The sequence below is a fragment of the uncultured Clostridium sp. genome, assembly GCF_934754925.1.
Taxonomy (GTDB): domain Bacteria; phylum Bacillota; class Clostridia; order Clostridiales; family Clostridiaceae; genus Clostridium.
The window spans coordinates 1-57,671 of the sequence record NZ_CAKVJA010000001.1 but is presented as its reverse complement, the minus strand read 5'-3'; the positions used below and the strand labels follow the sequence as shown (position 1 = coordinate 57,671).

54 protein-coding genes and 1 pseudogene (1 of these 55 running past the window's edge) are annotated in these 57,671 nt (G+C 28.1%); 9 read left to right on the top strand and 46 right to left on the bottom strand.

Annotation, left to right across the window (positions count from 1 at the left end; translation table 11 throughout):
- Positions 1-101: the final stretch of a HAMP domain-containing sensor histidine kinase gene (locus tag Q0G30_RS00275; protein ID WP_294385039.1), read on the top strand. The gene continues 1,414 nt to the left of window position 1, outside the view; only the last 101 of its 1,515 coding nucleotides appear in the window; its start codon lies beyond the left edge, outside the window; its stop codon occupies positions 99-101.
- Between the two features lie 176 nt (positions 102-277).
- On the opposite strand, the gene Q0G30_RS00270 is transcribed toward Q0G30_RS00275, so the two are convergent.
- From Q0G30_RS00270 to Q0G30_RS00260, 3 genes are all read right to left on the bottom strand, one after another.
- Positions 278-685: a hypothetical protein gene (locus Q0G30_RS00270; protein WP_294385036.1), complete on the bottom strand. Its 408-nt coding sequence runs from the start codon at positions 683-685 to the stop codon at positions 278-280.
- A gap of 28 nt (positions 686-713) precedes the next feature.
- Positions 714-1,457 (bottom strand): SDR family oxidoreductase, encoded by a 744-nt coding sequence (locus Q0G30_RS00265; RefSeq protein ID WP_294385033.1) that lies wholly within the window; start codon positions 1,455-1,457, stop codon positions 714-716.
- A 65-nt stretch (positions 1,458-1,522) separates the two neighbouring features.
- The gene (locus Q0G30_RS00260) at positions 1,523-2,455 is read right to left on the bottom strand and encodes a metallophosphoesterase (protein WP_294385029.1); all 933 of its coding nucleotides are present in this window, start codon (positions 2,453-2,455) and stop codon (positions 1,523-1,525) included.
- Between the two features lie 164 nt (positions 2,456-2,619).
- Between Q0G30_RS00260 and Q0G30_RS00255 the strand changes: the two genes are divergently transcribed.
- Positions 2,620-3,792, top strand: coding sequence for an amidase domain-containing protein (locus tag Q0G30_RS00255; protein ID WP_294385026.1), 1,173 nt, complete (start codon positions 2,620-2,622; stop codon positions 3,790-3,792).
- 30 nt (positions 3,793-3,822) lie between these two features.
- On the opposite strand, the gene Q0G30_RS00250 is transcribed toward Q0G30_RS00255, so the two are convergent.
- From Q0G30_RS00250 to glyA, 18 genes are all read right to left on the bottom strand, one after another.
- The gene (locus Q0G30_RS00250; protein ID WP_294385023.1) at positions 3,823-5,922 is read right to left on the bottom strand and encodes a sodium-translocating pyrophosphatase; all 2,100 of its coding nucleotides are present in this window, start codon (positions 5,920-5,922) and stop codon (positions 3,823-3,825) included.
- A gap of 136 nt (positions 5,923-6,058) precedes the next feature.
- A complete protein-coding gene (locus tag Q0G30_RS00245) occupies positions 6,059-6,208 on the bottom strand; it encodes a hypothetical protein (RefSeq protein ID WP_294385021.1) in 150 nt (49 codons plus the stop codon).
- A 31-nt stretch (positions 6,209-6,239) separates the two neighbouring features.
- Positions 6,240-6,389 (bottom strand): hypothetical protein, encoded by a 150-nt coding sequence (locus Q0G30_RS00240; protein ID WP_294385019.1) that lies wholly within the window; start codon positions 6,387-6,389, stop codon positions 6,240-6,242.
- A 370-nt stretch (positions 6,390-6,759) separates the two neighbouring features.
- Positions 6,760-8,760 carry a YgiQ family radical SAM protein gene (locus Q0G30_RS00235; protein WP_294385016.1) on the bottom strand — a complete coding sequence of 667 codons (2,001 nt, stop codon included), beginning with the start codon at positions 8,758-8,760 and terminating at the stop codon, positions 6,760-6,762.
- A 275-nt stretch (positions 8,761-9,035) separates the two neighbouring features.
- A complete protein-coding gene (locus tag Q0G30_RS00230) occupies positions 9,036-9,674 on the bottom strand; it encodes a hypothetical protein (RefSeq protein WP_294385013.1) in 639 nt (212 codons plus the stop codon).
- A 173-nt stretch (positions 9,675-9,847) separates the two neighbouring features.
- Positions 9,848-10,591 (bottom strand): N-acetylmuramoyl-L-alanine amidase, encoded by a 744-nt coding sequence (locus Q0G30_RS00225; RefSeq protein ID WP_294385011.1) that lies wholly within the window; start codon positions 10,589-10,591, stop codon positions 9,848-9,850.
- A 67-nt stretch (positions 10,592-10,658) separates the two neighbouring features.
- Positions 10,659-11,171 (bottom strand): AmiS/UreI family transporter, encoded by a 513-nt coding sequence (locus Q0G30_RS00220; protein ID WP_294385008.1) that lies wholly within the window; start codon positions 11,169-11,171, stop codon positions 10,659-10,661.
- A 35-nt stretch (positions 11,172-11,206) separates the two neighbouring features.
- Positions 11,207-12,409, bottom strand: a complete 1,203-nt coding sequence (locus Q0G30_RS00215) for an ammonium transporter (RefSeq protein ID WP_294385006.1) — start codon at positions 12,407-12,409, stop codon at positions 11,207-11,209.
- Between the two features lie 47 nt (positions 12,410-12,456).
- Positions 12,457-13,305, bottom strand: a complete 849-nt coding sequence (locus tag Q0G30_RS00210) for an urease accessory protein UreD (RefSeq protein WP_294385004.1) — start codon at positions 13,303-13,305, stop codon at positions 12,457-12,459.
- Position 13,306: 1 nt separating this feature from the next.
- Positions 13,307-13,918: an urease accessory protein UreG gene (ureG, locus tag Q0G30_RS00205; RefSeq protein WP_294385000.1), complete on the bottom strand. Its 612-nt coding sequence runs from the start codon at positions 13,916-13,918 to the stop codon at positions 13,307-13,309.
- 117 nt (positions 13,919-14,035) lie between these two features.
- Positions 14,036-14,737: an urease accessory protein UreF gene (locus Q0G30_RS00200; RefSeq protein ID WP_294384997.1), complete on the bottom strand. Its 702-nt coding sequence runs from the start codon at positions 14,735-14,737 to the stop codon at positions 14,036-14,038.
- The gene (locus Q0G30_RS00195; protein ID WP_294130632.1) at positions 14,727-15,191 is read right to left on the bottom strand and encodes an urease accessory protein UreE; all 465 of its coding nucleotides are present in this window, start codon (positions 15,189-15,191) and stop codon (positions 14,727-14,729) included. Before Q0G30_RS00195 ends, Q0G30_RS00200 begins: the two co-directional genes overlap by 11 nt.
- An 18-nt stretch (positions 15,192-15,209) precedes the next feature.
- Positions 15,210-16,925, bottom strand: a complete 1,716-nt coding sequence (gene ureC / locus Q0G30_RS00190) for an urease subunit alpha (protein WP_294384994.1) — start codon at positions 16,923-16,925, stop codon at positions 15,210-15,212.
- Positions 16,925-17,260 carry an urease subunit beta gene (locus tag Q0G30_RS00185; protein ID WP_294130628.1) on the bottom strand — a complete coding sequence of 112 codons (336 nt, stop codon included), beginning with the start codon at positions 17,258-17,260 and terminating at the stop codon, positions 16,925-16,927. The genes ureC and Q0G30_RS00185 overlap by 1 nt, the downstream gene beginning before the upstream one ends.
- A 13-nt stretch (positions 17,261-17,273) precedes the next feature.
- Entirely contained in the window at positions 17,274-17,576 is a 303-nt protein-coding gene (locus tag Q0G30_RS00180) for an urease subunit gamma (protein ID WP_294384992.1), read from the bottom strand.
- A gap of 114 nt (positions 17,577-17,690) precedes the next feature.
- Entirely contained in the window at positions 17,691-18,314 is a 624-nt protein-coding gene (locus Q0G30_RS00175) for a carbonic anhydrase (RefSeq protein WP_294384989.1), read from the bottom strand.
- 243 nt (positions 18,315-18,557) lie between these two features.
- Positions 18,558-19,310 carry an exodeoxyribonuclease III gene (locus tag Q0G30_RS00170; protein WP_294384987.1) on the bottom strand — a complete coding sequence of 251 codons (753 nt, stop codon included), beginning with the start codon at positions 19,308-19,310 and terminating at the stop codon, positions 18,558-18,560.
- 99 nt (positions 19,311-19,409) lie between these two features.
- Complete coding sequence (glyA, locus tag Q0G30_RS00165; RefSeq protein ID WP_294384984.1) at positions 19,410-20,645, bottom strand: serine hydroxymethyltransferase; 1,236 nt, start codon at positions 20,643-20,645, stop codon at positions 19,410-19,412.
- Between the two features lie 142 nt (positions 20,646-20,787).
- On the opposite strand from glyA, the gene Q0G30_RS00160 reads away from it, so the two are divergent.
- Positions 20,788-21,546 (top strand): threonine/serine exporter family protein, encoded by a 759-nt coding sequence (locus tag Q0G30_RS00160; protein ID WP_294384982.1) that lies wholly within the window; start codon positions 20,788-20,790, stop codon positions 21,544-21,546.
- Between the two features lies 1 nt (position 21,547).
- Positions 21,548-22,006, top strand: coding sequence for a threonine/serine exporter family protein (locus Q0G30_RS00155; RefSeq protein ID WP_294384980.1), 459 nt, complete (start codon positions 21,548-21,550; stop codon positions 22,004-22,006).
- A gap of 51 nt (positions 22,007-22,057) precedes the next feature.
- Here the strand turns inward: Q0G30_RS00155 and Q0G30_RS00150 are convergent, their stop codons facing one another.
- From Q0G30_RS00150 to Q0G30_RS00095, 12 genes are all read right to left on the bottom strand, one after another.
- Entirely contained in the window at positions 22,058-22,201 is a 144-nt protein-coding gene (locus Q0G30_RS00150; RefSeq protein ID WP_294384978.1) for a hypothetical protein, read from the bottom strand.
- Positions 22,202-22,351: 150 nt separating this feature from the next.
- Entirely contained in the window at positions 22,352-24,139 is a 1,788-nt protein-coding gene (aspS, locus tag Q0G30_RS00145) for an aspartate--tRNA ligase (protein WP_294384975.1), read from the bottom strand.
- Positions 24,140-24,160: 21 nt separating this feature from the next.
- Positions 24,161-25,408, bottom strand: a complete 1,248-nt coding sequence (hisS, locus tag Q0G30_RS00140) for a histidine--tRNA ligase (RefSeq protein WP_294384972.1) — start codon at positions 25,406-25,408, stop codon at positions 24,161-24,163.
- A gap of 4 nt (positions 25,409-25,412) precedes the next feature.
- A complete protein-coding gene (locus Q0G30_RS00135; protein ID WP_294384969.1) occupies positions 25,413-26,846 on the bottom strand; it encodes a coproporphyrinogen III oxidase in 1,434 nt (477 codons plus the stop codon).
- Between the two features lie 14 nt (positions 26,847-26,860).
- On the bottom strand, positions 26,861-27,478 hold the full coding sequence (locus Q0G30_RS00130; protein WP_294384967.1) for an MBL fold metallo-hydrolase: 618 nt from the start codon (positions 27,476-27,478) through the stop codon (positions 26,861-26,863).
- 25 nt (positions 27,479-27,503) lie between these two features.
- Positions 27,504-27,953: a D-aminoacyl-tRNA deacylase gene (dtd, locus tag Q0G30_RS00125; protein WP_294384961.1), complete on the bottom strand. Its 450-nt coding sequence runs from the start codon at positions 27,951-27,953 to the stop codon at positions 27,504-27,506.
- A 79-nt stretch (positions 27,954-28,032) separates the two neighbouring features.
- Positions 28,033-30,216, bottom strand: coding sequence for a bifunctional (p)ppGpp synthetase/guanosine-3',5'-bis(diphosphate) 3'-pyrophosphohydrolase (locus tag Q0G30_RS00120; protein WP_294384957.1), 2,184 nt, complete (start codon positions 30,214-30,216; stop codon positions 28,033-28,035).
- 129 nt (positions 30,217-30,345) lie between these two features.
- Positions 30,346-30,864 (bottom strand): adenine phosphoribosyltransferase, encoded by a 519-nt coding sequence (locus tag Q0G30_RS00115; RefSeq protein ID WP_294384953.1) that lies wholly within the window; start codon positions 30,862-30,864, stop codon positions 30,346-30,348.
- 62 nt (positions 30,865-30,926) lie between these two features.
- A complete protein-coding gene (locus tag Q0G30_RS00110; RefSeq protein ID WP_294384951.1) occupies positions 30,927-31,781 on the bottom strand; it encodes a DHH family phosphoesterase in 855 nt (284 codons plus the stop codon).
- A gap of 202 nt (positions 31,782-31,983) precedes the next feature.
- Positions 31,984-32,856 (bottom strand): protein translocase subunit SecF, encoded by an 873-nt coding sequence (secF, locus tag Q0G30_RS00105; protein ID WP_294384948.1) that lies wholly within the window; start codon positions 32,854-32,856, stop codon positions 31,984-31,986.
- A gap of 4 nt (positions 32,857-32,860) precedes the next feature.
- Positions 32,861-34,114: a protein translocase subunit SecD gene (secD, locus tag Q0G30_RS00100; RefSeq protein ID WP_294384945.1), complete on the bottom strand. Its 1,254-nt coding sequence runs from the start codon at positions 34,112-34,114 to the stop codon at positions 32,861-32,863.
- Positions 34,115-34,345: 231 nt separating this feature from the next.
- Entirely contained in the window at positions 34,346-36,526 is a 2,181-nt protein-coding gene (locus tag Q0G30_RS00095) for a DNA topoisomerase III (protein ID WP_294384943.1), read from the bottom strand.
- Positions 36,527-36,682: 156 nt separating this feature from the next.
- On the opposite strand from Q0G30_RS00095, the gene Q0G30_RS00090 reads away from it, so the two are divergent.
- On the top strand, positions 36,683-38,695 hold the full coding sequence (locus tag Q0G30_RS00090; protein WP_294384940.1) for a penicillin-binding transpeptidase domain-containing protein: 2,013 nt from the start codon (positions 36,683-36,685) through the stop codon (positions 38,693-38,695).
- Between the two features lie 166 nt (positions 38,696-38,861).
- Here Q0G30_RS00090 and Q0G30_RS00085 read toward each other — a convergent pair whose 3' ends face one another.
- From Q0G30_RS00085 to Q0G30_RS00075, 3 genes and pseudogenes are all read right to left on the bottom strand, one after another.
- The gene (locus Q0G30_RS00085) at positions 38,862-39,164 is read right to left on the bottom strand and encodes a hypothetical protein (protein WP_294384937.1); all 303 of its coding nucleotides are present in this window, start codon (positions 39,162-39,164) and stop codon (positions 38,862-38,864) included.
- Positions 39,165-39,494: 330 nt separating this feature from the next.
- Positions 39,495-40,865 (bottom strand): MATE family efflux transporter, encoded by a 1,371-nt coding sequence (locus Q0G30_RS00080; protein WP_195467691.1) that lies wholly within the window; start codon positions 40,863-40,865, stop codon positions 39,495-39,497.
- Positions 40,866-40,950: 85 nt separating this feature from the next.
- Positions 40,951-41,940, bottom strand: a pseudogene (locus Q0G30_RS00075) (serine hydrolase).
- 149 nt (positions 41,941-42,089) lie between these two features.
- On the opposite strand from Q0G30_RS00075, the gene selD reads away from it, so the two are divergent.
- Complete coding sequence (selD, locus tag Q0G30_RS00070; RefSeq protein ID WP_195467692.1) at positions 42,090-43,127, top strand: selenide, water dikinase SelD; 1,038 nt, start codon at positions 42,090-42,092, stop codon at positions 43,125-43,127.
- Positions 43,128-43,236: 109 nt separating this feature from the next.
- Here selD and yedF read toward each other — a convergent pair whose 3' ends face one another.
- The 5 genes from yedF to Q0G30_RS00045 form a co-directional block, all read right to left on the bottom strand.
- The gene (gene yedF / locus Q0G30_RS00065; protein ID WP_195467693.1) at positions 43,237-43,833 is read right to left on the bottom strand and encodes a sulfurtransferase-like selenium metabolism protein YedF; all 597 of its coding nucleotides are present in this window, start codon (positions 43,831-43,833) and stop codon (positions 43,237-43,239) included.
- A 26-nt stretch (positions 43,834-43,859) separates the two neighbouring features.
- Positions 43,860-44,660, bottom strand: coding sequence for a selenium-dependent molybdenum cofactor biosynthesis protein YqeB (gene yqeB, locus Q0G30_RS00060; RefSeq protein ID WP_195467694.1), 801 nt, complete (start codon positions 44,658-44,660; stop codon positions 43,860-43,862).
- A 22-nt stretch (positions 44,661-44,682) separates the two neighbouring features.
- Positions 44,683-45,429 (bottom strand): selenium cofactor biosynthesis protein YqeC, encoded by a 747-nt coding sequence (gene yqeC, locus Q0G30_RS00055; RefSeq protein WP_294384930.1) that lies wholly within the window; start codon positions 45,427-45,429, stop codon positions 44,683-44,685.
- A gap of 792 nt (positions 45,430-46,221) precedes the next feature.
- Positions 46,222-46,419 carry a hypothetical protein gene (locus Q0G30_RS00050; protein ID WP_294384928.1) on the bottom strand — a complete coding sequence of 66 codons (198 nt, stop codon included), beginning with the start codon at positions 46,417-46,419 and terminating at the stop codon, positions 46,222-46,224.
- A 14-nt stretch (positions 46,420-46,433) separates the two neighbouring features.
- The gene (locus Q0G30_RS00045; RefSeq protein WP_294384925.1) at positions 46,434-47,060 is read right to left on the bottom strand and encodes an HAD family hydrolase; all 627 of its coding nucleotides are present in this window, start codon (positions 47,058-47,060) and stop codon (positions 46,434-46,436) included.
- 136 nt (positions 47,061-47,196) lie between these two features.
- Between Q0G30_RS00045 and Q0G30_RS00040 the strand changes: the two genes are divergently transcribed.
- The gene (locus tag Q0G30_RS00040) at positions 47,197-47,781 is read left to right on the top strand and encodes a hypothetical protein (RefSeq protein WP_294384922.1); all 585 of its coding nucleotides are present in this window, start codon (positions 47,197-47,199) and stop codon (positions 47,779-47,781) included.
- A 220-nt stretch (positions 47,782-48,001) separates the two neighbouring features.
- Here Q0G30_RS00040 and glgA read toward each other — a convergent pair whose 3' ends face one another.
- The gene (glgA, locus tag Q0G30_RS00035) at positions 48,002-49,453 is read right to left on the bottom strand and encodes a glycogen synthase GlgA (RefSeq protein ID WP_294384919.1); all 1,452 of its coding nucleotides are present in this window, start codon (positions 49,451-49,453) and stop codon (positions 48,002-48,004) included.
- 330 nt (positions 49,454-49,783) lie between these two features.
- Between glgA and Q0G30_RS00030 the strand changes: the two genes are divergently transcribed.
- Positions 49,784-49,978, top strand: a complete 195-nt coding sequence (locus Q0G30_RS00030) for a hypothetical protein (protein ID WP_294384916.1) — start codon at positions 49,784-49,786, stop codon at positions 49,976-49,978.
- Between the two features lie 55 nt (positions 49,979-50,033).
- Here the strand turns inward: Q0G30_RS00030 and yjeM are convergent, their stop codons facing one another.
- Positions 50,034-51,554 carry a glutamate/gamma-aminobutyrate family transporter YjeM gene (gene yjeM, locus Q0G30_RS00025; RefSeq protein WP_294384914.1) on the bottom strand — a complete coding sequence of 507 codons (1,521 nt, stop codon included), beginning with the start codon at positions 51,552-51,554 and terminating at the stop codon, positions 50,034-50,036.
- A 421-nt stretch (positions 51,555-51,975) separates the two neighbouring features.
- Here yjeM and Q0G30_RS00020 point away from each other — a divergent pair, with 421 nt between their 5' ends.
- A complete protein-coding gene (locus Q0G30_RS00020) occupies positions 51,976-52,704 on the top strand; it encodes a phosphatase (protein WP_294384912.1) in 729 nt (242 codons plus the stop codon).
- A gap of 284 nt (positions 52,705-52,988) precedes the next feature.
- On the opposite strand, the gene Q0G30_RS00015 is transcribed toward Q0G30_RS00020, so the two are convergent.
- The 3 genes from Q0G30_RS00015 to Q0G30_RS00005 all read right to left on the bottom strand — a co-directional run.
- Positions 52,989-53,903, bottom strand: coding sequence for a hypothetical protein (locus Q0G30_RS00015; protein WP_294384910.1), 915 nt, complete (start codon positions 53,901-53,903; stop codon positions 52,989-52,991).
- 79 nt (positions 53,904-53,982) lie between these two features.
- Positions 53,983-55,026: a M42 family metallopeptidase gene (locus Q0G30_RS00010; RefSeq protein ID WP_294384909.1), complete on the bottom strand. Its 1,044-nt coding sequence runs from the start codon at positions 55,024-55,026 to the stop codon at positions 53,983-53,985.
- A gap of 109 nt (positions 55,027-55,135) precedes the next feature.
- A partial coding sequence (locus Q0G30_RS00005; protein ID WP_294384907.1) for a DEAD/DEAH box helicase occupies positions 55,136-57,671 on the bottom strand: 2,536 nt, incomplete at its 5' end.

Here is a 57,671-nt window from a genome sequence, read left to right as displayed (position 1 = left end):
TTCACAATAGTGATTTTTCATTAAATAATGGTAAAAATAGTGTTATATTCAGCTTTACACTTAAAAAACAAGACCTAATAATATCCGATGACTTTGAATAAAATTATGCATTACATGGTTTGAAAAAATGAAACATTTACTTTTCGGGAACGGTTAAATTTTCCCTTCAAATTAATATTTCATTTTTTCTTTCTCCATGTATCTATTTATAACCTTCTCCCCTTATAGTTAATATTTTCTTCTATAAGTTGTTTTAATATGATAATTATCTTTTCATTTAAGCATAGATACGATCTATTTTTTTGAATATTATTTCTTTTTTTACATCTAATGTTTCTCTGTCTATCTCTACTTTAAATATATTAGGACAACCTTCTTCTCTCCACTTTCTCATAAACTTTGCATTTGCTTCTAAAATATAATAGTAATTTTCATCAAAATCATCTGAAAACTCTAAATATGCTAATTTACTATATCTATCTAACTTTATGTTATTCTTATTTAAATTTTTAATAATAGGTAGAAGATATTTTAATGGAATTTCATATTTATACATGCCTTTTATTTCTTTTCCATCCATTAAAGCTCTTTTTAGAAATCTATTTTCCTTTTCATCTAACTCTTTAAATCCAAGCTTAAATATTGGTTCATTTGATCTATTTTTATCTATTTTTATCTTTATCATTTAATCACCACTTTTACTTTAGTATATATTATAAGAAGCCACCATCAATTCTAATAATTTGCCCAGTTAAATACTTGCAGTCATCTTTACATAGAAATACAACTGCTTTTGCAATTTCTTTTACATCTCCAAATCTATTCATTGGTATTTCATCTATTAATTGATTTTTTTCTTCTTCACTTAAAAAATTATTCATTTCTGTATTTATAACCCCTGGTGCTATTGAATTAACTCTTATACCAAATGGTGCAACTTCTTTAGAAAGTGACTTTGTAAATAAATTTAATCCACCTTTTGTAGTTGAATATACTACTTCACAAGATGCTCCTGCTTCACCCCAAATAGATGAAATATTAATTATATTACCGCATCCTTTTGAAATCATATAATTTAATGCATATTTTGATAAATACATAGGAGCAAGAAGATTTGTATTTATTAACTTTTCAAAACTTTTATCATCTACATCCATAAATAATCCAACTTCTGATTTTGCTGCATTATTAATTAATATATCGATTTTGCCAAAAGTCTCAATTATTTCTTTTATAAGCTCTTCACATTGATCCTTTATTGATATATCTTTTTTTATTACTTTAGCATAACCTCCTAACTCCCTTATCTCTTTTAATGTTGAATTAGCTCCTTCATCATCTTTAGAATAATTTATAATAACACTTGCTCCATTTTGAGCAAGTTCTTTTGCTATCGCCTTTCCAATTCCACGAGAAGCACCAGTAACTAGCGCAACTTTTCCTATTAAATCACTCATTATTTTCTCCTCTCTAGCTTTATTTATATTATAATTTATATTTATAGTTATATCAAAATAATATATTATTTATTTCTTTTTAACCTTTCCTCCTTAGCATACTGTAAATATAATGAAACTTCTACTGGTCCTGCAATAATTTTTCTAGTTATCCAAAGCAATCCCGTGTCTTGCGCATCAATTATCCACTTTACTAACTCTATTTTTCCCTTTTCTATTTCTATAGCTGTAATAGCTGCTGGATAAACACAACATCCATCATTAAAATATGGTGGGTCATATAAATCAGGAAATCTACTATTATGTGTATGTCCAGAAATAATCATTGTACAATTATCTCGTGCCCAATTTTGCAATTTAATATCTACTCTACTTCGCTTTGTTTTACTCTTAGCTGACCTAGTAGGATCCTTAAAACCAGCAACGCCATTTAAAAAACGCCATATATATCTTACCAAGACCTTATTTATTTTCCATATTTCATTATTGCAAAAATCTACTTGGTGCCCATGTGTAACTAATATTTTTTCTTTTAATGGCTTATACATTAGATTTATTCCTGAATAATATTCATTATTATTTATAAATTTTATAAATTCTTCTCCATAATCTGCACCTATTTTTCTTAAAGCTTTTTCTTGCTTCTTATTAAAATTTTTTTTCTTTTTTATAAAATCATGATTTCCATAGATACAATAGATATGATTCTTATTACTAAACTTATTAAATAATTTATATATATCATCATAAAAATAAGCTATTTCATTAAAATTTTTATTTTTCCATAACTCATCACCATCACCAACTTCTATATAAGTATAATTATTTTTCAAGTAGTATTTCAAAGCTGTTATATATATATTCCTATTAGAGAGCAGTGAGTCTGAATATGTTCCATCACCTCTATGCACATCTGAGATTAACACTATCTTACTTTCATCATCAAATTCTAAAGTAAATCCATTTTTATAAATATTATTTAATTCTTTTTCTGACATACTATCTCCAATTTTAATATTATATTTTTATTTTATGAAGACAATTTACTATTTGATAATTTCTATATTTATTTTATATATAAAATTTAATATGATGACACAAACTATAATAAGACTTATTTATAAATTAATTTTATAAAATAACAAAGTAAGGGGTAATGAAGATGAATAACTTATTACTAAAAAGGAATCAATTTTTATATAAAATAACTTCTTTTATTCTAATTTTATCAACCTTAAACACTTTAACTGTAAATGCATTAGAATCTCCTAACCCTAATATATCTAATATTCAAGAAAGCTTTACTGATGTTTATAGTGACACTGATAATAATGATGAATTAAAACAACAATTTCAACCCTTAATAGAAAATATATTTTTAAATAGAAATTCTGCAATTTTAACTAAAGATTGTGAAGGTTTAAAGGTATTTTATGATTTAAACAAAAAGGTTGGAAAATGGGCTTATGAAAAAGAAGTTACTAAAACAAAATACTTTACTAATTGGTGTGAAAAACAATGTGTTTCATTTACTAAAATAAACTCTATAATTAGAGTTTCAAAAGTAAAGGAAATTGAAAAAGATGTATATAATGTAATTTGTTATGCTTGTACAAAATTTTGTTATAGCTATGAGGATGAACCTAATATTGAAAATTATTTCAAACTTGGTACTTGCCATTATATAAATCTTAGAAAAGATGGTGATAAGTATATAATTATAAAGGAGTGGTATACTGATCCTTTAGCTGATTCTCTTGATCTTGCTAATATGGAATGTACAGAAATTAAAAGCACTATCTTATCTCATAAAAAACCTGATTTAACAATAGATGAAAGAACTCAAAAAGCCATTGACTATGCTCATGAATATTGCGGAATTAGTGATAATGAAGAACATTTATTTAAATATAATAAAAACTATAAAAACTTTAATCCAGATGGTGGTGACTGTGCTAATTTTGCTTCTCAAATTATGTTTGAAGGTGGTGGCTTTAAAAAGAATAGCACTTGGAATTATTGTAATAAAAGTGCTACACAAGCATGGATTAATGCTCAAGGATTTAAAAACTATTTAATAAACAGCGGACGTGGTTCTTATATAGCAAAAGGATATTATTGCGACACTTATAAAGATTCTTTTAACCTTAGACCTGGTGATATAGTAGCTTATGAAAAAAAAGGCAGAATAACTCATGTTTCTACTGTGACTGGATTAGATTCTAAAGGTTATCCATTAGTAACTTGTCATAATACCGATAGAATGCTTGTGCCATATGATTTAGGATGGAGTAATAGCAATATAAAGTTCCATTTTATAGATGTACATTATTAAAAAGGGCGAAGACAAAAGTCTTCGCTCTTTTTAGAAAATGTGAAAATTTAATATTACCATACCAAATACTATTGAAACTATAGACATTAACTTAATTAATATATTAATAGCTGGTCCTGAAGTATCTTTAAATGGATCACCTACAGTATCTCCAACAACAGCACCTTTATGGCATTCTGAACCTTTACCTCCAAAATTGCCTGCTTCAATATGCTTTTTAGCATTATCCCAAGCTCCACCAGAATTTGACATCATAACAGCTAATACAAATCCACATATTGTTGATCCTGCAAGTAGTCCAGCAACTCCATTAGGCCCTAAAATTACTCCTACAGCCAATGGACTTATGATAGCAATTGCTGCAATTACAAGGAGCTCTTTTTGAGAGGATTTTGTACAAATATCAACACAAGAAGCATAATCTGGCTCTGCTTTTCCGTCCATTAACCCCTTTATTTCCTTAAATTGTCTTCTAACTTCAACAACTATTTTACTTGCAGCTCTACCAACTGCACTCATTGTACAAGATGAGAATGCAAAAGTAACCATTGCACCAACAAATGCACCAATTAAAACTTGTGGATTTAATATTGATAAATCAAAATTAAATGTTATACTATTATTTACTGCCATTTGCTCAATTGAATTCTTATATGCTGCTATAAATGCTAATGCTGTCAATGCTGCTGATCCAATAGCAAAACCCTTTCCTGTGGCAGCAGTTGTATTACCTAAAGAATCTAATGCATCAGTTCTCTCTCTTACTTTTGAAGGTAATCCCGCCATTTCAGCTATACCTCCAGCATTGTCAGCAACTGGTCCATAAGCATCTGTAGCTAAAGTTATACCCAGTGTTGATAACATACCAACTGAAGATATTGCTATACCAAAAAGCCCCATATTAAAATTATTAAATCCGCCTGAAGTAACAAAGCTAATTAATATAGAACAGCCTATTATAATTACAGGTGCTGCTGTAGATTTCATACCAACTGATAATCCAGTAATTATTACAGTTGCAGGACCTGTTTCTGATGACTCTGCAATACTTTTTGTTGGTTTATAATTATCACTTGTATAATACTCTGTGAAGAATCCAATTAATAATCCAGCTAAAAGACCACATAATATCGAGAAATAAATTCCAATATTTTCTTTACCTAAAATATTATTTACTACAAAATAAGATGCTATAGCAATAATTATTGCTGAAAAATATGTTCCTCGTCTTAATGCACTTAATAATGCCTTTTGTGATACATCCTCCTTAGATTTAACAAAAAAACTACCAACTATTGAAGCCATTACACCTATAGAAGCAATAATTATAGGAACTGCGGCACCATTTACTGAAAGACCTGCAGCTACAGCTAAAGCACAAGAAGATAAAATTGAACCTACATATGATTCATAAAGGTCTGCTCCCATTCCAGCCACATCACCTACATTATCCCCTACATTATCTGCTATAACAGCTGGATTTCTTGGATCATCTTCTGGAATTCCAATTTCAACTTTCCCAACTAAATCTGCTCCTACATCTGCTGCCTTAGTAAAAATACCCCCACCAACTCTTGCAAAAAGTGCCATAGATGATGCACCCATACTAAAAGTTAACATAGTAGTTGTTATTATTACAATTCTTTCATCTACAGGCATAGCTCCATAATACCAATTTAAAATAAAGTACCAAATACTTAAATCTGTTAAAGCTAGTCCTACAACAACTAATCCCATAACAGAGCCACTAGAAAATGCTACCCTTAATCCATTATTTAAACTCTTAGTGCATGCATTTGCCGTTCTACTATTAGAATTTGTAGCAATTTTCATTCCTAAATATCCACTTAAACCTGAAAAAATTCCTCCAGTTAAAAAAGCAAATGGCATAAAAATACTTACAAAATCAAATTGAGCTAATATAAATAAAATAATAAACATAATTGCAAAAAATACAGAAACACCCTTATATTGACGTTTTAAAAATGCATTAGCCCCTTTTCTTATACTTTCAGCAATATACTTCATTCTGTCTGTACCTTCATCAACTTTAAAAATTGTATAGGTATAGAATGCAGCAAAAATTAATGCTAAACTTGCTCCTACTGGAGCAAAAACCATTAAGCTCATAGATTCTTCTCCCCCTTATTTTAGAATAAATCTTAAATAAACCTTTATTTTAAAATATTAAAAAGCAATATAAAATATACCATTGTAATAAAAAATAATATATTTCATATCGCTTATTAAAACCTATTTTTCTTTTTTAAAACCCTTTTTTCTTAGCCTCAATACCACTTTCATTAAGTGCTGGTTCTTCTATTGTTGTTACATATTTATTTTTAGGATTATTATTTTGGGATTTTACCCCATTTTTTAAATAGTTTTCTTTAGTGTAGTCTCTTCTATTATTCATTATTCTCTCCTTATTTTTTATATAAAATCTATTAGAACTTTGGATTTATCTCATCTCTTTGTATTCGCTTTAAATCCTTTAATCTTAAATTAGTTGTCTCCATTATTTTATCCCAAGGTTCACCATCAATAATCATCTTTTTGGCAACATCTCTACTTAAAAGTGTATCTAGCTTTTTCATTTTAGAACCTCCTTTTATCTTTTGATATTATTATTTTATGGCTTTTTAGAAAACTTATTCGAGTTATTAATTTGAAAACTTACATTAAATTATTTAATTTTCAGTAATAAAAATTTTTTTCACTAATATAATTTAACATATTGAAAGGAGATATAAAAAATGAGCAAACAAAAACGTGGAAAATACATTAAAACACTTCCCAATTGGAGAGGCACATGTCCTATTTGTGGTCGGAAGAGAGTTAAATTAGTTTGGAGCAAAAAGGACGAAAAGGGTAATACTATTAATGTTTGTAAAAAATGCTCCATTACTTAAATATTTATTCGTAAAAAAGGTATAGTAATTATTACTATACCTTTTTTTATATTTATTAACGAGTTCTACTATTTTTTCTTTTTCCACTTCTGCTATTTTTAGAATTTCTAGAATCTCTATTTTGTTTTGGATTACTATTCTTACCTCTAGCTGAAGAATTTTTATCTATTGATTTTCCATTTTTTCTTGAAGAATTCTTACTCTTTGAATTTCCCTTAGATTTTGGTCTAACCAATCCATGTGCTTCTTTATATCTTTGTTCTTTTGATTTTATTAAACACTTAGGACCATTTCCTATTAAATCCTCTCTTCCAGCCTTCATTAATGCATCATAAACTATATTATAGTTTTTAGGATTACTAAACTGTAATAAAGCTCTTTGCATAGCTTTTTCTTCCTTACTCTTCGGAACATATACAGGCTTCATTGTTATTGGATCTAATCCAGTATAGAAAATTGTAGTTGATAATGTCCCTGGTGTTGGATAAAAATCTTGAACTTGTTCTGGTTGATATTTTATATCTCTTAAATATTCAGCAAGTTCTATAGCTTCTTTTAAAGTACTTCCAGGATGACTTGACATTAAATATGGAATAATATATTGCTTTTTGCCAAGTTTTTCTGTAATTCTAAAGAATTTTTGTCTAAAATCTTCATATGTTCTTCCTGCAGGTTTACCCATATGCTTTAATACTTCTTCTGATACATGCTCAGGAGCAACTTTTAATTGACCACTTACATGATGTTCTACTAACTCTTTAAAGAATGTATCATCTTTATCAGCCATTACATAATCGTATCTTATACCTGAACGTACAAATACCTTTTTTATTTTAGGTAAACTTCTTACACTTCTTAATACATCTATAAACTCTTTATGATCTACTTCCATGTTCTTACATACACCTGGACTTAAGCATTGCTTAGTCTTGCATGCACCTATAGTTAATTGATGCTTACACGCAGGTTTTCTAAAGTTTGCTGTAGGACCTCCAACATCATGAATATACCCCTTAAAATCTTTCATTTCTGTCATTTCTTTAGCTTCTTTAACTATTGATTCTTTACTTCTACTTTGAACTGCTCTACCTTGATGGAATGTTATTGCACAGAATGAACAGTTTCCAAAGCATCCCCTTGATCCTACTATACTAAACTTAACCTCTTCTAATGCAGGAATTCCACCCATTGCTTCATAACTTGGATGATATTCCTTAGTAAATGGCAAATCATAAACAGCATCTAATTCTTCTCTATTTAAAATTACTTCTGGTTTATTTACTACTAAAAACTTATCCCCTTGATCCTGAACTATAGTTCTTCCTCTTATAGGATCTTGTTCTTGATATGTAACCTTAAATGCTTCACAATATTTAATTTTATCAGTAGAAACTTCTTTATATGATGGAATAACTATGTGCTCTTCATAAACTTCATCTAAACTATCAGCTAAATAACACGTACCAGGTATATGTCTTATATATTTAGCATCAAACCCTTCATTTAAATAATGAGCAACCTCTACTATTTGCTTTTCACTCATTCCGTATATTAAAAGATCAGCTCCACTATCAGTTAATATTGATTTTCTAACCTTATCTGCCCAATAATCATAATGTGCAAATCTTCTAAGACTAGCTTCAACACCACCAATACAAATATTGATATTTTTATATGCTTCTCTAATCTTATTACAATATACTATAGTAGCTCTATCTGGTCTAAGTCCCATTTTGCCACCTGGAGAATACAAGTCTTTTTCTCTAACTCTTTTACTTACAGTATAATGATTAACCATAGAATCCATATTCCCTGCATTAACCAAAAACGCTAACCTAGGTCTTCCAAGCTTCATAAAATCATCTGTACTATGCCAATCTGGTTGAGCTATAATACCAACCTTATAACCAGCATGTTCCAATACTCTAGATATTACAGCTGTACCAAAACTATGGTGATCAACATATGCATCTCCAGTAACAATTATGAAGTCACACTGTTCCCAGCCTCTCTCTTCCATATCTGCTTTACTTATAGGTAAAAATTTATTATTCATTTAATCACATCTTTCATTTTTTCTTTACGCATCTATTTAAAATACATCTTCTTATAATTCGACATCTATTAATATACCATCTAATTTTACTCTTGTTAATACCCCATATGAATTTACCATAATATTTATTTACACATTAATTATTTCCTAAAAATATAATTTTAAATCCTTTAAGTACTTTTATAACTAAATAAAAAAATAAATCTTGATTTAAGTGTCAATTACAATATTGTATCACCTTTTTCAAGATTTATTTATAAATTCATATTAATTGTTCAAAACTCCAAAGTATTACTTAAATAAGTTCCTAATCTTTTTAGCATAAAAGGATTTTTATCTATACCATCAAATAATGCTAATATTTGATTTTTCTTTAAATCCATATGACTTTCTAGCTCATATAGCATATTATCATCCTCAAACTCCTTTACAAGTTCTTTTCCTATTTCATTTACATTTTTAAAAAACTCAAGTTTACTAAATATTCCAAACACTGCATTTTCTCTAGAGTTTGTTATATTAATAAACCTCTTCAATTTTTCTAATGTAAAGTTATTTTTTAAACTATTAATAATTTCATAATCATGTCTTATTTCCCTTAAAATATTATATTTTTCACGATTCTCATTTTCTTCAATAAGGTCTATGGTTTCATAATCATCTAATGCATCTAAAAATATTGTATTCTCTTCTCTTCCAAAGGCTTTTGTTATATATGTTGATGGTATTACAATAAATCTAAGAAATCCTATAAGTTCTTGGGCTGATTTAAAAGAATACCAATTGCAGAAAAAGTCTCTACTATATGAATTTATTAAAGAGAATTTTAATACATATGAATCTGGCTTAATATCTATATTATCTTGATTCATTAAATAATTTTTCCAATAATAAATTAAATCATATTTTTTCAAAATTACACCTCCTAATACCATATCCTACTGCTTATTTTAGCTTGTACATTAATACTTTCACAATTGCTTAATTTTTAATATATTTATGCTTATGTTTTATAACTTTATTTTATCCATAATTTCTATTTTTATTACTACTAAATGCTATGGCCCTTCCCCCTAAAGATTTCTCATTACCCTTTTAAAACTTTTTCACTATAGTTATCTATAGCCTCAGATACACATTTCATTAAAAGCTTTTGATAAGCTGGGTCTGATAACATTTGATCTTCATTATAATTGCTCATAAATCCCATTTCTAATATTACAACAGGTACCCTAGACCAGTTAAATCCAGTTATGTCATTTCGCTGAAATATACCATTAACCTTAATATTATTATCCTGTAATACTTTCTTTAATATCTCTGCATAGCTATTACTTTCACAATAAATACCTTTAGTATACTGACAATCCTTTGCTGGAATTAATATAGTTGCTCCTGTCTTTCCTGAGTCATTAATACTATCGCAATGAATTCTAATTGTAATATTTGCATTTGCATTATTAGCAATTTCCGCTCTTTCTGCATTACTAATGTTAACATCTGCAGTTTCCCTAGTCATAATTACGTTGTAGTTTTTTTCTATTAACAAATCCTTCAATATCATTGCAGCTTCTAAATTTACAATATGTTCAGCTTTCTTTGTAGCAACTCCTGCTGTTCCTGATGATACTCTTGGCTTCCTATTTGTAGAACCTGGTGCAACCGGCTCACCTTTTGAATCTCCTTTTCCTTGATGCCCTGGATCTATGCATACAGTAAAACTTTTATTTTTACTTTTCTCATCTTCTTCATCTGTACTTGCTAAAATTGGAGTAATTAAATTTAACATAAATAATATACTGATAAATACTATTAATAATTTTCTAATCATTTTTTCCTCCGTATTTTTAATTAATAAGAGGCCAATACAATTTGTATCTAGCCTCTTAATTTATCTATTATTTAGGATACATATTTAATAATATTAATGCTCCTGGTATCCACGCTGTAACAATCCCATCAAAAATTGATAAATATGGAGTAAATTTACCTAAATCTTTTTTTAGCACTAACTCAATAAATCCAGTTAACCATAAAACTCCCCATAATAACCATATAATCATCCAATAAATATTTCCTGTTGTAAATTCTATAAACCTTAATGTAGTAGAATCAATAAATGCTAATGGCACAGTATTTATTGCTACAAATAGACAGTACCAGCCATATAACCTTAAATCTAAATTAAATATATTATTTGCAGCTATAAATAAATAAGTAAATCCAAACAATAATCCTGTAGCCGCTCCAAAATAATCTCCCCTAGCTGCTTCGATGACATTTAAAATAAATGATAAGCTTCCAGTAAATATATTGAATACTGCTAAAGTTTTACCGTTTACATTATATAGTCTTCCTATTCCATTTAACATAAGAACTACGCCTACGTAAATCAATATTTCACCTAACATTTTTTCCTCCTTAGTATTAATTATTACTATGTATTTTAATGTAAGTCGCTTTCATAATGTTCTCCAAAGAACTCTTGATCTAATCCTTTTTGTTGAATCTCTTTACTTACTTTTATTGTCTTTATCTTATCTATAACTTTAAATATCAAGAATGTTACTAATACTGAATAAACGCCGATAATAACAACTCCAAGAAGTTGAATTAAAAATTGATGTAATCCTGCAGTAACTCCATTTACTCTAGGATCTGCAAATACTCCTACTAATAAAGTACCTAATAATCCACCCATTCCGTGAACACCCCAAACATCTAATGCATCATCCCACATCTTTCTCTCGAATTCAACACAGAAAAAGCATACAATTGCTCCTAAGGCTCCTATAATTAATGCACTTATTGGAGTAACATATCCTGAAGCTGGAGTAATTGTTGCAAGTCCTGCAACTGCTCCTATTATTGCTTCTAAAAAAGATGCTCTTTTTTTATGCATTGCATATAAAATAAGCCATACAACCATACCTGATACTGATGCAAGACCTGTATTAGCAAAAACAATTGCAGCTATATCAGCAGCTGCTATTGTGCCCCCAGCATTAAATCCATACCATCCAAATAATAATAATCCTGCCCCTATTGCTACTAACCCTAAATTAAAAGGACCTTTTTCATTTTTAACTTTTCGTTCACCTAACACATAGATACCACCTAAGCATCCAAAACCTGATGTAATATGTATTACAGCTCCACCAGCAAAATCTACAAATCCTAATTTACTTAAGAATCCTCCACCCCAAACCCAATGTGCAACTGGGAAATAAATTAATATCATCCAAACTATTAATATTTTTATCCATCCACTTACAGTTAATCTATTTGCATATGCTCCTGTCATTAATGGTGCAGTAATAATTGCAAACATCATTTGGTACATAAAAAATAATATAAATGGTATTGTTTCACTATACCTTAAATCTACTGTGAAAACTACATTTCTTAAGGCAAAAAACTCAAGTGGATTTCCTATAATTCCAGCAATGTCATCTCCAAATACTAGACTAAATCCTCCAAATATCCATAATAAACCTACTATACCAATTGATATAAATACTTGAAACATAATAGTCAAAGCATTTTTTCTTTCAACTAACCCTCCATAAAAAAATGCTAATCCTGGCGTCATAATTAAAACAAGCGTTGTAGCTAGTATCATAAAAGCTACGTCACCATGAATAATCATAGAATCACTCCCTTAACTCTACATTTATTTAACTTAAATAAATGTATTTAATATTTTCTTATAATTAAATCCTTTGATGATAAAAACCTCTTTCTTATATAATTATGGCAAGATACTATAGCTAGCTCTATATGTTGTGTTAAATTACCTAATACTCTAAGAACAAATCCACTAAACTCCAATTTTGATATTCCAAAATCTATCGGCAAATTTAAGTTTATAATTATTTCCCTCAAGTCATTTATAACTATATTATCAATGTTTTTATTAATAACAAGCAACGTTCCAAAATTTGAATATTCTTCAAAAAACCCCAATCTTGTTACATCATGTTCATAAGGCTTTATAATTAAATTATCTAACAATACAAGTTTATTATTTATATAAATATTACTTTTTAATTGAACACTATTATATGTAAACTTATCTCCTTCAGGAGACCATCCTGCTGTAATCCCATCGCTATAAATTAATGTTGAACTTTCATCTAAATATATATTATTAACTTGCTTATATATAGCATCTTTATATAAAATAACACTATCTGTTATATACTCTAAAACACTATTTTTTCCTAAAATTATTTCTGTTTCTTGTTCAGTTGCTATTTTATTTAAGCACTTATAAACTTTCGTAGATGCTTGAGTAGTTATTATTGCTCTTGCCTCATCATTTAATTTAAATCTATTTTTGTATTTCTCTCCTTCAATATATCCACCACCAAGCTGCAAAAGATAAAAAGTAGGTATGTTTTCTCTATCCATTCTTATTGTTGGCGATACCTTTACTAAGCCTTCATAGTATTTTTTAGTTGTAATTGTTTTATCATTTTTTTTATCTATAACTAAATCTATAAATCCTGAATATTCACTTTTAATCTTTTTTTCTTTGAACATATTATGCTATTCCTTCTAACAAACAATTTCTTTTAATCCAACTAATAACACTTTTTATTCCTTCATCAGTTTTAAGGTTAGTAAAGATAAAACTATTTTCATCTCTAAAAGCTAATGTATCTTTTCTCATAACATCTAAATTTGCTCCAACATACGGTGCTAAATCAATTTTATTTATAATAAATAAATCACTTTTTATCATACCTTGCCCGGCTTTTCTTGGAATCTTTTCTCCTTGAGCAACATCTATAATATATATTGAAAAATCAACTAAATCTGGACTAAAAGTTGCGGCTAAATTATCTCCACCGCTTTCTAAAAAAATAATATCTAAATCATCAAATCTTCTTTTTAACTCTTCTAATGCTTCAAAATTCATAGATGCATCTTCTCTTATTGCTGTATGTGGACATCCTCCTGTTTCAACTCCAATGACATGATCTTCGGTTAAAACAGAGTTTTTAACCATGAATTTTGCATCCTCTTTAGTATAAATATCATTAGTTATAACAGCACATTTATATTCACTGTTCATTATTCTAGTTAATCTTTCTATAAGTAATGTTTTACCACTACCTACTGGTCCTCCAACTCCTATAACTACTGGTTTCATATTACAACACCCTTTCCATAAATATTTACTTTATTTTGAACTATGAATAAATTTTTCATTCATAATTCAAAATAAAGTCTAATTATAACTATTCTATATTTAAAAATTTATATATAGCTACGACATAAATAATCTAAATTCCATAACTTCATGCTTAATTTGAGATAATTCTAACCCCGGGCTAGTAGCTCCAAAATAGTCATCATCCAAATTAATAAGAGTATTATATATATTTTCAAATTTTTCACTAAACTCTTTTAATAATATTTGCCCATCCTTTTGTCCTAAAGGAATTGTTCTTACAGCATTACTAATAAGAGTTGAAACAGTACTATACATATGATAAATTATAGCCTCTTTTAAACTAAAACCTAGAGAATACATTAACATACCAAATACAAGTGCTGGATGTCCAAAGGCTTCTTTATTAATTAATTTTCTATTATATTCTTTTAGTAAATCTAAATCATATAAATCAATAAACAATTTTATCATTCTACTTGCAACTAGTTTTCCACCATTTCTACTTTCAATTGCAACAGTCTGAACAGTAATACGATTATCTAAATCCCATATACTTTCTAAATCATTGTTATTCAAATATTCATATAACATTTTTATAGCTAAACCATCACTAAAAATAAATTGTTCATTTAAATATACACTTAACCATTCTCTAAAAGTTTCTGTATTATAAACTTTTTTTAACCTTAAATATGTTTCCATGCCATAAGAATGATTAAATGACCCAATTGGAAAGTTAGAATCACATATTTGAATAACCTTTAAAACATCCAAAATATTATTATTAATTGGCATGTGTATGAGTGTGCCCAAATTCTACGTGCCTAAATGCCTTTTTAAGTTTTAAGTTTTCTCTAGAATAGTTTATATTATCTCGCTTTAATTCACCTTCTACTAAAGGATCATACTGAATTATCATTTTTCCATCTTCAAATTGTGCTTGTAAGTGCCTATTTCCTAGAGCATGTGCTATAATTCCCATATCTGTCATAGAATTTGGCTTTATAACTAAAACATCATCGCCTTTAATTTTAACTATTATAATATTCTTATCATCATGGTAAAGTATATCTCCATCTTTTAATTCAATATTTTCAGATAATGCTATTCCATATTCATGATTATGATCTGAGTTAACCCTCATTATCCTTTTTAATGAATCTTCACTAGATATATATATTTTCTCTATATGTAAGTTATTTAAATCCTTTATATCATTTATATTTCCTAATACTTGATTAAAAATCATATATACCTCTCCTTAATATTAGAATAAGAAATATCTTTGAGCTAATGGTAACTCAGCTGCTGGTTCACAAGTTATTAATTCACCATCAACAGTTACATCATAAGTTTGTGGATCTACTCTAATTTCAGGAGTAGCATCATTAAGCTTCATATCTTTCTTAGTTAAGTTTCTTATTCCACCTACAGGTAGTACTGTTTTTTCTAATCCCAACTCTTCTTTAACTCCATGTTCATAAGCATATTTAGAAACAAATGTAATACAAGTTGATTCTTTAGCTTTACCAAATGCGCCATAACAATCTCTATATGCAACTGGTTGACATGTTGGAATAGATGCATTTGCATCTCCAATTATTGCTCTCATTGCCATGCCACCTTTAATTATTAAATGTGGTTTTACCCCAAAATATGGTGGTTCCCAAAGCACTAAATCTGCTATTTTACCAACTTCTACTGAACCAATATATTTATCCATACCTTGTGCTATAGCTGGATTAATTGTATATTTAGCAATATATCTTCTTACTCTATTATTATCACTATACTCACTATCGCCTTCTAAAGTTCCTCTTTGTTTCTTCATCTTTGAAGCTGTTTGCCAAGTTCTTGTTACAACTTCTCCGATTCTTCCCATAGCTAATGTATCAGAACTCATAATACTAAAAATACCCATATCTTGGAATACATCTTCTGCTGCTATTGTTTGATGTCTAATTCTTGAATCAGCAAATGCTATATCTTCTGGTACTTTTGCATCTAAGTGGTGACAAACCATAAGCATATCTAAATGTTCTGCTATTGTGTTAACTGTATAAGGCTTTGTTGGGTTTGTTGATGCTGGTAACACATTTATTTGAGATGCAACTTTCATTAAATCAGGTGCATGACCACCACCTGCCCCCTCTGTATGATATGTATGAATTACTCTTCCAGCAATAGCTTGAATTGTATGCTCTACAAAACCACCTTCATTTAAAGTATCACTATGTAAAGCAACTTGAATATCATATTTTTCAGCTGTTTCTAATGCATAATTAATAGCTGATCTTGTTGCTCCCCAGTCTTCATGAACCTTAAGTCCAATTGCTCCTGCTTCAATTTGTTCCGCATTTACATCAATATTAGCTCCACTACCCTTTCCTAATAAACCAACATTTACTGGCCATCCATCTGCAGATTGTAACATTTTTTTGATATTCCATGGGCCTGGAGTTGAAGTAACAGCATTTGTTCCATCAATAGGACCTGTTCCTCCACCAACTAATGTAGTTATACCATTTTCTAATGCAACTTCTGCAGACTCTGGATGAATATAGTGAACATGAGTATCTATTCCACCAGCTGTTAAAATTCTTCCTTCACCTGCTAAGGCTTCAGTTCCAACACCAACTACAAAGTCAACATTATCCATTGTATCTGGGTTACCGCCTTTACCTATAGCAAATATTTTACCATCTTTAATTCCTACATCAGCCTTATATATTCCTGTATAATCTACTATAGTAGCTCCTGTTATAATTAAATCAACAACTTCTGGATTTTTACTAGTTTGTGTGGCATTTTGGCCCATACCATCTCTAAGAGTCTTTCCTCCACCAAACTTACACTCATTTCCATATCCAGTATAATCTTTCTCAATTTTTATAAAAAGATCAGTATCTCCTAATCTAATACTATCTCCCTCTGTTGGTCCAAACAATTCTGCATATCTATGTCTATCAATTTCAAAACTCATTACTTTTCACCGCTCCCTTTTGACATTCCATCTAAAAATCCATCACACATATTTCTAATTCCATAAACTCTTCTATATCCACCGATATCAATTAAGTTTACTTCTTTTTTATCTCCAGGTTCAAATCTAACAGCTGTTCCTGAAGGGATATCCAATCTTTTTCCCCAAGCTGCATCTCTATCAAAACTTAAAGCATCATTCACCTCATAAAAATGATAATGTGAACCTATTTGTACTGGTCTATCTCCAGTATTTATAACTTGCATTTTAATTGCTTCTTTTCCTGCATTATACTCAATATTTCCTTCTTGTACTTTTATTTCACCTGGTACCATACTTAATTCCTCCTTATTTAATTGGGTCATGTACTGTTACTAATTTTGTTCCATCTGGGAAAGTACACTCAACTTGAACAGTATGAATCATTTCTGGAACTCCTTCCATTACATCATCCCTAGATAATATTGTTGTTCCATAATCCATTAAATGCTCAACAGTTTTCCCTTCTCTAGCTCCTTCTAACATTTCATCTGTTATTATTGCCATAGCTTCAGGATAATTTAGTTTTAATCCTTTGCTTTTTCTTTTACGAGCTATATCAGCCGCAACTGCAACCATTAATTTTTCTTTTTCTCTAATTGTTAAATGCAAAATAAATTCCTCCTTTTTTCATTGCAATAAACTTCAACATTTATTACATATTTATTATTTTTCCAGCATTTTTATGTTTTATTCTTCTTATTTAAACATTTTATTCGTAGAAAGTTACTTTCCATCCAAATCATAATAGGCTCCTATAACATTAACTTTCCCTTGATCTATTAATGCTTTAATTTCCTCATCTTCAGATACTTCTTTTACTACTGAATTAATATTATTATGAATTGCATCATCTACTGTTGCCTTCTTATTAATACTTGGTGTTATTTTTTCAACAAATGACTTCATATTTCCTGTAACCTTTTCTCCCTTAACCACTTCATTATATGTTGCTGTTACAGCTCCGCAACTTTGATGTCCCATTACAATTACTAAAGGGGTATTTAAATGTTGAACTGCATATTCAATCGATCCTAAAGCATCATCATCTACAACGTTTCCTGCAAGCCTTACATCGAATATTTCCCCAAGACCAGCATTAAAAACAGTAGTAGGAGTTACTCTTGAATCTGAACAAGATACAATTACTACGTATGGATTCTGACCATCCTTTAAAGAATCTCTCCTCTCTTGACTTACATTTCTTAACATAGATGTATCTGTAAGAAATCTATTATTACCATCTTTCAACATTTGTAATGCATCAGCAGCCGATGAAACCGTTGTATCAACTACTATAATTTCAGTTAGGGTATTATCTGACGTATTGTTCGTCGTATTATTTGTCACATTATTTTTCGTATAATTTCACAACCTACCAATAACATTGTACTAATAATTAAAATTTCTATTAGTCTTTTTTTCATAATCCTACTCCTTTTTTCATAATTTAACTTATTTTATTTATAATATTAACGAAAATCTAATTACATATTCATTCATTTTAAAAGAAATAACCACGGAAGGTAACAAAATAATTCTGCTACCTTCCGTGGTTATAATGAATATGTTTTAATACTATTACTATTTATTCTATTTTATAATTAATTCAACAGGACAATGATCTGAGCCTAAAATATCAGTATGTATTTTAGCACTTTCTAATCTATCTTCTAAAGACTTAGACACTACAAAATAATCTATTCTCCATCCAGCATTATTTTTTCTTGCATTAAATCTATATGACCACCAAGAATATATATCCTTTAAATCTGGATAAAAATATCTAAAAGTATCTATAAATCCACTTGATAATAAATTAGTAAATTTTTCTCTTTCTTCATCAGTAAATCCAGCATTTTTTCTATTTGTTTTTGGATTCTTTAAATCGATTTCCTTATGTGCCACATTTAAATCTCCACATAATATTACAGGTTTACTTTTCTCTAATGATTTTAAATACTCTCTAAAATCATCTTCCCATTTCATTCTATAATCCAATCTTGCAAGTTCATTTTGAGAATTAGGAGTATAAACTGTAACCATAAAGAAGTCTTCAAATTCTAATGTTATTACTCTTCCTTCTTTATCATGCTCTTCAATTCCTAATCCATATCTAACAGATAAGGGTTCTTTTTTAGTAAATATAGCAGTTCCACTATACCCCTTCTTTTCTGCATAATTCCAATACTGATTATATCCTTCAAGCTCAAGATTTATTTGTCCTTCTTGAAGCTTACTTTCTTGTATACAAAAAATATCTGCATTAACTTCTTTAAAAAAATCAAGAAAACCCTTCTGTACACAAGCCCTTATTCCATTTACATTCCATGATATTAATTTCATCTTCATCCTCCTGTATCTATTTGATAGATAAAAATTAAAAAGTAAGAGAGAAAAGTGAGTAATTACTCTTTGGCTTCTCTTCTCTTACCTCTTTAACTCTTAATTATATAGTGGATATTTAGCACAAAGTGTTTTTACCCTTTCTCTTAATACCTCTAAATTTGAATTTCTATTTTCTATAGCATCATTTATTATACTTGCTATTTCTTTCATTGCTTCAATATCAAATCCTCTAGTTGTAACTGCTGCAGTACCTATTCTTATTCCTGATGTAATAAAAGGACTCCTTGTTTCATTTGGAACTGTATTTTTATTTACAGTAATGCCAATAGAATCTAGAAGATTTTCTGCCTCTTTTCCTGTAATATTCTTATTAGTTAAATCTACAAGAATTAGATGATTATCTGTTCCATTAGAAACTAATTTAAATCCATACTTAACTAATTCCTCACCTAAAATTCTACAATTTGAAACTACATTTTTCATATAAGTTTTAAAGTTAGGCTCTAATGCTTCCTTAAAACACACTGCTTTCGCTGCAATTACATGCATAAGCGGTCCGCCTTGCATTCCTGGAAATATATTTTTATCTAATGCTTTAGCATATTTCTCTTTACAAAGAATTAATCCACCTCTTGGTCCTCTTAAAGTTTTATGAGTTGTTGAAGTTACAAAATCAGCATAAGGAACTGGTGATGGATGCTCTCCTGCCGCTACCAATCCTGCTATATGTGCCATATCTACCATAAAATATGCTCCAACTTCATCACAAATTTCTTTAAATTTTTTAAAATCTATAACTCTTGAATATGCACTTGCCCCTGCTACAATTAATTTTGGCTTATTCTTTAATGCAAGTTCTCTAACATTATCATAATTAATCTTCTCACTTTCACTATCAACCCCATAAGAAATGAAATTAAATAATTTTCCTGAGAAATTTACTGGAGAACCATGAGTTAAATGCCCACCATGACTTAAATCCATTCCAAGAACTGTGTCCCCTGGCTCTAATATTGTAAAGTACACAGCCATATTTGCCTGAGACCCTGAATGTGGTTGTACGTTAACATGTTCAGCCCCAAAAAGCTCTTTAGCTCTATTTCTTGCTATTTCTTCAATCTCATCAACTATTTCACAGCCCCCATAATAACGCTTGCTAGGATAACCTTCAGCGTATTTATTAGTTAAATGAGATCCCATAGCTTCCATCACTGCCTTTGATGCAAAGTTTTCTGATGCAATAAGCTCTATACCTTCTCTTTGTCTTTTTAACTCTTTATCCATTAAGTCAGAAATTTCTTTATCTTCCTTCCTTAAATTAATAAAATCCATTTAATCACCCCAATTATCTTTTTATAAAATTATATATATAAATAATAATTAATTCAACTACTTTTTAATATAAATATACATTTTTATAGTTCCTTATGGTATAATACATAAAAACTTTAAAAAAATATAGGAGTTTTGTATTATGAATGAAATACTTCAAGTTGCAATGCTTGCTGGACAAATGATTTTAGAAAATGGTGGTGAAACTTATAGAGTAGAAGAGACTATTTGGCGTATTTGTAAAATATATGGCGCTGAAGAAGCTGAAAGTTTTGCTACTCCAACAGGAATCATGGCCTCAATTTGCCATGAAGGTAAAATATATTCCTTAACACGTCGTGTTTCTAATAGAACGGTTAATTTAAATAAAATTGATAAAGTAAACGATCTATCTAGAAGTATATTATCTAAAAATTTATCTGTTAATGATTTAAAGCAGGAGTTAATTAAAATTAATAAAGAAGATATCTATCCTCTTCCTGTTATTATAATCTTTTCTGCCTTAGGAGCAGGTTCATTTTCAATATTATTTGGTGGAACCTTTAAAGATGTTTTTGCTGCATTCCTAATTGGCTTAATAATCAAATATATAACTATTAAATGGACTGAAGTAGGGATAAACTTATTTTTTATAAATAGTATCTGTAGTGGAATTGCAGCCCTTTTAGCTATAATTTTTTATAAGCTTGGAATTGCAAGTCAAGTGAATCAAACTATTATTGGTTCTATAATGTTATTAGTCCCAGGTTTAGCTATTACTAATGCCATTAGAGATACAATTTCAGGTGATTTATTATCTGGTGTAATAAGAGCTGCCGAAGCATTTTTAGTTGCTATATCTATAGCTGTAGGTACTGGTGCAGTGTTAAGCTTCTGGATATCAAATATTGGAGGAATTTAGAATGATTATTTGGGTTACCCTTGTATCTTTTTTTGCAACATTTGGATTTTGCATAGCTTTTAATATACGTGGTAAAAAAATATTTTTTGCTGCTCTTGGTGGAGCTATAAGTTGGTTCTTTTACTCACTTCCATTACAAATGGGAGTATCAGAAATTTCTTCACTATTTATTTCTTCTGTTATTTTTAGTATTTATAGTGAGGTACTTGCAAGGATTTTTAAAACCCCTGTTACTACATTTGTGGTTTGTGCTTTAATTCCATTAGTACCTGGTAGTGGCATGTACTATACCATGCGTGAAGCTATTTCAGGTAATATATCTAAATCATTAGAATTAGGATTAAGCACACTAGCAAGTGCGGGAACATTAGCATTAGGAGTTTTATTTGTTTCAACACTTACAAGATTGCTTCTTAGTGCTAAGCGAAAAAAGGAAATGAAAAAATTTGCTCAAAAATAATAAAAAATAATCTCAACATAACTTGCTGAGATTATTTTTTTATATACTATTTTATCTTTTACCCTTTAATTTTTTATATAATTTAGCATTTTCAAATAAATCTTTTAAGTCCTCTGCCATTTCCATTATAATACTATTTTTCATTTTTACTTTACGCATCTTTCTATTCATTTTTTTCATCATTTTGTTTTTCATAGTTACTCCTCCTTAGCAAATATGTATAGAGTACTTACAGTATTATTTTAATCAAATTGATGTTTTTTATCCTATAAATGTTATTGCAATTGCAAATAAGAAATAAGCATAATAAAAAAGCCAGCTATCGCTGACTTTTTCATAATATAATTATTCTTTATCTTCAGGTTTTATTATTAAACCTAATTCATCAATTTGCTTTTGGTCTACAACATTTGGTGCTTCACTTAAGTAACAATAAGCATTTTGGTTTTTAGGGAATGCTATAACATCCTTTATATTTTCAGTTCCAGCTAAGAACATTACCATTCTATCAAGACCAAATGCTAATCCTCCATGTGGTGGTGGACCAAACTTAAATGCATCTATTAAGAATCCAAATCTCTCATAAGCTGACTCTTCAGTAAATCCTAAAGCTTTAAACATTCTTGTTTGAAGTGCAGAATCATGTATTCTTATAGATCCTCCACCTAATTCTTCACCATTTAATACTAAGTCATATGCCTTAGATCTTACAGCACCTGGATTAGATTCAAGCATATCTAAATCTTCATCCATTGGAGATGTAAATGGGTGGTGAGCAGCATGGTATCTATCTTCTTCTTCATTATATTCAAATAATGGGAATTCAGTAATCCATGTAAAGTTAAACTCATTTTTATCTTTAATTAAATCAAATTGCTTAGCAAGCTCTAATCTTAATGCTCCTAAACTTTGGAATACTACAGAGTTTTTATCTGCAACAATAAGTATTGCATCACCAGTTTCAGCTCCCATAGTCTTAATTATATTTTCAGTAACATCATCAGTTAAGAACTTAGCAATTGAAGATTTAACTCCATCTTCCTTAAGTTGAATCCAAGCAAGACCCTTTGCTTTATATCCCTTAACAAAGTCAACTAACTTATCAAGAGGTTTTCTTCCTAAGTCAGCTCCACCCTTTAAGCATAAAGCTCTAACACTTCCGCCAATTTCTAAAGCAGACTTAAATACTACAAAGTCCATATCCTTAACACAGTCAGTAATATCAGTAATTTCCATACCAAATCTTAAATCCGGCTTATCTGAACCATACTTTTCCATAGCCTCTTTAAATGGCATTCTCTTAATTGGAAGTTTAACTTCATGACCTAAAACTTCTTTAAATACATGAGCAATTAATCCTTCATTTAATGCCATAACATCATCTTGCTCAACAAAACTCATTTCTAAGTCAATTTGAGTAAATTCTGGTTGTCTGTTAGCTCTTAAATCTTCATCTCTGAAACATTTAGCAACTTGATAATATTTATCAAATCCTGATACCATTAATAATTGCTTAAATATTTGAGGTGATTGTGGAAGTGCATAGAACATTCCTGGATAATTTCTTGATGGCACTAAGTAATCTCTAGCACCTTCTGGAGTACTCTTATTTAATATTGGAGTTTCTATTTCTAAGAATCCATTATTATCAAGGTAATCTCTAACAGCCTTTGTAGCTCTATTTCTTATCATAAAGATTTTTTGCATATCTGGTCTTCTAAGATCTAAATATCTATATTTTAATCTTATATTTTCAGCAGCATCTAATCCCTCTTTAATATATATTGGTGGAGTTTCTGATTCTGATAAAACCTTTATGCTTTCACATTTTAATTCTACCATTCCAGTTTCCATAGCAGCATTTGGAGCTTCTCTTAAAACAACTTCTCCAGTTACAGCTATACAATATTCTGGTCTTACTGCTTTAGCTTTTTCAAAGCTTTCTGCATTAATTTCTTCACCAAAAACTATTTGCATAATTCCAGTTCTATCTCTAAGGTCTATAAATTGAAGACCTCCTAATTTTCTATTTCTTTGAACCCAACCCATAAGAGTTATTTTTTCTCCTACGTTTACTTCTCTTGGTTCACCACACATCATGGTTCTTTTTAATCCATTTAATGCCTCACCCATAGTGCTATTATTTCCTCCTAACTATTTAATAGCCTTAGCTATTTCTTGTATATTATCTAAACTTACCTCAAATTGTTCTCCATCGCTCATTCTCTTAAGCTTTATTGATTTATTTTGAAGTTCGTCATCACCTAAAATTGTTGTAAATGCAGCACCAATTTTATTGGCATATTTCATTTCTGCCTTCACACTTCTACCCATATGATTTACTTCTGTTTTAATACCAGCTTCTCTTAACTTATTAGCTAAGGTAAATGCTTCAAATTTTGCATTATCGCCTCTAGCACCTATATATAAATCAAATAGTTTCTCATTTGGAATTTCTATTCCTTCTTTTTCTAGTATCATGATAAGTCTTTCAATTCCCATACCAAAACCAACTGCTGGCATCTCTGGACCACCTAATTGTTCTATAAGCTTATCATATCTTCCACCACCACAAACAGTAAATTCATCGTTTAATATTTCAAATATTGTTTTAGTATAATAATCTAAACCTCTTACTATTCCTGGATCAACTGTAAATGGTATATTTAATGCTGTTAAATACTTTTTAACTGAATCAAAGTGATTATCACACTCTTCACACATATAATCAAGTATTATTGGAGCATTTTTAGTAATGTCCTTACATTTTCTTTCTTTACAATCTAAAATTCTCATTGGATTTTTTTCAAATCTTGATTGACATAATGGACATAAATTATCAAAGTTTTCTTTTAAGTAATTCTTTAATGCTTCATTATAATTAGGTCTACATTTAGAACATCCTAAATTATTTATATTTAGACTTAAACTTTGTAATCCTAAAGTTTTTAAAACTTGCATTGCTAATGCAATTACCTCTGCATCCATAGATGGTTCTTTTGAACCATATACTTCTGTTCCAAATTGATGGAATTGTCTAAATCTACCTTTTTGAACATTTTCATATCTAAAACATGGAGTTATATAATAAAGTTTTGTTGGTTGTGCTTCATTAAATAATCTACTTTCTATAAAAGCTCTTCCTGCTCCTGCTGTTCCTTCTGGCTTTAAAGTAATACTTCTATTACCTTTATCATTAAAAGTGTACATTTCTTTTTGAACTATATCAGTTGTGTCTCCAACACCTCTTGCAAATAGTTCAGTATGCTCAAACATAGGAGTTCTAATTTCTCTCATCCCATAATATTTTGCTACATCTCTAAATGTTTTTTCAACAAAATGCCATTTATACGCATCCTGTGGTAGCATATCCTTCGTTCCCTTTGGAGCTTGCATTTCCATTTAATTATTCCTCCTTATTTAAGTAAAGGGTATCTAATAATTTTTTCTTTCCCTCTACCATTTCTTCTATTCTATTGCAGTATTCTCTAACATCTTTGATATTTGCAAATCTTTCTATTCTACCTTCTTCTAAGAAAACGACTTTAGAAACTGCATCTGCTCCTAAAGCAATAATAGTTTGCTTATCCTCTATCATTTGAATATTATAAATACACTCTGCACCTTTTCTAGAATAACCTAAGTTCTCCATATTTCCAACCATATTTTTTTGACGATACATATAATATGGATGTAATCCTAATTTTTTAGCTAAAATCCTGCTTTCTTCATACATATCAGCTAACTCTGCTTGTTTTTTAACTTGAATTCCTTTTTTAAGAATAAAGTTTTCATAAAGAATTGAAGCTCTTTTTAAAGATAATCCATGCACAGTCAAACTATCTGGATGTAATTTTAGTATCTCTTCTTTTGTATGAAGAACTTCTTTTATTCCTTCACCTGGAAGTCCTATAATCATATCCATATTTATATCATTAAAGCCCATACTTCTTGCTAAGTTAAACTTTTCTATTACATCTTTAGAATTATGTCCTCTTCCTATAATTTTTAATGTTTCATCATTCATAGTTTGAGGATTTATGCTAATTCTTGTTACATTAAACTTTTTCATAGTTGCAAGTTTTTCTTTTGTAATACTATCTGGTCTTCCACATTCCACTGTAAATTCCTTTAAGCCTTTTCCTTTAACAAAGGCATCATAGGCTTCTTGCATAATAAGTTCAAATTCTTCATTATTTACTGCTGTAGGTGTACCTCCACCAAAATATACAGTTTCAATATTTAATCCTCTTTCATCAATATATTTTTTCATTTCTCTAATTTCATATATTAATGCTTCTAAATATGGATTTACTAACTTTTTATTTCCCATTATTGGATTAGCAGCAAAAGAACAATAAAAACATCTTGTAGGACAAAAAGCCATTCCTATATAAATAGCTATATTTTTAGAATCATTGTTTACAAAACTTACTTCTGTTTTTGCAATTTCTATACACAGTTTAGCCTTTTCTTCCGATGCTAAATGCTTTTTCTTAAATATTTCTATAATTTCTTCTTCTGTTTTTCCTTCTTCTAAATACTTAAGCGCAATTTTAGAAGGTCTAATACCAACTAAAATCCCCCATGGATATTCTTCTTCTGTAATATCTTTTAATGAAGAAAATACTAATCTCTTAATGTCTTCTTTAATATTTTCAGATATTTCAGTTTCCTTGTAATAATCACTATTAATAAACTCTACTTTATTATCTAAAATATTAACAATATAATCTCCATCATCTAAAAATTTAATTTCATCTAATGGAAAATAAATATTAAACATTTGATATACGTCATATCTATACTTCATGTCGTTTAATTTAATTTTTATTTCCATGACTTCTCCTCTTATTAAAAAATCTCAAACTCATCTTGTAAGAATGGATTACTTAGTTTTTCATATCCAATAGTTGATGATTCCATATGACCTGGGTATACCTTTATATTATTATCTAGAACCATTAATTTGGTCTTTATTGAATTTATTAATTCATTAAAATCTCCACCTATAAAATCACTTCTACCTACTGATCCCTTAAATAAAGTATCTCCAGTAAATATAGCATCTTTATATAAATAGCACATTCCACCTTTAGTATGTCCTGGAGTATGAATACATCTTATAATATCATCCCCAAAAGGTAAAGTATCTCCATCTTTAACAAGATTATATTCCTTTGGAATATTTCCAAAAACAGTCTTATCTGTTTTCATAAAATTAACTTCATTTTCATTCATGTATATTGGTGCCTTAAATCTTTCTACTACTTCACTTAAAGCTTCTACATGATCAAAATGTCCATGAGTTAATAAAATATATTTGATATTACACTCTAAATCCTCAATGTTTTTAATTAGTAAATCACCATTTCCACCTGGATCCACAATGCAAGCATCCTTTGATTTTTCATCTATTAAAACGTAAATATTTTCATCATAAATACCTATAGGGTATGTTTTTATTATCATAAATTCACCTCATTTACTATCTTCATTAAAAATTTCTACTACTATCTAGAAGTATTGTAACAGGTCCATCATTTTTAATATCAACTTTCATATCAGCTCCAAATATTCCTGTTTGAACTTTTAATCCTGTTTCCTTCATCATTTCAATAAATTTATCATAAAACTTCTTAGCTTCTTCTCCGCCTAAAGCGTTCATGAAGTTAGGTCTTCTTCCTTTTCTAGCATCACCATATAACGTAAACTGTGAAATTAACAATAATTCTCCTTTGATATCTAATAAAGATAAGTTCATTTTATCATTTTCATCGCTAAATACTCTAAGATTAACTATTTTATCTTTAATATACTTCATATCTTCTTCAGTATCTTCTTTTGAAATACCTAAAAGTACATTAAATCCCTTATTAATTTCTCCTACAATTTCACCATCAACTTCAACGCTAGAATATGTTACTCTTTGTACTACTGCTCTCATTTATACCATCCTTTAAGTAAAACTTTAAATTTCTTTAGTAATTTAAACTTAATTCTTTATAATTAAGAATAAGTTTCCTTTAATTATTCATTCTATAAACATCCATAACGCCAGTTAATTTTCTTATTTTTCTCATTAACTCTTTTAATTGTTCTATTGTGTCTATTTTAACCTTTATGTTTACATATGCCAAGTTACTCTTAGCACTTTTTGCATTTAATGCATTAAGAGGTAACTTACTTTCCATTATAACATTCATTATATCAGAAAGAACACCTGATCTATCCTCAGCTTTAACTTGAATTTCTGCCATATAAGCCACACCCTTGGCTGTTCCCCAAGACACATCAACTACCTTTTGTGGATCTTCTTCAATTAAGTTTTTTAAATTGCTACAATCTTTTCTATGGATAGATACTCCACGTCCTTTTGTTATATAGCCTAAAATATCATCACCTGGAACTGGATTACAACACTTAGCAAATCTAACCATTAAATTATCTTCACCTTTAACTGTAACTCCATAATTATTTTCTTTTTTTCTCTTTTCAGTCTTTGAAATATTTTCTTCAATAGCTTTATTCAAGCTTTCTTCCTTGGCCTTTTCATCCTTACATAGACTTTCTTCTTTTAATTTAGAAATAAATGAAGATGCTACTATAGCACCAAGCCCTACTAAAGCATATAAATCATCCATACAATTTATATTATATCTCTTTATACATTTATCATAAGTTTCACCTTTAGCAATATCTGCATAGTGAACTCCCTGCTTCTTTAATTCTTTTTCAAAAACTTCTTTTCCTTTTGTAATATTTTCTTCTTTTTTAGCTTTCTTAAACCATGCTCTTATTTTGCTTTTTGCTTGATTACTTTTTGCAATATTCAACCAGTCCATGTTAGGTCCCTTAGAATTATTAGAGGTTAGAACTTCTACTATTTGACCTGTTTTAAGTTGATAATCAAGTGGGACTATTTTCCCATTAACCTTAGCTCCAACACATTTATTACCAATATCAGTATGTATTCTGTAAGCAAAGTCTATAGGTGTTGCTCCATTAGGTAAATCTATAACTACACCTTTTGGAGTAAATAAGAAAATCTCATCTGTGAAAAGATTAATCTTGAACCCCTCCATAAATTCTTCTGCATCAGAGGTCTCTTTTTGCCATTCCAGCATATCTCTAAGCCATACTAACTTATTTTCAAAGCTCTTTTCTTTGTTATCAGAAGTATCACCCTCTTTATACTTCCAATGTGCTGCAATACCGTATTCTGCTGTTTTATGCATTTCAAAAGTTCTTATTTGAATTTCAAATGTCTTCCCTTGTGGTCCTATAACTGTCGTATGCAGTGATTGGTACATATTTGGTTTTGGCATTGCAATATAATCTTTAAATCTTCCTGGTATTGGTTTATATATAGTGTGAACTATACCCAATACTTCATAACAATCCTTTACAGAATTAACAAGTATTCTTATAGCAGTTAAGTCAAATATTTGTTCTATACTCTTATTTTTAGTAACCATTTTTCTATAAATGCTATAAAAATGCTTAGGACGGCCATCTATATCTGAATCTATTCCAGCTTCTTCAAGCTTTCCATATAAATCTTCAATTATTTTTGAAATATAAGTTTCTCTTTCTACTCTCTTTTCAGCTATTTGATTTACTAAATCATAATACTCTTCTTCGTGTAAATATCTAAAGCATAAATCTTCAAGTTCCCATTTTACTTTAGATATACCTAATCTATGTGCAAGAGGTGCATATATGTCTAAAGTTTCTTTAGAAATTCTTTTTTGTTTTTCCTTAGGCATATATTTTAACGTTCTCATATTATGTAATCTATCCGCTAATTTAATTATAATTACTCTTATATCATTAGCCATAGCCAATAACATTTTTCTAAAATTATCTGCCTGTTGCTCTTCTTTAGATTTATACTCCATTTTAGTAATTTTAGTAACTCCACTAACTAGGTTAGCTATTTCTTCATTAAAAATATTCTTGATATCTTCATAAGTATAGTCAGTGTCTTCTATAACATCATGGAGTAAACCTGCAACTATGGTACTTGTATCCATACCTAATTCAGCCAAAATTATAGATACATCAATAGGGTGAATTATATAAGGTTCTCCAGATTCTCTTTTTTGTTCCTTATGTGCTTCAAAAGCCAAATTAAATGCTTTGTTTACAACATTTAAATCAACATTTGTGCAATTTTCCTTTATTTTTTGTATCAATACCTCAACCATTCAAATCCTCCCTTTAAAAATTTCTAATATTATACTTTTTCCATAATTTAAATTAAAATCAATGGCTGGTTAAATAAACCAGCCACCTTTACACTAATTATATATTAAAATTTAAGGTATTTCAATAAATTAAATATCGTATTGAACAAGTGACATTACTTCGTATCCTTTTAATTTATCTCTTCCCTTTAACTCAGTTAATTCAATTGCAAAATCTAAAGCAACAACTTCTCCACCTGCAGCCTCTACAAGTCTAGTTACAGCTTCAATAGTTCCTCCTGTAGCAAGTAAATCATCAACTATTGCTACTCTTTGACCCTTCTTAATTGCATCCTTATGAATTTCTAATATGTCTGTACCATATTCTAAATCATAACTAACTGATACTGTTTCAAAAGGTAATTTTCCTTTTTTTCTAACTGGTACAAACCCAACTCCTAAAGCATATGCAACAGGTACTCCAAAAATAAATCCTCTTGCTTCAGGTCCTAATATAACATCTACCTTTTTATCCTTAAGATGTTCAGCTATTGCATCTATTGAATACTTAAAGGCTTCTCCATCTGCTATTAAAGTAGTTATGTCTTTAAAACTAATTCCTTCCTTCGGAAAATCTTCTACTATTCTTATACTTTTTTTTAGATCCATAACAAATCCTCCACATCAACTTATTCTTGTATTCATTATAGTCAAGTTTATCTATAATTATATTATACATTTTCTTTAGACTTATTTAAATACTTTGTTATTTGTTCTGCTCTTTCTTTTCTATTTGTTATTAACAACTCAATTATGATTCTAGCATTATCTGTCATAGTAACAACATTAATAGTTGGAGTAATAACATCTATAATTTTATCAACACTATCCTCATTTATATTAACCATATTATAAGCATCCATAATAGATCTTAATCCACGATTATTTGTGTTAACTAAAAATCTCATACCTTCTTTTATAATAACACTATTTTCACCCTTTTTAAGTGATTTAGTGCATTTTTCACCTATTAATATTAAGTCTAGATATTTATTTATACTTTTAACATTATAGTAAATTGCTATTGCTTGCATTAACTTAAATGTTAAACCACTTATTGATAAATTTTTATATCTATATTGACAACCTTTTTGATTAGGATTTATGTATATGTACTCATAATCATAATTTACGTCTCTATTTTCTATAACTATCAAATCTATCCCAAGACTTTTACAAAGCTTTTCTTCTTCTTCTGACTTTAAATCTATTCCTAAAGCTATAAGTAGTTCTCCACCTAAAAAATGCACATTATTTATTATATCTTTAGATGAAATTTTAGATTTAGTTGAAGAATCATCATGTACTACGTATTCAATATCAGCATTTAAATATTTTAAAACTAATATAAGGGATGAAATAGCACATAATCCATCTACATTTGGTATCCCATAAACAACAATTTTTTTTCTATTATTAATTGCTGATACCATACGTTCTATTGCTTTATTCATATCTTTAAGTATAAAGGGATTATATCCAGTTATGTAATTAGGACTATATATACTTTCCCAAAACTTACGCATGATAAACTCCTCCACAATAATAAGAAAACATTTATATTATAATAGATAAATTGATATAATACAAATGTTTTCTGCATTTCATAGCAAATTATCCTGTAAAAATATCTATTTTGAGAACTATATCTACTTATTTTATCTTTTTTTGTATATAATATACAAAAAGAAGCAGTAATTTCATACTACTTCTTTATATTATATAATATTAAGCTGTTTTTATCTTTTTATTCTTTTTATTTCTCTTTTGTAGCAATACCCAAATTGGTGATGCTATGAAGATTGATGAATAAGCTCCAGCAGCAATACCTATTAATAATGGTAATGAGAATTCTCTAACTGTCGGTACAAATATATTAACTGCTCCAATAATTATTAAAGTAGTTAATGAAGTATTTATAGACCTAGATAAAGTTTTATTAATACTTGCATTTGCTATTTCAGTTGAAGTATTTCTTCTCATATTATGCCTATCTTCTCTTATTCTATCAAAAATAACAATAGTATCATTAATTGAATATCCTACAATTGTTAACATTGCAGCTATAAATGAACTATTTACCGGAATATCAAATATTGCATAAAATGCTAAAGTTATTAAAACATCATGTACTAAAGCAACTATTGCTGCTATTCCAAAATTGAATTCAAACCTTATTGCTATATAAATAAGCATTGCTATACATGCTACTAATACTGATAAAACAGCATTTCTTGTTAATTCTTTTCCAACTGATGGTCCTATTTGACTTTGTGAAATTAAAGCAGAATCTTCTAATGAATACTTTTCTTTTAATGCATCAAACATCTCTGCTGTTTTAGTTTCATCTAAGTCTTTTGACTTAATTTCATATTGAGTACTTTCTACAGTTTTTGTTACTGCATCAGGAGCGTATTCCTTTACTATTCCATCAGCTTCTACCTTATCAAAGCTATCTCCAAAATCAACAACTATTTTAGTACCACCTTTAAAATCAATACCAAAATTTAATCCTCTAGTTGCCATTAAAACTATACCAACTAATATAATTGCTAGGGATATTGAAAACCAAATCTTTGTCTTTTCTATTACTTTAAACATATCACTACCCCCTCTTTACTCTAAACTGCCAATTAGACTTTAACATTCCCATATCAACAGCCCACTTCATTAATGTTCTAGTAACAACTACAGCTGTAAACATACTCACTACTATACCTATCATTAATGTTACAGCAAACCCTTTAACACTACCCGTACCGATAAAGTAAAGTACAAGTGCAGCAATAATAGTAGTTACATTTGAGTCAATAATTGAAGATAATGCATTGTTAAATCCTTTATCTACTGCTGCTTTTACAGATATTCCATTTTTTAACTCTTCTCTAATTCTTTCAAATATAAGTACATTAGCATCAACTGCCATACCAACAGTTAAAAGAAATGCTGCAATACCTGGAAGTGTTAATGCAACATCAGCCTCAACAAACACTAGTAAAACTAAGCATACATATAAAGTTAATGCTATACTTGCAATAACTCCTGGTATTCTATAATAAAGAATCATAAATATAAATATAATAGCTATTCCTATAAGTCCTGCTTTTATTGCATTTGGAAGTGCTTCAGCTCCTAATTGAGCTCCAACATTTTCTATTTGTATAGCTTTAACAGTTACAGGTAGTGCTCCAGCATTAATTAAACCAGCTAAATTCTTAGCTTCATCTAAACTACCACTACCTTTTATAATAGCATTACCATCAGTTATAACTGCGTCTACTGTTGGACTTGATATTTCTTCATCGTCCATATAGATTGAAATCTTTTTATGAAGATTTGCTTCAGTTGCTTCTGCAAATTTTTTAGCACCTTCATCTGTCAATTTTAATGAAACTACAGGCGCATTACTACTACTATTAATAACAACGCTTGCTTCATCAACATCTGTACCATTTAAAACTTCATTCCCATCAGCATCTTTGAATGTTAAGTTACCAGTTTTAGATAAACTATCAACTAAATCCTTAGAGTCATACTCTCCTGGAATTTCAACTCTAATTCTTCTATCTCCTTCTACTGTTACTGAAGTTTCAGCAACTCCTAACTTATTAACTCTTAAATCAATAAGTTGTCTTGTCTTTTCTAAATCATCTTTTGTTACATTGTCATCTTGTATCTCCATTAATACAGAAACTCCACCTTGTAAGTCAAGTCCCTTAGTAATAGCTTTATTGAATGATTTAAATTCCCATCCCGCTACTTCAACACCTCTACCACCAGCATAGGCTAATGCAACTATAACAACTAAGGTTAGAATAAATAATATAGCGCTTCTAACTTTTGTTCGTCCTTTTTTCATGTTTTTCCCCCTTCTGTACTTTTTATCTCATATTAATTATATTATGTATACTTTCCAATATCAAGTAAGATTAATATTTTCTCCATTTTTTACATTTATTCTTCACATATTATTCTTATAATATTCCTTTAGTTATAAATTTATTAAAAAACTTCTCATTTTTCTCCAAAACAAAGGTAAAGTGAAAACCTTATTTAACTTTATGTTTGTCACTTTACCTTATTATGAATATTATTTAAAATTCTTTAAAAGTTCGGCAAATGGATTATCATTTACTTCTTCAGCTTCTTTTTGCATTTTTCTCATTATTCTTTGCGTCTCTCTCTTATCAATTTTCCCCTTTTTGTCAAATCTTTTTTCAAATGCTGATGCTTTTTCTCTAAAATTACAATTGGCCCCAGTACAAATATAGATCTTACCTTCACCTTGCCCTCTAATCTCTAACTTTTTCTTACACTCAGGACATCTTGCATTTGTAACTCTAGCAACATTCTCTCTATATCCACATTCTCTATCTTGACATACATTCATTATCCCATTCTTGCCCTTAACTTCTAAAAGATATTTGCCACAATTAGGACACTTCTTTCCAGTCTTATTATCATGAACAAATTTACTATTTGCTCTCTTTACATCTTCTACAAGAGCAATAGAATAATTCTTCATTTCTTTAATAAAACTATTCCAATCTCTTTTTCCTTTTGCTATTTCATCTAATTTACTTTCCCATTTAGCAGTTAATAATGGTGATTTTAATTCTTTTGGAACTAATTCAATAAGTTGTCTTCCCTTTGACGTAGGTAAAATTTCTTTACCTTTCTTTTCAATAACAAATGAGTTAAATAACTTTTCAATAATATCAGCTCTTGTAGCAACAGTTCCAAGACCACCTGTTTCTCCTAAAGTCTTAGCTGCTTCTTTTCCTACATTAATATACTTATGTGGATTTTCCATTGCAGATAAAAGTGTTGCTTCCGTAAATCTTGCTGGTGGTTTAGTTTGACCAGTCTTTAATTCTACCTTAGTTAAAGTAACTTTATCACCTTTATTAACTTGTGGAAGCACTTGTTCTTTTATATCATCTTCGCTATTATCTTCTTCTAAATGATCATATAGCTTTTTCCATCCCTTTGATTTAACTACTTTACCCTTAGCAATCAGCTTTTCACCTGCTACATTAGCTTCAATAGTAGTTTGCACATATTCAAATGGTGGTAACATTACGCTTAAAAATCTCTTAACTACTAAATCATAAATTTTTCTTTCTTCTGAAGAAAGCAGTGCTAAATTAGGTTTTTGTTCTGTAGGAATAATTGCATGGTGATCGCTTACCTTTGAATTATCTACAAATCCCTTATGACCATTTATCTTAGTTTTTAATAGTGCATCAGCTGTAGCTCTATATTCACCAATTGCAATAGCCTTTAATCTATCTGGAATAGTAGCTACTATATCAGTAGTTATATATCTTGAATCTGTTCTTGGATAAGTTAGGATTTTATAATTTTCATACAGTCTTTGCATAATGCTTAAAGTTTGTTTAGCTGAGTATCCCCAGATTTTATTAGCATCTCTTTGAAGTTCAGTTAAATCATATAAAGCAGGTGCATATTTCTTTTTATTAGCTTCAGCTATATTTACTACTTCACCTTCAGCATTTCTTAATTTACTTTCAATTTTCTTAGCAAATTCTTCATCAAAGATTCTTGAATTATTATCTTTATTAACCCATGACAACTTATATCCATTAGCATTAGCTCCTAAAGTATAATAAGTCTTAGGCTTAAAGTTTTTAATTTCCTCTTCTCTATTAACTATCATTGCAAGTGTTGGTGATTGAACTCTACCTGCTGATAATTGAGCATTATATTTGCATGTTAGTGCTCTAGTTACATTAAGACCAACAAGCCAATCTGCTTCAGCTCTACAAACTGCAGCTCTATAAAGATTTTCATACTCTTTTCCATCTTTCAAATTTTTAAATCCATCTAAAATAGCTTTATCTGTTTGTGATGAAATCCATAATCTTTTAAGCGGCTTCTTTACACCAGCTTTTTCTATAGTCCATCTTGCAACAAGTTCACCTTCTCTTCCAGCATCTGTTGCAATAACTATTTCACTAACATCATCTCTATTCATAAGCTTTTTAACTTCATTAAATTGCTTACCTGTTTTCTTTAATACAACTAACTTCATATGCTTAGGTAACATTGGAAGTGTTTCCATCTTCCATTCTTTATATTTATTATCATATCCTTCTGGATCCATAAGTCCTACCAAATGCCCCATAGCCCAAGTTACTATATATTTATTTCCTTCTATATATGAACCTTTATTGTTATTACACTTTAAAACTTTTGCTAAATCTCTACCTACTGATGGCTTTTCTGCCAATACTAAAATTTTGCTCATATTTTCTCCTTTTTGTTTAAGATTTTCTACTTATTATATCACATTTTCCTATAAACAACTAACACAAGGCTAATTTCTTTTTATCCCTTTATTTTATTGGATTATTCTTCATAAAATAGTATAATAAGCTACAGAATAATATTTAGGGAGGCTTATATGAAGATTTTAAAAAACATATTATTTTTACTACTATTAATTTTAGTAGCTATTTCAGTTTCCTGTTCAAAAATCAATAAATATGAAGATGCATTTAATACATTTAAAGACGAATGGATTAATAAGGATTTTTCTGGAATGTATTCTATGCTAACTGATAGCTCTAAGGAATATATTGATGAAGAAACTTTTGTAAATAGATATACAAATATATATTCAGCAATAGCTTTAAAAGACTTAAAAATTGAAATTTCTGGTGACATTATAAAAAATAAAGATTATTACACTATTCCATTTTCTTTAAAGTGTAATACTGTTGCTGGAGAATTAGACATAACTGATTATCAAGCAAATATTTACAAAGTGGACAATGAATACCTTATTGATTGGAATGAAAGTTTATTATTTCCTGATATGATTGAAGGAGATAAAATTTATGTTAGAAAATCTAATCATACTAGAGGAAAAATACTTGATAGAAATGATAATGTACTAGCTGAAGATGGGACAATCTCTGTTGTTGGAATACATCCCTCTAAATTTGATACTGAAAATCGTGATAGTAAAATAACTGAAATTGCAAATACTTTAGATATAAGTGAAGATACTATTATAAATAAATTAAATGCAAATTCAAATCCAGAATATTTCGTTCCAATAGTTGATATACTTTCAAGTGATGAAAAACTTACAACTTTAATTAATAGAGCTGATGAAGGCATAATTATTAACGAAAAAACATCTAGAGTTTACACTGGTGGTGAAGCATTTGGAAGATTAATTGGATACGTTGGTGCAATTACCGCTGAAGAATTAGAATCTAAGAATGATAAAGGTTATACAGAAAGTAGCTTAATTGGTAAAGCCGGTATTGAACAAGTTTATGAAGATACATTACGTGGTGAAGATGGTGCTGAAATTTATCTTAGTAGAAATAATGAAGAAATTTCAATTTTAAAAAAAGAAGTTATAAATGGCACTGATGTTAAACTTACTATTGATTCAACATTACAAATCAATTCCTATGAACAATTAAACGGTGAAAAAGGTGCTGTTACAGCTGTTGATCCTAAAACTGGTGAAGTATTAGCTTTAGTTAGTGCTCCATCTTATGATTCAAACATGTTTACAACATATGTTACAAAAACCAAAGCTGCTGAAAGAGAAGCAAATGATTATACAGATCAAATCAACAGATTTAGTAAAACATATGCTCCTGGTTCAACTATGAAACTTATAACTGCTTCAATTGGTCTTAATACAGGAGTATTAAATGCTGATGAAACTGTTACTATTGACGGTTTGAGTTGGCAAAAGGATTCAAGTTGGGGAAATTATAATATTACTAGAGTTCATAATACTACTACTCCAATGACACTTAGAGAAGCAGCTAAATATTCAGATAATATATACTTCGCTCAATTAGCATTAAAAATTGGTGGTGAAAATTTAATTAATGGACTTAAGGGATTTGGTATAGGTGAAGATATTACCTTTGAATATCCTATGACTAAATCTAGTATTTCTAATAATGGCGCTTTAGATAATGAAATATTATTAGCAGACACAGGATATGGACAAGGTGAATTAATGGTAACCCCTTTAAATATGGCATTAGCTTATAGCGCTTTAGCTAATAATGGTGATATTATGAATCCAACATTAGTTTTAAGTTCCAATACCTCTCCAACTCTTTGGAAAGAATCTGCAATTAAAGCTGAATATTTACCTACATTAATAGAAGATTTTTCTGCAATGGTTAATGATACTGATGGAGCTGCTCACGAAGCTCAAATTTCTGGATATAATATAGCAGCTAAAACTGGAACTGCTGAAATAAAATCATCTCAAGATGATACTACAGGAACTGAAAACGGCTGGTTTGTAGCTGTTGATACTACTACTTCTAAACTTGCTGTAGCAATGATAATAGAAGATGTAAAAGATAGAGGCGGTAGTAGTATTCCTATTCCAAAGGTTAAATCAATAATGGAAGAATACTTAAATAGATAATAAAAAATAAATATTTCTATGTATTTTTTTCTAAAAATATTGTCATACTATAAGTGAAGAAAAGATTCCAAAAGCTTCTTTTCTAAAAGAAAAAATACTATCACATTGCTCTTATGATGATAGTATTTTTTCTTAATTTATATAATAAATTTTTTTAATTTAACTTCTAAAATATATAAGTCATATTTTGTGGCTCAAAATATGATAATCCATGTTTTTTTGCAATTTGAGGAATTACCTCATTTAAATGTTCCGCATCCTCAAAACTACATCCAATTATTATAAATCCCTTTCCCTTATTAATTCCAATATTAAACTTTTTAGAATTTAATTCTTTATAAAATTCATCAATTAAATCTATATCTCCAACAAGTGAAGTATCACCTTCACAAAGCATTTCATATAAAACTTGTGCTCCAACTGCACTACTTACACTATCACTATTCCATACAGCACAATACCAATCCATTTTTTCTTCTCCCTTATCCATTTAAAGTCTTTTATAATTTTATCACAAATATTAAATAAATAATACTTTAGATATATTATGTATTATTACAAAAATAGGATTCACTTAATATAAAGAGAATCCTATTTCTATACAATTAATTATTGTACTTCAGCATTATTAACTATTTTTGTTTTAGCCTTTTTATTCTGTTTAGGCTTTTTTTCATTTCTATTTTTAGCCAAACTCTTTTCACCTCTTTTTAATAATATATAACTTTAACAAAAGTTATATATATTTTGTCTTTAATTAGTTAAAAGAATACTGGCAATTATATGGACTAACCCCAACTTATGCTTCTTCTAATTGAAAATCTCTTGTAACATTTCTTACCCATTTTCCGCTTAATACCCTTATAGATGCAATTATTGATTTAATAATCTCATCACTTTTTACAACAAAAAATACTGCTGCAATGGGCCATCTTAATACGAAGGCAGTTAAAAATCCACATGGAATTGCTACAAGCCATAAGAATATAATATCATTTACTAATACAAACTTGGCATCTCCACCACCTCGTAAAACACCCATCATTAAGGTAACTCCAAAACTTTGGAATACTACTATAATTGACATAGAGCCCATAATTTGAATTGCAATATCTTTAGTTATTTGTGATACATTATAAAAATCTACTACAATAGGTCTTATTAACAAAATTACTCCTGCAGCCATAATTCCCATAATAATGCTTAATACACCTACTGTTCGTGAATACTCCTTAGCTTTTTCATTTTTACCTTCACCTATAGTATTTCCTATTATTACTGCTGTGGCATTTGAAAGCCCAAATATGAATACTGTTACAAACTGAAATACAACATTACTTATACTGTTTGCTGCAACGGTCTCTGTTCCAAGCCTTCCTAATATTATGGAAATCATTGTTGAACCTGTTGACCATAAAAATTCATTAAATAATACAGGCGTACAATTAGATAAAAAGTCTTTTAATATTAACTTGTCCACTTTTAATAAATGGATCATCTTTAAATTTATCTTATTTTCATACTTAATCATAAAAATTAGTACTATAGAAAGCTCTGTTATTCTTGCTATAACAGTTGCAATAGCTGCACCTTTTACTCCTAACGCCGGTGCACCAAACTTACCAAATATTAATATATAATTAAAAAATGCATTAACTATTAAAGATGCAGTATACACAACTAACGAAATTTTAACTGTTTTTACTGAACGAAGCATCATTATAGTACAATTTGTTATTGCATAGAAAACATACCCAACTGCTATAACTCTTAAATATTTAGTTCCTTCTTCAATAACTCTTATATCTGTAGTATAAATTTTCATAAACCCTGATGGAAAAATTATTGCAATAGCTATAAATATTGCTGCAATTATTACACAAGCTCTATACATTATTGAAAGTATTTTATGTATTGTCTTTACATCACCCTTCCCCCAATATTGAGATATTAATATATTTGAACCACCAGCTAACCCAAAAATTAGTATGGTTAAAATAAAGAATAAATTATTACTTATTGAAGCTGCTGATAACTGTACTTCTCCTAACGAACCTAGCATCATGGTATCAATCATACTTACTGCAAAAGTAATTAGATTTTGAACTGCTATTGGTAAAGCAATACTTAAAATCAATTTATAAAACTTTTTCTCTTTGCTTATTAGCATTATTTTCTCCTTCTTTCTTTTGTAAATTTTATTTATTTATAACCTATATCATATTTCTAATAATTTCTCTAGTTTAATTTAAAATTTATATATTTTCTTGAATAAATTTAGATATATCAAAAGTTCCAAATTCCTTATTAGCTAATATTGTTACCTCTAAATTCTCCCTTGGATATATTGATGATCTAAAATCTACTCCTGGATCATTTCCTGTTATATAATATTTGTATATTTCATCATCTTTTTTTTGCATCCATATTCCATATCCATAATATATTTCATTTTCTACATTAACATGTGGCATAAGTAGTTCATCTGTTATTTCTTTATTTAATATTTTATACTCTAACAAACCGTTCCATAACTTACTCATATCGTGTGCATTTATAAATACACCACCATCACCACCACCTATAACAGGTATGGAATATATATTACTCTTAAAGCTTCCATCATCATTTCTTATATATCCATTAGCACAATTTTCTGGTAGCATGTCCAACGCAAAATATCCTGATGAATTCATATCCAATACATCAAATATATATTTTTTAATAAATTCTACAAAAGGCATATTACTTACCCTTTCTATAACCATAGCTAAAACTATAAAGCCACTATTATTATAAGAAAAAATTTCTCATGGTTTACTTTTCATTTTTCCCTTAAATAATAATTTTTTAAAATCACTTGGTTGTCTTAATAAATACATAGGATTTTCTATCCATAACTCACTAAAATCATCCATTACCTCTTCATCAAAATAATCAGGTATGCCACTTGTATGAGTTAATAAATGTTTAATTGTAATATCATCACTATAAATTTCACTACTTACAAAACTCTTTAATAAATCATCAAAACTTATCTTGCCCTCTTCTACCAATTTACATATTCCTATTGACGTTAATAATTTTGCACCTGAAGCAATTCCAAATCTAGTATTTAGATTATTCTTTCTTTCATTAGCAATATCCGCATAGCCAAATGCTTCTTCAAATAAAATATGTTTATTTTCCTTGATGCTCACAACTCCAGAAAAATTCTCTATAGAATTTATATATTGTCTAACCATATTTCCCTTCATAAATAAAACTCTCCCTTAAACCAGTTATTATTCTAAAAACATTATCTCTTTATTATATCATTTACACTATTGTTTTTGTTATTTTCTTATTATAATTATTAATATATAAATATTTCTAATAGTAGAGGGGAAATAATATGAAGAAGACTATAAAACTAACATCTTTAACTAAAAGTTCTGGTTGTGCTGCAAAAATTGGTCCAGCTGTGTTAGATTCTGTTTTGAATAATTTACCTAAATTTGAAAATCCAAATCTATTAGTAGGCTTCGATAAAAAAGATGATGCCTGTGTATATAAAATTTCTGATGATAAAGTTTCAATACAAACAGTAGATTTCTTCCCACCAATGGTAGATGATCCATATACTTTCGGACAAATTGCTGCTACAAATGCACTTAGTGATATTTATGCTATGGGGGGCGATCCTGCTGTTGCTATGAATTTACTATGCTTTCCATCATGTTTAGATCCATCTTTAATGCATGATATATTATCTGGTGGCTATAGCAAAATAGCAGAAGCTGGAGCTGTTGTTGCTGGTGGACATACCATTGCCGATCCAACTCCTAAATATGGGCTTTGTGTTACTGGCTTTGCTCATCCAAAAGAAATTCTTACAAATAGTAATGCTAAAACTGGTGATGTACTTGTTTTAACTAAGCCTATTGGTGTAGGAATTTTAAATACAGCTACAAAAGCAGAATTATTACCACCTGAAAAAATCAAAGAACTAACTAATGTTATGACTACATTAAATAAGTATGCAAAAGATTCATTTAAAAATTTAACTGTTAATTCTTGTACTGATATAACTGGCTTTAGTTTAATTGGACATAGTTATGAAATGGCCAGTGGTAGTGATAAAACTATTAATATATTTACTGAATCTCTTCCTATTCTTAATGATGCCTTAGAATATGCTAGAATGGGAATAATCCCTGAAGGAATGTATAATAATTTAGAATATCTTCAAAATCTATTTACATGCTCTAATAACATTTCACAAGAAATGAAAGATATCCTTTTAGACCCTCAAACTTCTGGTGGACTTTTACTATCAATGCCAGAAAAAGATGCATTAGAATATATGTCTCGTATGGAATTATATAATCCTTGGACAAGAATCATTGGCGAAGTAACTGATAAAAAAGATTATTCAATTATAATAAAATAATTTATACTAAATAAGGTCAAACATATAAATTGCACTATCTTTATTATTCTAGATAGCTATATTTATTATGTTGACCTTATATACTATAAAGTTCATTTACTTGTAATAATTATATAGTTATAACTTTTGAAGCCTCTTTCATAGCATTAGTTATCTCATACATATTACTGATTTTACCCACCTCTAATTTATCTTCTAATCCATAAAAATTAAGGCAAGCTCCACAAACTAATAATTCTACACCCTTATCTTGTAAAACTTTTAAATGTTCTATCCCTTGTTCATTTAAGCTAGGAACTTTTACTCCACCATTCATAAATAAAATTGACTTAGGTAAATCCTCACCTTCTGAAATAGTATAAATGAACATTTTCATTAAAGATTGTCCAAGCTCCTCATTACCAGCACCTATTATTTCTTTATTAATAAATATACTCCAATTACCTAATGGCTTTTTTCCCTCAACCTTAGCTAAAACCTCTTCACATTCTTCACATCCATTTGAAAAGTTAACTTTAAAATTGCCATCATTTTCTTCAATAGTAGTTGTAAAACCTTGACTATTTGCTAACTTTTTTAAATTTTCAACTGCAATCTTGTTATCTACCTCAATGTCAAAAAACTTTACTCCTGTATCTATTTCCTTTTTTGCCATTATAACAGGCATTGGGCAAGCCTTTCCTTTTGCATCTATAACTTTTTTCACTTATATTCCCCCTTTTATATATTTAATTATTCTAAGTTTAATTTTTTGTTATTCATATATAATATACCTTCTAAAACTCCACCACCAATTGATCTAGCTTTGTCTGATATAGTAAAACAATGATTCTTTTCACATCTAGGATCTATATCGCCGCTTTTCATTCCTTTAAATACTTCTATACCGTCTTGCAACATTCCTCTTATTATTCCATCTATTTCTGCTAAAACTTCTACACCATCTATATAAGCAACTACATCTCCCTTTTTAACATAATCACCTATTCTTGCTACTGGTTTTATTTTACCTTCACTTGATGCTCTAATAATTCTTTCTTTTGTATATCCGCCTATATCTCCTGGAATTCCAGTATTAGGTATTGCACTTCCTTCTTCTATTACCTTTCCCAAATAATGTCCTCGTTTAGTTTCAACTACTAAATGACAATCTTTTTTAGCTTCAAAACCTGGTCCAACTCCAATAACTATTGGTGCATCATTAATACTTGTTCCTAAATTTTTTTTAGCAATTATAGCATCCACCACAACATTTGGATTTAATTCTTTTATAATATTTGCCTTTTCATCAATTATTATTGGTATATTACCTTTACTTATTTCTATATATATCTCATCAATATTATTGACCTTAATTCCCTTAATACCCTCAATTTCAATTTCATTATCAAATACTGCTTGTGAAAATGCCACAGTTCTTCTTACTGTAGTTGGATTGTTAATTTCTGTCATAACAATATCAAATCCACTTTTTTTTAATCTATAAGCTATACCTGTAGCTAAATCACCTGCACCTTTTATAAGTACTATCATAAATCACCTCTAAAACTTGAAACTAATTTTTATAACTTGTAATAACACCTTGTACTTCTTTTTCCTTTAAATATCTACATATTATCTCTGCACTATATAATAACTCTTCATTATCAACCTTATTGATAATAGCTCTATACTCTGCATTATTACATTTATCTATATGCTTTTTTTGTCCACTTTCACTACTTAATAAAGTTGCAATATCTTCTTCATTTATTGTGTCGTAATCTTTTTTCCTAAGTATATTGCATACTTGTTCTGGTCTATGGCATATTTCTTTTATACTTTTTCTTAGAGAGTCTATTCCAGCAACTCCAACGATCATAGTTGTATTACTTAAAATAACTGGTTCATGACTAGCTGGTGCCTTTAATGGCAACATTTTTGATCCATCTGCTTCTATAAGTAAAAAATCACATAGTTCTATTAATATTTCTGCAATTTCATTACCTACAGATGATATTTTTTCATCTTTATCCTTAATACCTACAGTAATTAAATTATTACCCTTAAATCTCTCTTTTATTTCATTCAAGTCACCTTTAAAATTAATATAATCTTTAGGCATATGCATATGTGTAGTAGTTGTAACTAATACTTTTTTTCCTAAACTGCTTAATTCATTTGCTAAAGTATACATAGATGTGGTCTTTCCTCCTCCACCTACAAATGAAATTATATTTTTTTCATTAATATTAATGCCTAATGACTCATATAAATATTTCTTTTTATTTATCTTATTATCTTCATAACAAAAAATCTTCATATTAATTCCTTATGCTTAATTAATTTTTTGATTTTACATTTAATTAAAATAAATTACTTAAATTATTAAATTGGTAAATCATTTCCTTATTAATTATACAGACTTTTTTTACTTTTATAAATACTAATATATATATTTTCCTTTAATTTGCGAATATTAATCGCATTTTATCAATTATCGTTCTTTAAGCTTATAAAGAAAAAATGTTATATTATAAATAATTAAAATTAATTAACAATTATTATCTTTATATTAATTATCATTCATAATATTTTAAATTGGAATTGGACAAAAGGTATCTCTAGGCATATCTAAAAAGGCAAGGTAACTCTACGCGCTAAAATAATGTACCTTTTAAATCTTTACATAAGTATTGTTCTTATTTTGCTGTTGGACTTATTTCAATACATTTTATATTACATATAAAGTATATACTACTATCTTTAAGGAAACTCTTTACAAATATTAGTGATAAAAATGTTCGTATAACATTATCTCAATTTTTAATAATTATAGTTTTAATAGTAAGTATAAAAAAGAACTCTTTTGAGTTCTTTTTTTATCATCACTACAAACACACATTGAGTGTTGTAGCTCTATATATTCTTCTTTACCTAAACTTTTTAAATATTTATCATAGTGTTCTTCACTACAAAACTTTCCTATTTATTTTCATAAAAATCTTTTTCTAAATTCTTTTTACAAAATAAACATTTATCCATTAATTTATGCTCCTTGAAACTGAAAATAACAAATAAATATATTATATGTCTAATGATTATTTTATAAACACTACTCTTCGTATAAATTATCCTCAATAATTTTATTTGCTAAAATTCCTATATTAACTTCCCTAGTGTCCATATAAACATCAATAATTCTATCTACTAAAGTAACTTCAACATATTCAATCATTTTTCCATCTTCATCTTTATACTTAATAATATCATAAGTTATAATATCATCCTTAAGTTGTTTTTTAGTAATCATAATTTTCTCCTTTGTTATTTTATAATATTTAGTAAATCTTCAAAAGATTCAATTTCATTTTCAAATTCCTCTACTTCTCCAAACCCATATTTAGCATATATAAATGGAACATTTGCAGCTTTTGCTGAATTAGCATCTCCTTGTGTATCCCCCACATAAACTGGTTTCTTCAAGTTATTTCTTTCAACTATTAACTTAATGTTTTCAGCTTTAGCCAAACCCGTTCTACCTGGACATTCATAATCAACAAAATACTTATTTAATCCATGTGCCTTAAAAAAGCTCTCAATATATCCATCCTGACAGTTGCTTACTATAAATAATTTATAATCCTTAGCTAATTTTTCTAATGTTTCTTCTAATTTATTATATAAAGTTGCACCATACTCTCCTAAATATTCATTTTCATAGTCACAGCATTCTTTCATTATTTTCATCTGCATTTTCTCGTCTAAATCTGGAAGTAAGATTTTAGCTATTTCATCTAATAATTTTCCCATACAAGGTTTTAAATCTTCTACTGTTACTTCTTTTCTATTTATGTTATATTCACTAATTATAGTACTCCATGTTTTGGCAACTTCTGCTGTAGAATCCCACAATGTCCCATCTAAATCAAATATTATACCATCAAATTCCATATTTACCTCCTAAGCTTGACTATACTATTACTAATTATATCATCATCTACAAATTTTGTATCATATTTTTATTTTTATGTAACATATTTTAACTTTAATTAATAAAATATATTATATCAATTCAAAGGTGAACTTTATGAAAAAACTTAAAAATAATTTTTTAAATGGTCTAATTCACTGCTGGAAGGAAATCTCCATTAGTGATAAGGCACTTATAATAATAATGATATTTTTATTACTTCAAAGCATCCATAACTTATTTACTCCTGAGTCTACTAATCCTAATTCACTATCTATAAATCTCATAGTTCGTACTTCTATCGCTTCAATTTTTGGTTACTTTTTAAGCGAAAACTTCTTAAAAAATAAAGTTGTTAAAAGTGAAGATTCTGATATTATAGTTCCTGTTAATAAATCAGATATTGTTAGTAATAAAAACTCTAATGTTACATCTACTAATGATTGCATCACTAGTAACTCTACTTTAAAAGATTCTAATAATAACATTAAAGACTATATTTGTAATAAAACTGTACAAATTTTAATTGCTTTAATAGTTTGTATAATAGCTTTATTTTCTTTAATTATAGGATCTAACCTTAACTTAATCTCTTCAAATACAAATCCTACAGTAATTCACCTTAGGGATTTAATATGTAATTGTATTGGTTTTTTACTTGGTCACTCTAATAATTCTATAAAAAACACTTCACCTAAATAACTCTAAAATCTATTTAATAATAAAATAAAGGGGCTGTATCAAATTGAATTAATAAATTCAGTCGAATACAACTCCTTATTTATCTTAAGGCATCTATTATTAAAATTAAAAATACTTATAAGTGTACTTAATGGAACCTTAATGAAATATTATATAATTATACTATTACTATTAAAAATTTTAGATATTAGACTGCCTTAAATTACAAATTAATTATTTTCTATTGTCCCATTAATCTTCTATATAATCTAGAGTACTCCTCTGCTGAGTTTCTCCATGAAAAATCTTTATTCATTCCCCTAAATGCTATTCCATTCCATTTAGCTCTTTCGTCAAAGTATATATGCTTTGCATAATTTATGGTGTTAAGCATTTCATGGGCATTATAATTTGCAAAAGAGAATCCTGTTCCACTATCTGAATATATATTATATGGCTCTACAGTATCTCTTAATCCACCAGTTTCCCTTACTATAGGAACAGTTCCATATCTTAATGCTATTAATTGAGTTAAGCCACAAGGTTCAAATCTTGATGGTACAAGCATTGCATCTGCAGCTGCATATATTTTATGAGCTCTGTTATTAGAAAAATATATATTTCCTGATACTCTTCCTTTTAATTTCCACTCATAATACCTAAACATATTTTCATAACTTTCATCACCAGTTCCTATTACAACTAACTGAGTATAATCATCAACGATTTGTTCTATAACATGTTGTATTAAGTCTACACCCTTTTGATCTGTTAATCTTGATATTATACCTATCATAAATTTGTTTTCATTTTGTTCTAAACCTAATTCTTTCTGTAACTCCAATTTATTTTTTGCCTTATTTTCAATGAAACTATATGCATTATATCTACTAAATATTTCATTGTCAGTTTCAGGATTATATTCGTTATAATCTATACCATTTAATATTCCAAATAATCCTCCACTCTTGTCTCTTACAACACCATCTAAGCCTTCTCCATAATACTCACTTTGTATCTCATCTTTATAACTATTACTTACTGTTGTAATATAATTTGAATACACTAGGCCACCTTTTAGCATATTAGCATCTCTTTTGTATTCCATATCCGTTGGTCTAAATACATAGTCTGGGAAACCTGTGATTTTCTTCAGCGTTTCAACATCCCAAATTCCTTGGAACTTCAAATTATGAATTGTCATAATAGTACGTATGTTATCATAAAAATGATTATCTCTAAATATAGTATGAAGATATACTGGTAGTACTCCTGTTTGCCAGTCATGGCAATGTATTATATCTGGCTTAAAGTTTATACTTGGTAAAATTGATAAAGCTGCTTTGCTGAAAAAGCAAAACTTTTCTATATCAAATTTAGTATCACCATAAGGTGTATCCCCTCCAAAGTAATGTTCATTATCTATAAAATAAAATGTTATCCCATCATATTGGGTAGTCATAATACCTACATACTCACTACCACTAACTTGTCCAAAATTCATATAGAAATGTGTTATATATTTAAAGTCGCTTCTATATTGCCAAGGAATACATTTATAGTTCGGTATTACTACCCTTACATCAAATTCTTCTTTTGGAAATGATTTAGGAAGTGATCCCACAACGTCTGCAAGTCCACCAGTCTTTATAAAAGGTACGCTCTCAGATGCTACAAATAGTATATTTCTCATATTTTATTTCCTCCCGCTTCTTCATCATATCTTTTAATATGATTATCATATAATGGTTTTTTACTAAATATGAATTATTCATTTTAAATTATAATAATATTTTAACACATTTCCATTTATTTGAAATATATTAATTAAATATTTGCCAATTATTTTTCTGTAAACCTTTTAAAGTTTACATTTATATTTATATTTTTTCAAAAATTATCAATTTATTAATTTAGTTTACTATTAAGTATAATTTTGTATTTATGTTTGCATTATGATATAATATCAACATATTAATTTACTATTTATTTATATTTTCATTTATAAAAGGGATGTGATTTTATGAAAAATAATGCTTATGAAATTATGAAGAAAATGTGGTCAATTGATGAAGAAATTCAAAAACTTACTTCTGAATTAAGAAAAGTAGCTCAAATTTCCGAAAGAGAAACTCTTGAAAAACGTATTGATAATTTATATGCTGAATTTTTAAAGTACAAGCATCTATTAGAAGATGTTGAAGTTACTGGCTTATAAGTTATTACATAAATAAAAATAGTAACCTTAAAATCAAGGTTACTATTTTTATTTTTTAGGCAATTCTATCTATTGAATCTTTATTACTTCCATATTTTTTCTCATATCTTGATATTAAGAAGAAAGCTACTAATCCAAATACTATTGGCCCAGCTAATTGGAATCCAGTAGAAACATAATCTTTACTTTCTATGGCCGGTTGTAATATTGTAAATATATTTGCAAATCCAACTGTACAAGTTACTATTATTGCCCATATTGTTGCAACAGTTTTACTTTTAAAGAAAATAAATGGTTTATCTATACTATCATTTTTCTTAAAGTAAATAAATGCAATTGCTAAGAACATTGTAGGAATTGTCATTGCAACATTCCCCATAAGTATTAAATAATCTAAAAAACTTGAAGATTTACCACCTGTTATTACAGCAATTATAATTATGGCAACAACAGTTATACATTGAATCCACATAGCTGTTACAGGCATACCATTATCATTTATTTTAGTCCATTTTTGTGGCCAAATTTCCTTTGGAGTACCTTCTATTAATTGTTTTAACGGTGAATAAATTAATGTAAAGAATGCACCTATCAATGCTAAGAACATTGCTAATCCAATATATCTAGCAAACCAAGTACCCATTATTTCAACTCCATGAGCTGATAATCCAAATACTTCTCCAAGCTTAACCCCTAAATTTTTAATAACTACATATGCTACATTAGCCATTTTTACATCTGGACTTGAAAGAACTTCTTGCCAGTTGGTGAATAAGCCAACCATTAATATTGCTAAAGAATATCCTACTCCAATAACTATTGCTGATATTTTTATTCCTTTTGGGAAAGTTTTATTAGCATTTTCAGTTTGATCAACTAAACCTCCAACTGCCTCTAATCCACCATATGCAAAAATTGCAAACACTAAGAATCCTAATACAGCTAAAACTGTTCCATATTCTGGATTTGGAGAGCTTGTAAACTCTGATAATCTTAATGGTTGAGCCGCTTGAAAACCATTACCAAAAAATACTATTAACGAACCCACTATTAATAATACATTTGCACTAGTTACGAATATACCACCTATAGATGCAACCTTTGAAATACTATTTAATCCTTTTGAAGATAAAAACGTAATTAATATCACAAACATTGCTCCTAAAATCCCTAATGTTTGTGATGAAGTTAATCCAAATAAAGACCAAGTTGATGTTTTATCACTACCAAATATTAAATTTGAAAGTGGAACCCATATAGATGATGATACACTAACCATCCAAACTATATATGAAGCAAACCACATAAATGTACCTATAAATGCAAATTTCCTTCCTACAGATTTTTGCATCCAAACATAGATACCGCCTTTTTCTTCTTTAAATGATGAGCCAAATTCAGCCATCATAAATGCATATGGTATAAAGAAGCATATTGCTCCAAAAATATACCATGGAATTGCTGAATATCCCATAAGGAAAAATGCTCTTGGAATATTAGCAAAACCAAATACTGATGTAAAAATCATAAGTATTAATGCCACTAAAGTTAATTTACTTTTCTCATTTTTACTCATAAAAATTTCCTCCTTAGTATAAATTCCTATTAATCAAAATATATATCTGTCGAATTTTACAACAAATATATAGTATCAAAAATTTTTTTCCTTTTCCATCATCACTTTTTTACATTTATACAATATATTTTTTATTTCATTAAAAATTTATCATAAAAAAGTCTAATTATTTATCTATTAAATATACTTATTTTTTATATTTTATCATTTATCTATTTTGCTTTATCACATTAAAACGATAAAACCATTATTTTTTCTATATTATTATCATCTCATATAAATCATAATTTAAACATTTATTTTAATTTATTATTTATTTTATTGAAGTTTAAGAGAAAAATAAATATACTAATAATAAATAGTCTTAAGTAAAATACTTATTACTCTATCAATTTAAAATAACTTATTAAAGGAGATTTTTATGAACTACTTATCTGATTTACATACACATACAATAGTAAGTGGACACGCATATACAACACTTATGGAAAATATAGATTACTGTGCAAAGAATGGAATTAAAATATTAGGTACTTCTGAACATGCACCTTCAATGCCTGGAGCACCTCATTATTGGTATTTTGGAAATTTAAAAGTTCTTCCAAGAATCATTAATGATGTTATTATCCTTAAAGGTTGTGAAGGAAATATCTTAGATACAGATGGAAATATAGACCTTCCTGAAGATGGTATGAAACATTTAGACTACATGATTGCATCATTCCACGAGCCAGTTTTTCAACCTAAAACAAAAGAAGAGAATACTATGGCAATTTTAAATGTTATGGATAAATATGAAAAAGTGGAAATACTAGGTCATCTGGGGAATCCTAACTATAATCTTGACTATGATGCAATTATAAAAAAAGCAAAAGAAAAAAATATAATGATTGAAATAAATAATAGCTCTCTATCCGGATCATCAAGAGTTGGAAGTGATGTTAACTGTGAAAAAATAGCTCTTCTTTGTAAAGAATATGGGACAAAAGTAATTTTAACATCTGATGCTCATATAAATAGTAAAATAGGTGATTTTACTAAAGGTATAGAATTATTTAAAAAAATAAATATGCCTGAAGAGCTTATTATGAATGAACCTGATAAGTTAATTAATCATCTAAAATCTAAAGGTAGGTTAATAGATTTATAAAATTATAGTATGTTATATAGAAAAAGTAATTATTAATTCTATATTCACTATTAAGTATTTTATTTCTATATATATAAATCTGTTATACTAAATTGTTGTTAACAACAATTTAATATAACAGTTCTACATATAATTAATTACTATTTATTATAAACTTACAAATATATTTATATTGATTTAAATTTATTAAATGCCAAGCTATTTTTTTATAAATTTATCCATTATAAAAAGACCACTTTTATAAAAAACTGGCCAACCATTAAATATAAAATTTTTATGAATTTTTAAATTAATAATATTTTTGATTTTATATTTTTCCAAGAAATATATGTATTTATTTCTGGTTTTAAAGAAAACTCTTCTTTTTTATCATTTAAGAATAATTCCTTCTTATATTCAAATAATCTTAAACTTAAATAATGATCTAAATATTTAGTGGCTATTCCTCTAAATTTATTAAGCCAAATTTTAGCCTTAATTGAATATTGTATATCAATAGTTCTTTTCTTAACTCTTTTAATTTTTACTCTATTTATTTCATTAAATTTTTCAGCAAAATTTTTAAGTCTTCCATCAATAAATCCCTCAACATAAGCTTTTCTATCTAATCTAGGTATAATATTATCTCTAATTTCATAAAATCCTAAATGTTTTCTTGCTGCAATAATTGGTATTATATCTATAGAATCATTCAAAGCATTAACAACTGTAATTCTATCTCTTTTAATATTAGGAATATCTCTAGATCCCTTAAAGTTTTCAACTACTACCATTTTAGTTAATTCTACATAAGATGTTATCTTATCAATATAATACTTACTTTTTATATCGTATAGAAAACGATGCCTCCAAAAAAAAGCAGTAACAATAGTTATATTTAATTCTGTAGCACATTCTCTTATGGTTAAACCCTTATTTAAAAGTGCAAAATATTCTCTCCATTTATCCTTAAACTTCTTAGAATATCTAAATTGATTATAAATCTCATTAGTGAATATTTTTCCACAACTTTCTACTTTACATTTATATCTTTGACTGCTTCTATACATTCCATATTTAATAATTTTATTACTTTCACAATATGGACATTTATTTATTATAACTTTTTTAGAGTTATTATTTTTCCACATTTTAAAATCAAAATCATCTACTATTTTTTTATTAGAATCTCTTATTAATATTTTATAAATATTATTCATATCATCACCCATTGTAATTATTAACAATGGGTGAAGTTTTTAAACATTATAGACCATTATTATATTTCTATATAAATACTTAATTGATTAAATATAATCCTAATAACTTAATTGTATTTTCAAGTGCTTTTACATGAGTTCTTTCCATACCATGAGAAGCATGAACACCTGGTCCTATAAGTGCTCCTCTTATATCATTTCCTGCTCTTAAAGCAGCACTTACATCAGAACCATACATTGGATATATATCTACAGCATAACTTAGGTTATTTTCTTTAGCTAAGCTAATTAATTTAGTAGTCATATTATAATCATAAGGTCCACTAGAATCCTTTGCACATATTGATACATCATATTCTGTACAAGATAAATCATCTCCTATACATCCCATATCAACTGCAATCATTTCACTAATATCTGATGGAATACAAGCTGAACCATGACCAACTTCCTCATATGTTGAGATTATAATTTTCACAGTATATTTAGGCTTTAAGTTTTCTCTATTTAGCAGTTCTAATAATGCAATTATTGCTGCTACACTACCTTTATCATCAATAAATCTTGATTTTATAAATCCACTCTCAGTAATAGTCGTTTTAGGATCAATAAATATAAAATCTCCTGGAGCAATTCCTAACGCTAAAACATCTTCTTTATTTTTTACTATTTCATCAATTCTAACTTCCATGTTTTTTTCATCTCTAACTTTACTTTTGCTATCTTCAAAAACATGTGCAGCTGGGCTAGTACTTAAAAAAGTACCTGTATAAACTTTTCCTTCTCTTGTTCTTATTTTACAATACTCACTATCTAACGTTGGTACTATCGGCCCTCCTAATATTGTGAACTTTAAAGTTCCATTTGCTGTTACCGATCTAACCATTGCTCCTAAAGTATCAACATGAGCACAAATACCTATTGTTTTTTCATTAGTTTGTCCTTCAACTGTAATTATTCCACAGCCTTTATTATTTTTTTCAAATTTATATCCAAAAGGCTTAATAATCTCCTCTATTTTATCCATAATTTCAAAGCAAAATCCTGTCGGACTATTAAACTCTAGTATATCTTTCGCTGTTTTTAATAAAAATTCTTTATCAATCCTAAAATTATTACTCATTTTTTCCTCCCCAATTTAGAAAATTATTCTACACAACTTATATTACCATAATTTTTCTATATATTCTAATTCGAAACTTTTTAAATAATAATTTAATAACTATCTTACTCTATTTAAATAAATCTAAAATTTCCTCATTTGTTAATTTAGAAATATTATTTATATTTAAACTATCATCGCTCATAACACTATTTATTATTTCTCGTTTATCTTCTTGTAGTTGAATAATCTTCTCTTCAATTGTATCTTTAGCAATAAGTTTAATTACTTCAACTATATTTTTTTGTCCTATCCTATGAGCTCTATCTGTTGCTTGATCTTCTATTGCAGGATTCCACCATGGATCCATATGCATAACAAATTTTGCTGATGTTAAATTAAGACCTGTTCCTCCAGCTTTTAAAGAAATCAAGAAAAGCTCTGGTTCTGTGCTTTCATTGAATTCTGATACAAGTTTTATTCTTTCCTTAGCATTAGTAGCTCCATCTAAATATTTATTTTTTATTTTTCTTATATTTAATTCATTTTCTATCCTTTTTAACACTGAAGTAAATTGAGAAAATACTAACATTTTATTATTATCTTCTATAACTTCCTCTATTATCTCTAATGCAACATTTAATTTTCCACTATCACCAATATAATCCTTATTAACTAAAATAGGATCTTGACATATCTGTCTTAACTTTGTTAAATAAGAGAAAATCGTTATATTATCATCCTCTCCAGTTTTTAACTTTAATTTAACTTCTTTCATATAATTTTTATAAGCTAATTTTTGTTTAACAGTCATTGGAACATAATACTTCTTCTCAATCTTTTCAGGTAATTCTGTTATAACATCTCTTTTTAATCTTCTTAATATAAATGGTTTTATTAAAGACTTTAACTCATCAATTTCCTTCTCATTTCTACCAACAAACTTTCTTTTAAATTTCTTTTCATCAAATAAATATCCTGGCATTATAAAATCAAAAATTGACCATAGTTCAATTAACGAGTTTTCTATAGGCGTACCTGTTAATGCAAATTTTACTTTTGCATTTAGCTCTTTAATTATCTTAGTATTTTGTGATTTTGGATTTTTAATATTTTGTGCCTCATCTATAATACAATAATCAAAAATTTCATTTTTATAAAATTCTATATCATTTTTAATTGTTCCATAAGTAGTTAAAAGAACATCATAATTCTCTTTATTATCTAATATTTTATTTCTAGCACTTTTACTTCCATGAATAACTCCAACATTTAAGCTTGGTGCAAACTTTTCAAACTCTTCTTTCCAATTATATATAAGAGAAGTTGGTGTAACTACTAGTGACCTCTTATTTTTCTTATATAATAGAAATGCAATTACTTGAATAGTTTTTCCAAGCCCCATTTCATCTGCTAAAATCCCACCAAAATTCATTTCACTTAAAGATAATAAATAATTTACACCAGTAACTTGATAATTTCTTAATGTTCCATTTAACTCCTTTATTCCATGAACTTCTTCTATAACCCTATTTTCTAATCTTTTAGAAACTAATTTTAAAACTTCTGATCCTCTTATAAAGTTTAGATTATAACTTTCTATATTATCTTCTATAAATATAGCTTTACTCTTATCTATCTCTATTTCACCATCATATACTTCTTGATTATATATTAAATTATCAATAATATTAAAGAAATTAGCCATTCCTAAATCTCTTAAATTTAATAATCGCCCTTTTTTAGTCTTATAAAAATCTCTATCATCTTCTAAAGCTTGCAATACATTTATATACTCACTATATTCTAATCCATCTATATTATACTTAAATCTTAGCTCCTCATCTTGCCCCTCAAATATAGCATGTATATCATTACTACCCACAAGATTAACTTCATTAAAACTCTTAGCAAATTCTAAAGTAGAAAATTCTTCAAAAAACTTTAATCCACTAATAAAAAACTCATAACGCTCTTCATCATTTCCAATGAATAAAAACTCATTTGCCTTTTTTATAAATCTATATCTTTCTAACTTCATTGATATTTCTTCCTCAAAATTATTATCTCTTAGAAAGTAATTTATATTTTTATCTAGTATATTTATTGTTTTTCCAAAATAATTGACAGTAGCTTTGCATTTAATATTATTATTTTCATTTTTAAAGTAGAATTTAACTTTATAATAATTTCTACAAATATTTTTAACTCCCTCACCTAACTTTATATCTTTACTAATATTACTCAATAAATTAAATAATTTATTAATAGAAGCTTCATCTTTAGAGTATTCTACTTTTCCATTACTTTTTAATTTATAATAAAATAATTTATAGCTATTTATTTGTTTATTACTTGGCAAATAAATTTTTCTATCACTTAAAAACACAGTAAATTTATCATTTAGAGGAATAGGTAACTTCTTCTTTGTAGTCAAAATTATTTTATCAAGCTCTATTTTTACTGTGAAAGACAAAGGCATATCCTCTTTTATAATATAGCTTTCATAATTAATATAATCATAATTTAACTTAACTTTTCTGTTGTCACTTACTAACTTTAAAATTTCTTCTATATATTCTTCATTGACTCTTAAAATCTTACCTTCTACAATCTTAAAGGAGTCTCCCCTATTTAAATTTAAAACTATATAATTTAGAATTTTT

What these genes read in the sequence shown, in the direction of transcription:
- secF (WP_294384948.1), bottom strand. Translation starts at nt 32,856, where the DNA reads ATGTTTAAAGTAATAGAAAAGACAAAGATTTGGTTTTCAATATCCCTA.
- Q0G30_RS00200 (WP_294384997.1), bottom strand. Translation starts at nt 14,737, where the DNA reads ATGCCAATTAATAATAATATTTTGGATGTTTTAAAGGTTATTCAAATA.
- Q0G30_RS00225 (WP_294385011.1), bottom strand. Translation starts at nt 10,591, where the DNA reads ATGATTAGAAAATTATTAATAGTATTTATCAGTATATTATTTATGTTA.
- Q0G30_RS00015 (WP_294384910.1), bottom strand. Translation starts at nt 53,903, where the DNA reads ATGAATAATATTTATAAAATATTAATAAGAGATTCTAATAAAAAAATA.
- selD (WP_195467692.1), top strand. Translation starts at nt 42,090, where the DNA reads ATGAAGAAGACTATAAAACTAACATCTTTAACTAAAAGTTCTGGTTGT.
- Q0G30_RS00150 (WP_294384978.1), bottom strand. Translation starts at nt 22,201, where the DNA reads ATGAAAAACAAAATGATGAAAAAAATGAATAGAAAGATGCGTAAAGTA.
- Q0G30_RS00115 (WP_294384953.1), bottom strand. Translation starts at nt 30,864, where the DNA reads ATGGATCTAAAAAAAAGTATAAGAATAGTAGAAGATTTTCCGAAGGAA.
- ureC (WP_294384994.1), bottom strand. Translation starts at nt 16,925, where the DNA reads ATGAGTTTTGAAATTGATAGACATAGATATGCAGAATTGTTTGGACCA.
- yqeC (WP_294384930.1), bottom strand. Translation starts at nt 45,429, where the DNA reads ATGAAGATTTTTTGTTATGAAGATAATAAGATAAATAAAAAGAAATAT.
- Q0G30_RS00090 (WP_294384940.1), top strand. Translation starts at nt 36,683, where the DNA reads ATGAAGATTTTAAAAAACATATTATTTTTACTACTATTAATTTTAGTA.
- hisS (WP_294384972.1), bottom strand. Translation starts at nt 25,408, where the DNA reads ATGGAAATGCAAGCTCCAAAGGGAACGAAGGATATGCTACCACAGGAT.
- Q0G30_RS00195 (WP_294130632.1), bottom strand. Translation starts at nt 15,191, where the DNA reads ATGATTTTTAATCAAGTATTAGGAAATATAAATGATATAAAGGATTTA.
- Q0G30_RS00030 (WP_294384916.1), top strand. Translation starts at nt 49,784, where the DNA reads ATGAAAAATAATGCTTATGAAATTATGAAGAAAATGTGGTCAATTGAT.
- Q0G30_RS00120 (WP_294384957.1), bottom strand. Translation starts at nt 30,216, where the DNA reads ATGGTTGAGGTATTGATACAAAAAATAAAGGAAAATTGCACAAATGTT.
- Q0G30_RS00240 (WP_294385019.1), bottom strand. Translation starts at nt 6,389, where the DNA reads ATGAAAAAGCTAGATACACTTTTAAGTAGAGATGTTGCCAAAAAGATG.
- Q0G30_RS00045 (WP_294384925.1), bottom strand. Translation starts at nt 47,060, where the DNA reads ATGGAATTTGATGGTATAATATTTGATTTAGATGGGACATTGTGGGAT.
- yjeM (WP_294384914.1), bottom strand. Translation starts at nt 51,554, where the DNA reads ATGAGTAAAAATGAGAAAAGTAAATTAACTTTAGTGGCATTAATACTT.
- Q0G30_RS00110 (WP_294384951.1), bottom strand. Translation starts at nt 31,781, where the DNA reads ATGCGTAAGTTTTGGGAAAGTATATATAGTCCTAATTACATAACTGGA.
- Q0G30_RS00170 (WP_294384987.1), bottom strand. Translation starts at nt 19,310, where the DNA reads ATGAAATTAATATCATGGAATGTAAATGGAATAAGGGCTTGTGTACAG.
- Q0G30_RS00085 (WP_294384937.1), bottom strand. Translation starts at nt 39,164, where the DNA reads ATGGATTGGTATTGTGCTGTATGGAATAGTGATAGTGTAAGTAGTGCA.
- Q0G30_RS00080 (WP_195467691.1), bottom strand. Translation starts at nt 40,865, where the DNA reads ATGCTAATAAGCAAAGAGAAAAAGTTTTATAAATTGATTTTAAGTATT.
- Q0G30_RS00245 (WP_294385021.1), bottom strand. Translation starts at nt 6,208, where the DNA reads ATGAATAATAGAAGAGACTACACTAAAGAAAACTATTTAAAAAATGGG.
- glyA (WP_294384984.1), bottom strand. Translation starts at nt 20,645, where the DNA reads ATGGATTTTATTAATTTAAGGAAGGAAGATAAAGAAATTTCTGACTTA.
- glgA (WP_294384919.1), bottom strand. Translation starts at nt 49,453, where the DNA reads ATGAGAAATATACTATTTGTAGCATCTGAGAGCGTACCTTTTATAAAG.
- Q0G30_RS00135 (WP_294384969.1), bottom strand. Translation starts at nt 26,846, where the DNA reads ATGGAAATAAAAATTAAATTAAACGACATGAAGTATAGATATGACGTA.
- Q0G30_RS00185 (WP_294130628.1), bottom strand. Translation starts at nt 17,260, where the DNA reads ATGGTACCAGGTGAAATAAAAGTACAAGAAGGAAATATTGAGTATAAT.
- Q0G30_RS00210 (WP_294385004.1), bottom strand. Translation starts at nt 13,305, where the DNA reads ATGTTCAAAGAAAAAAAGATTAAAAGTGAATATTCAGGATTTATAGAT.
- Q0G30_RS00255 (WP_294385026.1), top strand. Translation starts at nt 2,620, where the DNA reads ATGAATAACTTATTACTAAAAAGGAATCAATTTTTATATAAAATAACT.
- ureG (WP_294385000.1), bottom strand. Translation starts at nt 13,918, where the DNA reads ATGAAACCAGTAGTTATAGGAGTTGGAGGACCAGTAGGTAGTGGTAAA.
- Q0G30_RS00270 (WP_294385036.1), bottom strand. Translation starts at nt 685, where the DNA reads ATGATAAAGATAAAAATAGATAAAAATAGATCAAATGAACCAATATTT.
- Q0G30_RS00160 (WP_294384982.1), top strand. Translation starts at nt 20,788, where the DNA reads ATGAATGAAATACTTCAAGTTGCAATGCTTGCTGGACAAATGATTTTA.
- Q0G30_RS00040 (WP_294384922.1), top strand. Translation starts at nt 47,197, where the DNA reads ATGAAAAAACTTAAAAATAATTTTTTAAATGGTCTAATTCACTGCTGG.
- dtd (WP_294384961.1), bottom strand. Translation starts at nt 27,953, where the DNA reads ATGAGAGCAGTAGTACAAAGAGTAACATATTCTAGCGTTGAAGTTGAT.
- Q0G30_RS00010 (WP_294384909.1), bottom strand. Translation starts at nt 55,026, where the DNA reads ATGAGTAATAATTTTAGGATTGATAAAGAATTTTTATTAAAAACAGCG.
- Q0G30_RS00220 (WP_294385008.1), bottom strand. Translation starts at nt 11,171, where the DNA reads ATGTTAGGTGAAATATTGATTTACGTAGGCGTAGTTCTTATGTTAAAT.
- yqeB (WP_195467694.1), bottom strand. Translation starts at nt 44,660, where the DNA reads ATGATAGTACTTATAAAAGGTGCAGGTGATTTAGCTACAGGTATAGCT.
- Q0G30_RS00265 (WP_294385033.1), bottom strand. Translation starts at nt 1,457, where the DNA reads ATGAGTGATTTAATAGGAAAAGTTGCGCTAGTTACTGGTGCTTCTCGT.
- secD (WP_294384945.1), bottom strand. Translation starts at nt 34,114, where the DNA reads ATGAAAAAAGGACGAACAAAAGTTAGAAGCGCTATATTATTTATTCTA.
- Q0G30_RS00250 (WP_294385023.1), bottom strand. Translation starts at nt 5,922, where the DNA reads ATGAGCTTAATGGTTTTTGCTCCAGTAGGAGCAAGTTTAGCATTAATT.
- Q0G30_RS00130 (WP_294384967.1), bottom strand. Translation starts at nt 27,478, where the DNA reads ATGATAATAAAAACATACCCTATAGGTATTTATGATGAAAATATTTAC.
- Q0G30_RS00235 (WP_294385016.1), bottom strand. Translation starts at nt 8,760, where the DNA reads ATGAATAATAAATTTTTACCTATAAGTAAAGCAGATATGGAAGAGAGA.
- aspS (WP_294384975.1), bottom strand. Translation starts at nt 24,139, where the DNA reads ATGGGTGAGGCATTAAATGGATTAAAAAGAACCATGATGTGTGGTGAA.
- Q0G30_RS00260 (WP_294385029.1), bottom strand. Translation starts at nt 2,455, where the DNA reads ATGTCAGAAAAAGAATTAAATAATATTTATAAAAATGGATTTACTTTA.
- Q0G30_RS00020 (WP_294384912.1), top strand. Translation starts at nt 51,976, where the DNA reads ATGAACTACTTATCTGATTTACATACACATACAATAGTAAGTGGACAC.
- Q0G30_RS00215 (WP_294385006.1), bottom strand. Translation starts at nt 12,409, where the DNA reads ATGATTATTCATGGTGACGTAGCTTTTATGATACTAGCTACAACGCTT.
- Q0G30_RS00155 (WP_294384980.1), top strand. Translation starts at nt 21,548, where the DNA reads ATGATTATTTGGGTTACCCTTGTATCTTTTTTTGCAACATTTGGATTT.
- Q0G30_RS00050 (WP_294384928.1), bottom strand. Translation starts at nt 46,419, where the DNA reads ATGATTACTAAAAAACAACTTAAGGATGATATTATAACTTATGATATT.
- Q0G30_RS00095 (WP_294384943.1), bottom strand. Translation starts at nt 36,526, where the DNA reads ATGAGCAAAATTTTAGTATTGGCAGAAAAGCCATCAGTAGGTAGAGAT.